This window comes from Roseibium alexandrii DFL-11 (genome assembly GCF_000158095.2).
Classification (GTDB): Bacteria; Pseudomonadota; Alphaproteobacteria; order Rhizobiales; family Stappiaceae; genus Roseibium; species Roseibium alexandrii.
This window is the reverse complement of sequence record NZ_CM011002.1, coordinates 3,877,292-3,933,623: the sequence shown is the minus strand read 5'-3', so window position 1 is coordinate 3,933,623 and position 56,332 is coordinate 3,877,292. Positions and strand designations below refer to the sequence as shown.

57 protein-coding genes (2 of these 57 cut by a window edge) are annotated in these 56,332 nt (G+C 57.2%); 23 read left to right on the top strand and 34 right to left on the bottom strand.

Annotated elements, in window-relative coordinates; all coding sequences use genetic code 11:
* Both SADFL11_RS18040 and SADFL11_RS18035 read left to right on the top strand, forming a co-directional pair.
* Positions 1-2,979: the 3' portion of an NAD-glutamate dehydrogenase gene (locus tag SADFL11_RS18040; protein WP_008195932.1), read on the top strand. 1,833 nt of this gene lie to the left of the window's left edge; only the last 2,979 of its 4,812 coding nucleotides appear in the window; the start codon falls outside the window, past its left edge; the stop codon is at positions 2,977-2,979.
* A 154-nt stretch (positions 2,980-3,133) separates the two neighbouring features.
* The gene (locus SADFL11_RS18035) at positions 3,134-4,516 is read left to right on the top strand and encodes an MFS transporter (RefSeq protein ID WP_008190730.1); all 1,383 of its coding nucleotides are present in this window, start codon (positions 3,134-3,136) and stop codon (positions 4,514-4,516) included.
* Positions 4,517-4,551: 35 nt separating this feature from the next.
* Here SADFL11_RS18035 and SADFL11_RS18030 read toward each other — a convergent pair whose 3' ends face one another.
* The 5 genes from SADFL11_RS18030 to htpX all read right to left on the bottom strand — a co-directional run bounded on the left by SADFL11_RS18030 (position 4,552) and on the right by htpX (position 12,963).
* The gene (locus SADFL11_RS18030) at positions 4,552-6,657 is read right to left on the bottom strand and encodes a methyl-accepting chemotaxis protein (protein ID WP_040451183.1); all 2,106 of its coding nucleotides are present in this window, start codon (positions 6,655-6,657) and stop codon (positions 4,552-4,554) included.
* Positions 6,658-6,822: 165 nt separating this feature from the next.
* Positions 6,823-8,439 (bottom strand): bifunctional phosphoribosylaminoimidazolecarboxamide formyltransferase/IMP cyclohydrolase, encoded by a 1,617-nt coding sequence (purH, locus tag SADFL11_RS18025; protein ID WP_008196085.1) that lies wholly within the window; start codon positions 8,437-8,439, stop codon positions 6,823-6,825.
* Between the two features lie 99 nt (positions 8,440-8,538).
* A complete protein-coding gene (locus tag SADFL11_RS18020) occupies positions 8,539-10,353 on the bottom strand; it encodes a heparinase II/III family protein (RefSeq protein WP_050776015.1) in 1,815 nt (604 codons plus the stop codon).
* Positions 10,354-10,491: 138 nt separating this feature from the next.
* Positions 10,492-11,868 carry a 16S rRNA (cytosine(967)-C(5))-methyltransferase RsmB gene (gene rsmB, locus SADFL11_RS18015; RefSeq protein WP_040452662.1) on the bottom strand — a complete coding sequence of 459 codons (1,377 nt, stop codon included), beginning with the start codon at positions 11,866-11,868 and terminating at the stop codon, positions 10,492-10,494.
* A gap of 135 nt (positions 11,869-12,003) precedes the next feature.
* The gene (gene htpX, locus SADFL11_RS18010) at positions 12,004-12,963 is read right to left on the bottom strand and encodes a zinc metalloprotease HtpX (protein ID WP_040451184.1); all 960 of its coding nucleotides are present in this window, start codon (positions 12,961-12,963) and stop codon (positions 12,004-12,006) included.
* A gap of 145 nt (positions 12,964-13,108) precedes the next feature.
* Here htpX and SADFL11_RS18005 point away from each other — a divergent pair, with 145 nt between their 5' ends.
* Positions 13,109-13,372 (top strand): DUF1674 domain-containing protein, encoded by a 264-nt coding sequence (locus tag SADFL11_RS18005; protein WP_008194342.1) that lies wholly within the window; start codon positions 13,109-13,111, stop codon positions 13,370-13,372.
* On the opposite strand, the gene SADFL11_RS18000 is transcribed toward SADFL11_RS18005, so the two are convergent.
* Positions 13,369-14,031, bottom strand: a complete 663-nt coding sequence (locus SADFL11_RS18000) for an SGNH/GDSL hydrolase family protein (RefSeq protein WP_008195091.1) — start codon at positions 14,029-14,031, stop codon at positions 13,369-13,371. The two genes, SADFL11_RS18005 and SADFL11_RS18000, sit on opposite strands and share 4 nt — an antisense overlap.
* 171 nt (positions 14,032-14,202) lie before the next feature.
* On the opposite strand from SADFL11_RS18000, the gene SADFL11_RS17995 reads away from it, so the two are divergent.
* The 4 genes from SADFL11_RS17995 (at position 14,203) to SADFL11_RS17980 (ending at position 19,941) form a co-directional block, all read left to right on the top strand.
* Positions 14,203-15,426: an aminotransferase class I/II-fold pyridoxal phosphate-dependent enzyme gene (locus SADFL11_RS17995; RefSeq protein ID WP_008193448.1), complete on the top strand. Its 1,224-nt coding sequence runs from the start codon at positions 14,203-14,205 to the stop codon at positions 15,424-15,426.
* Entirely contained in the window at positions 15,423-18,194 is a 2,772-nt protein-coding gene (locus SADFL11_RS17990) for a DNA translocase FtsK (RefSeq protein WP_040451186.1), read from the top strand. The genes SADFL11_RS17995 and SADFL11_RS17990 overlap by 4 nt, the downstream gene beginning before the upstream one ends.
* 84 nt (positions 18,195-18,278) lie before the next feature.
* On the top strand, positions 18,279-18,917 hold the full coding sequence (locus SADFL11_RS17985; RefSeq protein ID WP_008190187.1) for an outer-membrane lipoprotein carrier protein LolA: 639 nt from the start codon (positions 18,279-18,281) through the stop codon (positions 18,915-18,917).
* A 28-nt stretch (positions 18,918-18,945) separates the two neighbouring features.
* Positions 18,946-19,941: an ATP-grasp domain-containing protein gene (locus tag SADFL11_RS17980; RefSeq protein ID WP_008189704.1), complete on the top strand. Its 996-nt coding sequence runs from the start codon at positions 18,946-18,948 to the stop codon at positions 19,939-19,941.
* A 5-nt stretch (positions 19,942-19,946) separates the two neighbouring features.
* Here SADFL11_RS17980 and SADFL11_RS17975 read toward each other — a convergent pair whose 3' ends face one another.
* Together SADFL11_RS17975 and SADFL11_RS17970 are read right to left on the bottom strand one after the other, a co-directional pair.
* Entirely contained in the window at positions 19,947-20,150 is a 204-nt protein-coding gene (locus tag SADFL11_RS17975; protein ID WP_008193065.1) for a DUF1737 domain-containing protein, read from the bottom strand.
* Positions 20,151-20,169: 19 nt separating this feature from the next.
* Positions 20,170-21,054 (bottom strand): HpcH/HpaI aldolase/citrate lyase family protein, encoded by an 885-nt coding sequence (locus SADFL11_RS17970; protein ID WP_008197220.1) that lies wholly within the window; start codon positions 21,052-21,054, stop codon positions 20,170-20,172.
* Positions 21,055-21,355: 301 nt separating this feature from the next.
* Here SADFL11_RS17970 and SADFL11_RS17965 point away from each other — a divergent pair, with 301 nt between their 5' ends.
* Entirely contained in the window at positions 21,356-21,817 is a 462-nt protein-coding gene (locus SADFL11_RS17965) for a GNAT family N-acetyltransferase (protein ID WP_008193861.1), read from the top strand.
* Between the two features lie 10 nt (positions 21,818-21,827).
* Here the strand turns inward: SADFL11_RS17965 and SADFL11_RS17960 are convergent, their stop codons facing one another.
* Positions 21,828-22,877, bottom strand: coding sequence for a DUF2125 domain-containing protein (locus SADFL11_RS17960; protein ID WP_040451189.1), 1,050 nt, complete (start codon positions 22,875-22,877; stop codon positions 21,828-21,830).
* A gap of 126 nt (positions 22,878-23,003) precedes the next feature.
* On the opposite strand from SADFL11_RS17960, the gene SADFL11_RS17955 reads away from it, so the two are divergent.
* Positions 23,004-23,534, top strand: a complete 531-nt coding sequence (locus tag SADFL11_RS17955; protein ID WP_040452663.1) for a gamma-glutamylcyclotransferase — start codon at positions 23,004-23,006, stop codon at positions 23,532-23,534.
* Here the strand turns inward: SADFL11_RS17955 and SADFL11_RS17950 are convergent, their stop codons facing one another.
* From SADFL11_RS17950 to ftsE, 4 genes are read right to left on the bottom strand one after another with little or no spacing between them, the layout of a single operon-like run.
* Entirely contained in the window at positions 23,535-24,302 is a 768-nt protein-coding gene (locus SADFL11_RS17950) for a lysophospholipid acyltransferase family protein (RefSeq protein ID WP_008195549.1), read from the bottom strand. It lies immediately after the preceding gene.
* Between the two features lie 56 nt (positions 24,303-24,358).
* Positions 24,359-25,090: a YdcF family protein gene (locus SADFL11_RS17945; protein ID WP_008189858.1), complete on the bottom strand. Its 732-nt coding sequence runs from the start codon at positions 25,088-25,090 to the stop codon at positions 24,359-24,361.
* A 53-nt stretch (positions 25,091-25,143) separates the two neighbouring features.
* Positions 25,144-26,184 carry a cell division protein FtsX gene (locus tag SADFL11_RS17940; protein ID WP_008195954.1) on the bottom strand — a complete coding sequence of 347 codons (1,041 nt, stop codon included), beginning with the start codon at positions 26,182-26,184 and terminating at the stop codon, positions 25,144-25,146.
* 7 nt (positions 26,185-26,191) lie between these two features.
* Positions 26,192-26,851, bottom strand: coding sequence for a cell division ATP-binding protein FtsE (ftsE, locus tag SADFL11_RS17935; protein ID WP_040451190.1), 660 nt, complete (start codon positions 26,849-26,851; stop codon positions 26,192-26,194).
* Between the two features lie 196 nt (positions 26,852-27,047).
* Between ftsE and SADFL11_RS17930 the strand changes: the two genes are divergently transcribed.
* The 3 genes from SADFL11_RS17930 to SADFL11_RS17920 are packed head-to-tail and all read left to right on the top strand — an operon-like array spanning position 27,048 to position 28,962.
* On the top strand, positions 27,048-28,001 hold the full coding sequence (locus SADFL11_RS17930) for a zinc-ribbon domain-containing protein (RefSeq protein ID WP_040451191.1): 954 nt from the start codon (positions 27,048-27,050) through the stop codon (positions 27,999-28,001).
* 2 nt (positions 28,002-28,003) lie between these two features.
* Entirely contained in the window at positions 28,004-28,564 is a 561-nt protein-coding gene (hpt, locus tag SADFL11_RS17925; RefSeq protein WP_008196304.1) for a hypoxanthine phosphoribosyltransferase, read from the top strand.
* A gap of 2 nt (positions 28,565-28,566) precedes the next feature.
* Positions 28,567-28,962 (top strand): response regulator, encoded by a 396-nt coding sequence (locus SADFL11_RS17920; protein WP_008196491.1) that lies wholly within the window; start codon positions 28,567-28,569, stop codon positions 28,960-28,962.
* A 77-nt stretch (positions 28,963-29,039) separates the two neighbouring features.
* Here SADFL11_RS17920 and SADFL11_RS17915 read toward each other — a convergent pair whose 3' ends face one another.
* The 4 genes from SADFL11_RS17915 to argH all read right to left on the bottom strand — a co-directional run bounded on the left by SADFL11_RS17915 (position 29,040) and on the right by argH (position 34,804).
* The gene (locus SADFL11_RS17915) at positions 29,040-31,637 is read right to left on the bottom strand and encodes a TIGR02302 family protein (RefSeq protein ID WP_407690684.1); all 2,598 of its coding nucleotides are present in this window, start codon (positions 31,635-31,637) and stop codon (positions 29,040-29,042) included.
* A 132-nt stretch (positions 31,638-31,769) separates the two neighbouring features.
* Positions 31,770-33,044, bottom strand: a complete 1,275-nt coding sequence (gene lysA / locus SADFL11_RS17910) for a diaminopimelate decarboxylase (RefSeq protein WP_008190649.1) — start codon at positions 33,042-33,044, stop codon at positions 31,770-31,772.
* Positions 33,045-33,091: 47 nt separating this feature from the next.
* Complete coding sequence (locus SADFL11_RS17905; RefSeq protein ID WP_008193782.1) at positions 33,092-33,316, bottom strand: hypothetical protein; 225 nt, start codon at positions 33,314-33,316, stop codon at positions 33,092-33,094.
* Between the two features lie 102 nt (positions 33,317-33,418).
* The gene (argH, locus tag SADFL11_RS17900) at positions 33,419-34,804 is read right to left on the bottom strand and encodes an argininosuccinate lyase (RefSeq protein WP_008190438.1); all 1,386 of its coding nucleotides are present in this window, start codon (positions 34,802-34,804) and stop codon (positions 33,419-33,421) included.
* Positions 34,805-34,845: 41 nt separating this feature from the next.
* Between argH and tlpA the strand changes: the two genes are divergently transcribed.
* On the top strand, positions 34,846-35,508 hold the full coding sequence (gene tlpA, locus SADFL11_RS17895) for a thiol:disulfide interchange protein TlpA (RefSeq protein WP_008189592.1): 663 nt from the start codon (positions 34,846-34,848) through the stop codon (positions 35,506-35,508).
* A 58-nt stretch (positions 35,509-35,566) separates the two neighbouring features.
* Here tlpA and SADFL11_RS17890 read toward each other — a convergent pair whose 3' ends face one another.
* The 9 genes from SADFL11_RS17890 to SADFL11_RS17850 form a co-directional block, all read right to left on the bottom strand.
* Positions 35,567-35,779 carry a hypothetical protein gene (locus SADFL11_RS17890; protein WP_008196545.1) on the bottom strand — a complete coding sequence of 71 codons (213 nt, stop codon included), beginning with the start codon at positions 35,777-35,779 and terminating at the stop codon, positions 35,567-35,569.
* Between the two features lie 42 nt (positions 35,780-35,821).
* Entirely contained in the window at positions 35,822-36,079 is a 258-nt protein-coding gene (locus SADFL11_RS17885; RefSeq protein WP_040451192.1) for a hypothetical protein, read from the bottom strand.
* A gap of 342 nt (positions 36,080-36,421) precedes the next feature.
* Positions 36,422-36,619, bottom strand: coding sequence for a putative motility protein (locus tag SADFL11_RS17880; RefSeq protein ID WP_008191020.1), 198 nt, complete (start codon positions 36,617-36,619; stop codon positions 36,422-36,424).
* A gap of 82 nt (positions 36,620-36,701) precedes the next feature.
* Positions 36,702-38,189, bottom strand: coding sequence for an acetate--CoA ligase (locus SADFL11_RS17875; protein ID WP_008195550.1), 1,488 nt, complete (start codon positions 38,187-38,189; stop codon positions 36,702-36,704).
* A 14-nt stretch (positions 38,190-38,203) separates the two neighbouring features.
* Entirely contained in the window at positions 38,204-39,085 is an 882-nt protein-coding gene (locus SADFL11_RS17870) for a 3-hydroxybutyryl-CoA dehydrogenase (RefSeq protein WP_008192067.1), read from the bottom strand.
* 136 nt (positions 39,086-39,221) lie between these two features.
* A complete protein-coding gene (locus tag SADFL11_RS17865; protein ID WP_008190712.1) occupies positions 39,222-40,154 on the bottom strand; it encodes an electron transfer flavoprotein subunit alpha/FixB family protein in 933 nt (310 codons plus the stop codon).
* 23 nt (positions 40,155-40,177) lie between these two features.
* A complete protein-coding gene (locus SADFL11_RS17860) occupies positions 40,178-40,927 on the bottom strand; it encodes an electron transfer flavoprotein subunit beta/FixA family protein (protein WP_008197339.1) in 750 nt (249 codons plus the stop codon).
* Positions 40,928-41,203: 276 nt separating this feature from the next.
* Entirely contained in the window at positions 41,204-41,896 is a 693-nt protein-coding gene (locus SADFL11_RS17855; RefSeq protein WP_040451193.1) for a hypothetical protein, read from the bottom strand.
* Positions 41,893-42,435: an RNA polymerase sigma factor gene (locus SADFL11_RS17850; protein ID WP_208981431.1), complete on the bottom strand. Its 543-nt coding sequence runs from the start codon at positions 42,433-42,435 to the stop codon at positions 41,893-41,895. The genes SADFL11_RS17855 and SADFL11_RS17850 overlap by 4 nt, the downstream gene beginning before the upstream one ends.
* A gap of 89 nt (positions 42,436-42,524) precedes the next feature.
* Here SADFL11_RS17850 and SADFL11_RS25325 point away from each other — a divergent pair, with 89 nt between their 5' ends.
* Complete coding sequence (locus SADFL11_RS25325; protein ID WP_050776016.1) at positions 42,525-43,418, top strand: hypothetical protein; 894 nt, start codon at positions 42,525-42,527, stop codon at positions 43,416-43,418.
* A 28-nt stretch (positions 43,419-43,446) separates the two neighbouring features.
* A complete protein-coding gene (locus tag SADFL11_RS25870) occupies positions 43,447-43,806 on the top strand; it encodes an RT0821/Lpp0805 family surface protein (protein WP_407690694.1) in 360 nt (119 codons plus the stop codon).
* Positions 43,807-43,857: 51 nt separating this feature from the next.
* On the opposite strand, the gene SADFL11_RS17835 is transcribed toward SADFL11_RS25870, so the two are convergent.
* From SADFL11_RS17835 to SADFL11_RS17815, 5 genes are all read right to left on the bottom strand, one after another.
* Positions 43,858-44,550 (bottom strand): rhomboid family intramembrane serine protease, encoded by a 693-nt coding sequence (locus SADFL11_RS17835; RefSeq protein WP_008196391.1) that lies wholly within the window; start codon positions 44,548-44,550, stop codon positions 43,858-43,860.
* 27 nt (positions 44,551-44,577) lie between these two features.
* Positions 44,578-45,153 (bottom strand): cob(I)yrinic acid a,c-diamide adenosyltransferase, encoded by a 576-nt coding sequence (locus SADFL11_RS17830; protein ID WP_008189013.1) that lies wholly within the window; start codon positions 45,151-45,153, stop codon positions 44,578-44,580.
* 43 nt (positions 45,154-45,196) lie between these two features.
* A complete protein-coding gene (locus tag SADFL11_RS17825) occupies positions 45,197-45,391 on the bottom strand; it encodes a twin transmembrane helix small protein (RefSeq protein WP_008191614.1) in 195 nt (64 codons plus the stop codon).
* Positions 45,392-45,452: 61 nt separating this feature from the next.
* Positions 45,453-46,325 (bottom strand): SDR family oxidoreductase, encoded by an 873-nt coding sequence (locus tag SADFL11_RS17820; protein WP_050776169.1) that lies wholly within the window; start codon positions 46,323-46,325, stop codon positions 45,453-45,455.
* 42 nt (positions 46,326-46,367) lie between these two features.
* Entirely contained in the window at positions 46,368-47,606 is a 1,239-nt protein-coding gene (locus SADFL11_RS17815; RefSeq protein WP_008193051.1) for a ubiquinone biosynthesis hydroxylase, read from the bottom strand.
* 134 nt (positions 47,607-47,740) lie between these two features.
* On the opposite strand from SADFL11_RS17815, the gene tesB reads away from it, so the two are divergent.
* Positions 47,741-48,613 (top strand): acyl-CoA thioesterase II, encoded by an 873-nt coding sequence (tesB, locus tag SADFL11_RS17810; RefSeq protein WP_008196517.1) that lies wholly within the window; start codon positions 47,741-47,743, stop codon positions 48,611-48,613.
* A 250-nt stretch (positions 48,614-48,863) separates the two neighbouring features.
* Here tesB and SADFL11_RS17805 read toward each other — a convergent pair whose 3' ends face one another.
* The 3 genes from SADFL11_RS17805 to SADFL11_RS17795 all read right to left on the bottom strand — a co-directional run bounded on the left by SADFL11_RS17805 (position 48,864) and on the right by SADFL11_RS17795 (position 52,105).
* On the bottom strand, positions 48,864-50,084 hold the full coding sequence (locus tag SADFL11_RS17805; RefSeq protein ID WP_081450526.1) for a CobW family GTP-binding protein: 1,221 nt from the start codon (positions 50,082-50,084) through the stop codon (positions 48,864-48,866).
* A 178-nt stretch (positions 50,085-50,262) separates the two neighbouring features.
* The gene (locus tag SADFL11_RS17800; RefSeq protein WP_008196784.1) at positions 50,263-50,559 is read right to left on the bottom strand and encodes a hypothetical protein; all 297 of its coding nucleotides are present in this window, start codon (positions 50,557-50,559) and stop codon (positions 50,263-50,265) included.
* Positions 50,560-50,752: 193 nt separating this feature from the next.
* Positions 50,753-52,105: a D-alanyl-D-alanine carboxypeptidase family protein gene (locus tag SADFL11_RS17795; RefSeq protein ID WP_134853075.1), complete on the bottom strand. Its 1,353-nt coding sequence runs from the start codon at positions 52,103-52,105 to the stop codon at positions 50,753-50,755.
* A gap of 442 nt (positions 52,106-52,547) precedes the next feature.
* Here SADFL11_RS17795 and SADFL11_RS17790 point away from each other — a divergent pair, with 442 nt between their 5' ends.
* The 7 genes in view from SADFL11_RS17790 to ureC are tightly spaced (at most 34 nt apart) and all read left to right on the top strand, a layout consistent with a single transcriptional unit that may run on beyond the window.
* Positions 52,548-53,402, top strand: coding sequence for an urease accessory protein UreD (locus tag SADFL11_RS17790; protein WP_008195746.1), 855 nt, complete (start codon positions 52,548-52,550; stop codon positions 53,400-53,402).
* A gap of 15 nt (positions 53,403-53,417) precedes the next feature.
* On the top strand, positions 53,418-53,720 hold the full coding sequence (locus SADFL11_RS17785) for an urease subunit gamma (protein ID WP_008193663.1): 303 nt from the start codon (positions 53,418-53,420) through the stop codon (positions 53,718-53,720).
* Positions 53,721-53,742: 22 nt separating this feature from the next.
* Entirely contained in the window at positions 53,743-53,946 is a 204-nt protein-coding gene (locus SADFL11_RS17780; RefSeq protein WP_008195754.1) for a hypothetical protein, read from the top strand.
* The gene (locus SADFL11_RS17775; RefSeq protein ID WP_008193264.1) at positions 53,943-54,254 is read left to right on the top strand and encodes an urease subunit beta; all 312 of its coding nucleotides are present in this window, start codon (positions 53,943-53,945) and stop codon (positions 54,252-54,254) included. Before SADFL11_RS17780 ends, SADFL11_RS17775 begins: the two co-directional genes overlap by 4 nt.
* A gap of 5 nt (positions 54,255-54,259) precedes the next feature.
* Positions 54,260-54,673 carry a lysozyme inhibitor LprI family protein gene (locus tag SADFL11_RS17770; RefSeq protein ID WP_008190364.1) on the top strand — a complete coding sequence of 138 codons (414 nt, stop codon included), beginning with the start codon at positions 54,260-54,262 and terminating at the stop codon, positions 54,671-54,673.
* A complete protein-coding gene (locus tag SADFL11_RS17765) occupies positions 54,673-55,086 on the top strand; it encodes a lysozyme inhibitor LprI family protein (RefSeq protein ID WP_008194542.1) in 414 nt (137 codons plus the stop codon). The genes SADFL11_RS17770 and SADFL11_RS17765 overlap by 1 nt, the downstream gene beginning before the upstream one ends.
* A 34-nt stretch (positions 55,087-55,120) precedes the next feature.
* Positions 55,121-56,332 carry the 5' portion of an urease subunit alpha gene (gene ureC, locus SADFL11_RS17760; RefSeq protein ID WP_040451194.1) on the top strand. The gene runs 501 nt beyond the window's last position, so the window shows 1,212 of its 1,713 coding nt (coding positions 1-1,212); the start codon lies at positions 55,121-55,123; its stop codon lies beyond the right edge, outside the window.

Here is a 56,332-nt window from a genome sequence, read left to right as displayed (position 1 = left end):
CTCCATGAGATGACCCTTGAAGCGCACACTGGGGACAGCATCGATTTCAGCGATGCTCTGCAGAGCCGGCTGGAAAGCATGTACATGGCTGTCTGGACCGGACGGGCCGAAGATGACGGATACAACCGCCTTGTCATGAGTGCCAGTCTCGCTTGGCGCGATGTCGCCATCCTGCGCGCACTGTCAAAATATCTGCGGCAGGCCGGTATCCGGTTCTCCGAAGACTACATGTGGTCGACGCTGAACAACTACCCGGCCATCGCCTCAACTCTGGTCGATTTGTTCCATCTGCGCTTCAACCCGAACACATCGAAAGAAGACCGTGATGCAGGCGAGAAGCGGCTTGAAGGCCAGTTCTCTGCAGCTTTGGAAGATGTTTCCAGCCTGGATGACGACCGCATCTTGCGGCGGTTCAAGAATGTGATTGAATCGATCCTGCGCACGAACTTTTATCAGCTTGATCAGGGCGGTCAGCCCAAGGCAACGTTTGCCTTCAAGATCGAAAGCCGGAAGATTGACGAGCTGCCGCAACCGCGTCCGTTCCGCGAGATTTTCGTTTACAGCCCGCGCGTTGAAGGGGTTCACCTGCGCTTCGGCATGGTCGCGCGTGGCGGTTTGCGCTGGTCCGACAGGCCGCAGGATTTCCGTACCGAAGTGCTGGGCCTGGTGAAAGCGCAGCAGGTCAAGAATGCCGTGATCGTTCCGGTCGGCGCCAAGGGCGGCTTTGTTCCAAAGCAATTGCCACCTGCGAGTGACCGCGAGGCCTGGTTCAAGGAGGGCACGGAGAGCTACAAGATCTTCATCAACGCGCTCCTCGATGTCACCGACAATCTGGATGAGGACAAGATCCTGCCACCGGACCGGGTCACCCGGTTTGACGGCGACGATCCTTATCTGGTCGTGGCCGCGGACAAAGGGACTGCAACGTTCTCCGATACTGCGAACGCCATTTCCGAGGGCCGGGATTTCTGGCTCGGCGATGCGTTCGCGTCCGGCGGCTCTGCCGGATACGACCACAAGAAGATGGGCATCACCGCAAGGGGTGCCTGGGAGGCGGTTAAACGTCACTTCCGGGAAATGAACCGGGACATTCAGACCGAGCCATTCACGGCCGCAGGTGTTGGCGATATGTCCGGCGACGTTTTCGGAAACGGCATGTTGTTGTCGAAGGCAACCAAACTGATCGCAGCGTTTGACCACCGGGACATCTTCATTGACCCGGACCCGGATCCGGCAAAAACCTGGGACGAGCGCAAACGCCTGTTCGATATGGGCCGCTCTTCCTGGAAAGACTATGACACAAGCCTGATTTCAAAAGGCGGCGGCATCTTTTCACGGCAATTGAAGTCAATCCCGCTTTCACCGGAGATCCGCGCCCTTATCAACCTCGACAAGGCAACGGCAACGCCTCAGGAAGTCATGATGGCGATCCTGAAAATGAATGTGGACCTGCTTTGGTTCGGCGGTATCGGCACATACATTCGCGCCACAACCGAAACAGATGCAGACGCCGGCGATCGGGCGAACGATCATATCCGGATCACCGCGCCGCAACTTGGCGCAAAGGTCATAGGCGAAGGCGCCAATCTTGGCCTGACCCAGCTTGCCCGGATCGAATTCAACAAACGGGGCGGCCGCTGTAACTCCGATGCAATCGACAACTCCGCCGGGGTGAATTCCTCGGACATGGAGGTCAATATCAAGATCGCCCTCGGAGCCGCTGTGAAGGCAGGCAAACTCGACATCGAGCAGCGCAATGAACTGCTGGCCCACATGACCGATGAGGTCGCCGACCTAGTCTTGCGGAACAACTACTTGCAGACGCTCGCAATTTCCATGACGCATCTGCAGGGGATGGAAGACTTCGGCTATCAGGTCCGCATGATGCGCCAGTTGGAGCGTGAGGGTCTTCTGGACCGCGTCGTCGAGCAGTTGCCAGATGATGTCCAGCTGGATGAGTTGCGCAGTGCCGGGCAGTTGCTGACCCGCGCCGAACTTGGCGTCCTGCTGGCTTACGCGAAAATCACCTTGTATGATGCAATCCTGGAGAGCTCGGTCCCCGATGATGACTACCTCGCCCGCGAACTCTTCCGGTATTTCCCGGATGAAATGGCGGCCGACTACGAGGGCGAAATCAACGGCCACCGTCTGCGCCGGGAAATCATCTCCACCATGCTCGCGAACTCTATGGTCAACAGAGGTGGTGCAACGTTTATTACCCGCCTGATGGATCAGACAGGCGCGACAACGACGGAAATCGCCCAGGGGTTCGTTGCCGTGCGCAACAGCTACGGACTGACCGAACTCAATGGAGAGATCGACCGTCTGGACACCAAGATCGACGGTGAGTTGCAGTTGGAACTCTATTCGGAGGTCCAATCCCTGCTTCTGGAACGCGTCGTCTGGTTCAAACGCAATGTCTCCTTTGAAAAGGGACTGGCTGCCGTTGTGGAGCGTTTCCACGCTGGCATTTCAGACCTCCGCGACCGTCTGGAGAGCCTGCTTCCGGAAGAGCCTGCCGCAGAGCTCAAAAGCCGGGTCGCAGCCTACGTTTCGAAAGGGGTGCCTGAAGACCTGGCCCGCCGGATCGCCTGGCTGCCGGTGGAAGGTGCCATTCCGGACATCGTAATCGTTGCGGAAGAGACCGAAGCCGATCTCGATAAGGCCGCGGTAGCATACTTCGATGTTGCGCATCATTTCCGCCTCGGTGCGATGAGCGAATTGGCGGGCAACCTCGAAGTCCACGATTACTACGACGGACTTGCGCTCGACCGTGCCCGCGCAACGCTCGCATCCGCGCATCGCGCCATCGCGATCTCTGCCATTCAGGCCGATGGATTTGCTCATTGGCTTGAGAAAAAGCAGTCGGTTGTGATCCGGACCACACAGGCGGTCGCCGAAATTCTCGACGGCGGTTTGAGTGTGTCCAAGTTCTCTGTCGCAGCAAGTCTTCTTGCTGAGATCAGCGACCGGACATGATCTGGGCAGTCATACCTGCACCAGAGGCAGACTAACTGATAGAAAAGGCCGGGAGTTTCGCTTCCGGCCTTTTTGTTTGATGAGTGCGCTTGGCGCCGGGCCGTGCCAAGGTTGACGCTAAAGTTCTCAGAGATCCCAGGAGAGCAAATTTCCAATGACTGCCGCACCTGATATTGCGTTTAAAAACCCGGGGCGGCGCGCGGTCGTCGCCTGGGGTTTTTTTGATTGGGCCGCGCAACCCTTTTTCACGCTCATCACGACATTTGTCTTTGCACCCTATTTCGCTTCCGCCTTGGCCGACAACCCGACAGAAGGCCAAAGCCTTTGGGGGTACGCGACAGCAGCGGCAGGGTTGGGAATAGCGTTTCTGGCTCCCATCCTCGGCTCTGTTGCCGATGCAACCGGCCGCCGGAAAGTTTGGATATTCTGCTTTTCGATCCCCTTTGTCATATGCTGCTGGGCATTCTGGTACGCAGCTCCGGGCAATCCAAACGCGGTGATGATTGCCCTTGTTGCCTTTGCGATTGGAACCCTTTCGATCGAGATCGCAACAGTCTTCAACAATGCCATGATGCCGAAACTTGTCCCATCGACACATATCGGACGGTTATCAAGTTTTGGTTGGGCGTTGGGATATGCAAGCGGACTGGTCACGCTCGTCCTTGTTCTTGGATTTTTGGCTGCAAATCCTGATACCGGTCGCACACTGCTCGGCTTTACCCCCCTTTTCGGTCTTGATGCAGCAACCTATGAAGGCGACCGGGCCTCGGGGCCTTTTTCCGCGATCTGGTACCTGATTTTCGCCTTACCGATGTTTCTCTTTGTTCCGGATGCCCCGTCAGTCGGAAAAATCGGAGCGGCTGTTTCCAAAGGTCTGACGGATCTGCAGCACAGCCTTCGCCATGCCCGACAAAACCGCAACATCTTCCTGTTTCTGATCGCAAACATGGTGTTCAAGGACGGCTTGGTCGCCCTGTTTGCCTTTGGTGGGATTTATGCGGCCGGCCAGCTAGGTTGGGGGTCCATCCAGATCGGCACTTTTGGCATTATTCTGACGATCACGGGGACGCTTGGCCTCTTGCTTAGCGGCAAGGTGGACGACCGGTTCGGGCCCAAGATCGTCATCGCCTTCTCGCTGATCGTTTTGATGATCTGTGGGCTGGGCATGATCTCCGTCGACAGAACAACGGTGTTCTTCTTCATTCAGACACCAGCCGCCCCGGAAGGTGCATTGTTCGCGTCCCTGCCGGAGCAAATCTTCATCACCCTTGGCGCAATCATCGGCGCCGTGTCAGGACCTTTGCAGGCCTCATGCCGCAGCCTTCTCATCCAACTGGCGCCCAAAGAATTGATGACCCAGTATTTTGGTCTTCTAGCCTTGTCCGGAAAGGTGACCAGTTTTCTGGCGCCACTTGCCGTTGCGATTGTGACAGCGACAGCCGACAGCCAGCCAGCGGGAATGTCTGTGATCCTGATTTTCTTTGCAGCCGGCCTCGTCCTGCTCATGATGGTCAAAGAAAAACGCGCCGGGCAATAACCCGGCGCGTTCGATTTATTCCAGTTTAGAAAGACCTAAGCCACGTCACGAACCCCTTCAAGGAAGTTTTCGACTTCCTGTTTCAAGCGGACGGCCTCGCTCTGCAACACGTTGGCCGACTTACTGACCTGACGGGCCGTGTTGCCGGTGTCGTCAGCGGATGCCGCGACCTTGACGATGTTCTGCGCAACTTCCTGCGTGCCGTTGGAGGCCTCCTGGATATTACGTGCGATTTCTTCAGTGGCCATGCCTTGCTGTTCCACTGAGTACTGGATGCTGGACGAAATTTCGTTCATCTTTTCGATCGTTTCCGAGATACCCTTGATGGCATCGACCGATCCTGCAGTTTCTGCCTGAACGGATTGGATTTGTGTCGAAATCTCTTCTGTTGCCTTCGCCGTCTGCGTCGCCAACTCCTTGACCTCGGCAGCAACAACCGCAAAACCCCTGCCGGCTTCTCCGGCCCGTGCGGCTTCAATCGTTGCATTCAATGCCAGTAGGTTGGTCTGCTCTGCAATATCTGTGATTAGCTTGAGCACTTCACTGATGCGATGAGCCGCTTCTGCCAAACCTTCAATCTTGGAATTGGTTGCCTGCGCCTGATCCACGGCATGAGACGCAATTTCCGTTGATTGTGTCATCTGACGGGAGATTTCCCCAACCGATGCCATGAGCTCCTCAGCAGCAGATGCAACAGTTTCCACGTTCGAAGACGCCTCTTCGGAAGCCGCGGCAACCGTCGTACTCTTCTCACTGGTGTCATCTGCACCCGCCGTCAGGGTAACAGACGCGCCGTTCAGATCCTCGACCTGCGCCATCACTGTCGCAGTCAATTCTGTGATCTTCCGGTCGAAATCCTGAGAAATCTCGCTGATCTTTTCTGCCCGCGCAAGCTGCTGGCGCTGGGTTTCTTCCTGCTCGGTCGCTAAGGCCTCCGCCTGCTGCGCCTTGTCACGGAAGACTTCCAGAGCCTTGCTGATCTCGCCAATTTCATCCTGGCGATCCGTGTCGTGGATCGGCTCTTCATAGCGGCGGTCAATCAAGGCCTGAATGCTGCCAACAGCGCGTTCCAGCGGACGGCGGACGATATTCGTACCCACGATGTAGATCGAGGTTGCCACGACAAACAACAAAACAAGGCCGACCACTGCAATCATGGTCATGATCTGGGTCGAAGCCGCATTCAGGGTCGAAAACGGTACGTTGACAACAACTGCCATTTTAGCGTCTGTCCGGCCAATGCTAACTGGTTTGACGATCCGCAAAACGTTCGTTCCGAGAGTGTTGGAGTAACCTTCGTAAACATAGCTTTCGCCGTTCTGGACGGCTGTAAGCAACTCATCTTTGACCTCCAGATCGGTCTCAGACCGTCCTTCGCTCCATTCCTTACCCAAAAGCGCCCCGTCCGGATGTGCGATCCAGGATCCGTTTTGGGAAATCAGGTGTACCGACCCGGTACCAAGCGGGTTCTGTTCACCCAGGGCCCCTGACAGCGGTGTCAGCATAATGTCACCGCCCGCGACACCAATGACCTTGGAGCCTTCTTTCACCGGAATACCAAACGACACGCCGGTAACGGTCTTTCCGTCAGCTTCCCAGCTATAAGGCTCGGTCACGTAGTCTTTACCGGTCTCAAAAGGCACATTGAACCAAAGACTTTTGCCGGGCTGATCCATTTCCAGATCACCCATCGGGCGGTACCCGAGCTTGCCGTCAGCGAGCCTGAAGAAATATGGCCGCCACATGCCGCTCTCGTCGTGCTTTTCAGCACTGACATACTCAGCGTCTTTACCGTCCAGCCCATCGAATGGAATGGCGCCCCAGGTGCCAGAGAAGTCGACGTTCTTGTGCAGCGTCTCTTCAACAATCGCCATCCATTGATTGCGATCCTGATTTCCTGTGCTTTTGAGGCCTGTCAGGGCAGCAGCAAGCGATTGAGCGGTGACAAGGCCATTCTCCATGGTCCGCTGGACCAGTTCCGCTTGATCCTCAGCAACGGCATCTGCCTGCGCGACTGCAAGAGATTGCGTCATCTGTGAGGCTTGCCAGCCGATGACCCCGATCCCACCGACCAAGGCCAAAGCAAGCGTTGCAACACTAACGCCTACGAGTTTTGTAGTGACCTTCGCATTTTTAAACACCGGATCTTCTCCGTTAGCCAATCGATTCGCCGCAACAGACGCACTGCTGCTTTTGCGAACAAATTAGCCTTCGGAGATTAACAAGGTATTCAATGGCCTTGGGATTATTGCCGCTCGTTGAGAAATGCACCTTCTACCATCAGTAAAAGATGCAATTTTACTCAATCAGTGCCGGAAGTGCCGCATGCCGGTCATGACCATCGCAAGACCAGCCTCATCGGCTGCCTTGATCACATCATCATCTCGCATGGAACCACCCGGCTGGATGACTGCAGTTGCACCCGCTTCGGCGGCAGACAGCAATCCGTCGGCGAACGGGAAAAACGCGTCCGACGCAACAACGCAGCCCTTAGTAAGTGGCTCGGACAATCCGGCAGCTTCCGTCGCATCCAAGGCCTTGCGGGCGGCAATCCGCGCTGAATCCACCCGGCTCATCTGACCGGCTCCAACGCCCACCGTTGCGCCATCCTTGGCATAGACGATTGCATTGGACTTGACGTGCTTGGCAACCCGGAAGGCGAACCTGAGATCCTGCATTTCTTGATCGCTTGGCGCCCGCTTGGTCACGACTTTCAGATCGAGATCATCGACAACACCGTTGTCACGTGATTGGACCAGCAGACCACCAGCCACGGATTTGACGAACAGTCCCTTGGCCCGGGCGTCGGCAAGTCCACCGGTGACCAGGAGCCGAAGATTTTTCTTCGAGCCAATGATTTCGCGGGCCGCTTCATCGGCATCGGGTGCGATAATGACTTCGGTAAAAATCTTGACGATCTCTTCAGCCGCTGCCGCATCCAGTTTTTGGTTCAGGGCAACGATGCCGCCGAACGCTGATACCGGATCACAGCGCAGGGCCTTTTCATAAGCATTCCGAAGGCTTGCGCCTTCCGCAACACCGCAAGGATTGGCGTGCTTGATGATCGCAACTGCGCTCGTGCGGGCCGGATCGAACTCGCTGACCAGTTCAAAAGCCGCATCGGTGTCGTTGATGTTGTTGTAGGAGAGGGTCTTGCCCTGCAACTGCGTCGCGGTTGCCACGCCCGGCCGCTTTTCGCCCGTTTTATAGAAGCCAGCTGTTTGGTGCGGGTTCTCGCCGTAACGCATAACTTCTGAGAGCGCGCCGCCGATAGCCCTGTGGGCCGGTGTTGCCTCATTCAGTTGATCTGCCATCCAGTTCGACACTGCTGCATCATAGGCAGCCGTGCGCGCAAACGCCTTTAGCGCCAATTTCTTCCGCAAGTCCAACGGGACCTTGCCGCCATTCACATCCAGCGCGTCAATGACAGAATTGTAGTCGGCCGGGTCTGTGACCACGGTGACATAGGCATGGTTCTTGGCCGCTGCACGCGTCATGGCTGGCCCGCCAATATCGATGTTTTCAATACCCGTTGCATAGTCGGCACCGGACGCAACAACCTCTTCAAAGGGATAAAGATTGCCGCAAAAAAGATCGATGCCGGTGATGCCATGATCGGCCATCGCCTTTTGATGATCTTCGTCATCGCGGATCGACAAGAGACCACCATGCACACCTGGGTGGAGCGTTTTTACGCGGCCATCCATGATTTCCGGGAAATTGGTAACTTCAGAGATATCAAGAACGGTTAGTCCGGCGTCTTTCAAAGCCTTGTAGGATCCGCCTGTCGACACAAGCTCAACGCCGCGGTCCGCCAACGCCTTTGCGAAGTCGACAAGGCCGGTTTTGTCAAAGACTGACAAAAGGGCACGTTTGACACGGACGAATTCTGGAACGGGTACGGCTTTGGACACAATGGCCATGAAGACTGCCTCTCAGCTGGAACGGGGCGGGAAAGCGTGGCGCCCCGTAACACGTCTGGCCGGAAAGCGGAAGGTTTCAGATCATCCTGGGGTGCATTGTCAGTCCAAAGGCGTATCGTCTGCTGCGGCCGCAGCGTCTTCGCTTGTATCCACTGGCGGATCTTCGAGTGGCAGTTCTTCCGTCTCATCGAAATCGCTGGTTCCGCGCCGGCTCAGTTTAGCCGTGGCCGTCCGCCGGAATTGCCACCCGACAGAGGGCGCTGCCTCCAACGGACCGGCGATAACAATCTGCTCAGATCTCCTGTGACCATAAACATCTGAAAGATAGATGCTTTCTTCCAAAGCAATCTCGATACCGGGCGCCTCGAACTCCCACGCTTCGCCGTCACGGCATACCAGCAACAAGGCAGACCCGGCCCGGATCAAAGATGCCTTAATCGCCGGATGAAGATGGAAGCGGATGGTATAAAGCATATCCGGATCTAAAGAGCTGACGGCCTGGAACGTATCGATGCCATCGAGAACCGTTCCGTCGGCCGACAGCCGCAAATCCCGTTGATGCAGAACATTGAAATCCGCCGCATAGCCGTCGTGAGAGGCAATCACACGGCAGCCCGCAGCGTCATCTTCCCTGGAAATGTCGATCACGCGCGGCCCGGACAGGATCGGCGCGCCGAGCAAATGGCCGAACGGCTTTTCCGAAAGAAACCGGCAAGAGGAGGTATCGTCAATCGACGCGGTCGAGTGGGCGGCGGTGGATCGGCTCACTTTACGCCAGACCGGGTTCGATTTTGACGAAACCCCGCAATTGACCACCATCCGATGGGCACCGGTAGAGAACTCGAAGGACAAGCAGCCGGCGTGGGCGTTCCCGGACAAGGCAATGTCCGGCGCAGGACCCGTGTCGACCAAGACGACCGATGATCCTCCGCTCAAGCGCTGGTATCCCGAATGCGGTGCATTGGTGGGCGGCGCTCCCCGGGCATCGTCGTAAGCCAGAATTGTTGCGACGAGGTCGCTGGGTGTGGAGCCCATGCCGTTAAAGTGGGCAAGCGCTCCGTCGCCATGGCGGAAGAACTTCATCAGCGGCATCATTCGGTCTACCGACTGAACCATGGCCGCCGGGACTTCAAGCCCCTGCGCCACAAAGGCCTGACGCACGGGCAGGAGGTCAGCGAGGATGTCAATCAACGCCCGCGGATTTCTTGAGATATGCCCGCCGTCTGGCAGGATCTGACGAGACAGTTCTTGATCAAGCCGGCGAATGCTTTGACGCGCAAACCTGCCCTGCCCCGCCATGGAAATACAGGCTGACGCAATGGCGAGCGCTGCATGAAGCCGCTCTACCCCATCTTCGGTCTCATTGATCGTCTGCCGGAGATACTGGACCTGGCGCGCCAGAGACTTGATGAAGATCCGGTAGAAACTGTGATCGCCGTCCTGGAGAATGAACGGAGAGTGCGCCAGCCACGTCAAAATGCGCCGTGTGACGATCGGCGCTTCCCACCCGATCGGATGCCAGCGGCCACAGTATTTGATCCAGTCCTCTGCCAGAGCACGGGCATTCTGCCGCGCGATCTGGCTGTCGGCAGCCCGCAGATCCCTCAGCCATCCAAAGGCGTGAAGTTCGCGTTGCCAGTCTTCGTGCACCGCCTGAAGCTCGAACGGAGACCGGCCTTGTGTCTCAACGAGATGACCTGAGAATAAAAATCGTCCGCCGTAGATGTCGGCCGCGTTTGTTGCATCGGCCGTTCTGAGATCCTGCGGGGCAATTAGCAAGCGCTCGGGCACAGATGAAAATGGCTGCAAGCGGGAGATTGGTCCGCCATGCATCCATTTCCGGGTCCGTTGCCAGATGTACAGCGCCACCAGGCCCCAAATGCGCCCGCGCTCCGAGAGGGTGGCATTGCTCACCGAACCATCTCCAACACCGATGGTCTATGCGTATCTATAACGATCTCCATTCACGCAGCCGGGCCCATCGCTCCGGTTCAGCCGTTAAGGTTAGCAAATCATTTATAGAATCATGACAGTTGAAGGGTTTATTCCGCGTTAAGAGACCCTAAACCGCGCGGCGAAAAAACCATCCATGCCGAAAAGCCCGGTTTCAGGGCCCGCAGACTGATCCGGCCGGCAGCGAAGATACCCCTCCGGTGTAACACTTTCGGCAAGGCCGCCAATTTCACTTGCATCGACCGGCACCAGGGACACGCGGTCCTTGTTCCGCTCCAAAAACGCCTCTGCCTGGCCTTCGCCCTCGGCGCGCTCCAAGGAGCAGGTGCAATAGACCAGAACTCCGCCCGGCTTAAGCCAAGACATGACGCGGTCGAGGAGCGCTGTCTGAATTTCGCTCAGCTTTTCAATGTCGTAAGGCTTTTTGATCCAGGGCACATCGGGATGACGCCGGATGGTCCCCGTCGCACTGCACGGCGCATCGAGCAGGATCGCATCGAAAAGGACTTCCGGTTCAAATTCCCGCAAGTCGGCTGCAACGGTCGTCACAGACAATCCGAGACGGGTCATGTTTTCCGCAAGCCGCTTAAGCCTGGCTTTTGAGATATCGATGGCCGTTATCTCAGCACCAACTGCAGCAAGCTGCGCTGTTTTACCGCCGGGCGCCGCACAAAGGTCGGCAACCTGCTTGCCCGAGACATCGCCCAGCAGTTTGGCCGGCAGGGAAGCAGCGGCATCTTGCACCCACCAAGCACCGTCTTCGAACCCTTCCAGCGCATCCACGGCACCCTTCTTGGTGAGCCGAACACTGCCAGCGCCGACAACCACACCATCGAGCTTTTCTGCCCATGCTGCTGCATCGGCTTTCACAGTCAAATCAAGTGCAGCCTCTCTCTCGTGCGCCTTTGCGATTGCCCGTGCACCTTCCTCGCCATAAGCCGCTTGCCAACTTTCCCAAAGCCAATCCGGTGTGTTGAGCCGGGGGGCATCGAGATCTGACGTGATCTCGTCCCGCTCGCGCCCAAGACGGCGCAGGACACCATTGACCAGACCTTTATAGGGCCGGGCCCGGCGATCCATGGACGCATGATCAACGGCGAGCGACACAGCGGCGCGGTCGGGAATGTCCAAAAACTGCATCTGCGCGATGGCGACATGGAGAATGTCGAGCACCCGGCCGGTTTTTTCCGGAATATCGCGATCCAGCAGCCGGCCCAGGATTTCCGTAATTTCGCCGCGGTGACGGAGGGCAGCACCCGCGATGGCGCGCACCAGGGCCCGGTCATTCGCAGCCAAAGCCCGGAAACCGGAATGTCCGGACGCCATATCCAGTTCGCCGTCCAAAGGACGTTTCTTGTGCACCACGTTTCCGAGGATATCGGCAGCGACTTTACGGGCCGCAAAACCTGGTTTTTCTAACCTTTCAGCCGGGGCGCCGTTCGAAGGCTTGTTGTTTTTTTTAGGTAATTTGCTCACGAAATTGTCCTGATGGGCAGACCCGCACACTTCAGCGGGTGTCAAAATCAAGCGCCGCAGTCCGGGCTTCCGGCTGCGGCGCGTTGACGAACATTCTAGATCCAACCCCGGCTGACGCCAAGGTGTTTTCAAGGTTTAGCCCCACGGGCCTTTCGGGCGCGGCGGCTCATCATAAGACCTGCCACCAGTTGTGCCGCCCCATGGGCCTGATTGCGGCGCTCGCGATTGAGCAAATGTCCCGCGTCCTGCGGTGCCCAATCCGGCTTCCGACAATTTGCGCAGCTCATCAATCCGGTTCTGCGTGTTCGGGTGCGTGGAGAACAGATTGTCCATGCGCTCGCCGGAAAGCGGGTTCATAATGAACATGTGTGCCGTCGCCGGATTGGCCTCAGCATCCGGATTGTGGATGCGCTCGACACCGCCGGATATTTTCGCCAGGGCAGACGCCAGCCACATTGGTTCACCGCAGATCTGCGCGCCCATGCGATCCGCGGCATACTCGCGGGTTCGGGAAATCGCCATTTGCACGATCATCGCCGCCATCGGCGCAACGATCATCATCAAGATGACACCGACAAAGCCCAGGGGATTGTTGCGATTGCCCCCGAAGAAAAAGGCAAAGTTCGCAAGCATCGAGATCGCACCGGCAATGGTCGCCGTGATCGTCATGATCAAGGTGTCATGGTTCTTCACATGCGCAAGCTCGTGCGCCATCACGCCAGCCACCTCTTCCTTGCTGAGCATGTCCAGCAACCCGGTGGTCGCAGCAACAGCTGCGTTTTCCGGGTTCCGTCCAGTCGCAAAGGCGTTTGGCTGCGGGTTGTTGATGATGTAGACCTTCGGCATCGGCAAATCAGCATTTTGCGCCAGTTGGCGGACCATGCCGTAATACTCGGGTGCCGAGCGCTCATCGACTTCCTGTGCATGGTGCATGCGCAGGACCATCTTGTCCGAATTCCAATAGCTGAACACGTTCATCGCGGCCGCAATCGCGAGCGCGATCAACATGCCCGACTGACCGCCGATCATGAACCCGAGGCCCATGAAGAGCGCCGTCATACCTGCAAGCAACATGGCTGTGCGAACGTAATTCATCGGTGCCTTATCCGTTTCAGTTAGAAGCTACGGACGAAATTTGCCGCAGTCTTTTCCCAATGTTCAAGATGGGGATGCCTGCCATTCTTGGCAAGTTTGTCCTATATAACCCCAAAGTTTTTAAATCTGGCTGACAGCGGAAACCATGACCGATACGAAAGATACGGAAACGGCGCAATTCACGGCAACCGAAGTGCCCTCCCTGAAGACAGACGTGGCCGAAGCTCCAAAACGCAAATTCGAGGATCTGCCTCCGGCAGCCCAGCGCGCCTTGAAAGAAGCCGAGGACCGGCGCAAGGAAATCGACGCCAAACACAACGCCATGGCACCGGAAGTCGACGGCCGCGGCGGCCTGGAGCCAACGCGTTATGATGATTGGGAAATCAAGGGTTTGACGGTCGATTTCTAGACGGCAGCCTTCGCCAGCTTCCGCACTTCTTCCGCAATCGCCTTGGCCAGATCCTTTTGCGGTTCGGCTTTAAGATGCACGGCATCTACCTCGCTGACCGACACTACGGATCCCGTATCGAAAAAGGCAACGCTATAGGTTTCCGCCAGCTTCTGATAGACGCCCGCCAGAAGCTTTGACTGGGCGACACTGTGGTCTTGTGAGAAAAGGCCGGCATATTCCTTGCCCGTAAAATCCCCAAGCGGCGGCGGCGACATTAAGAGTACTTTTGGGGCGCGGCCTTCGACATCATCAGTCGCTTGCGTGGCGGCAAACAGCAGCCGCCCCATCGCAAGGCCGATCGCATCAGCGCTCATCTGAAACCGGTCTTGTAGATCATTCGTTCCGAGCATGATGATCAGGATGTCGATCGGCATGTGCGTCTTTCGAACGGTTGCCAAGTGCTCAAGACCGTTTTTGTCGCCGCGGGCGGGGTCGTCAAAGACGGTCGTCCGGCCATTCACGCCCTCTTCGATGACATAATAGTCAGAACCAAGTTCCTTTTGCAGGAGGCGTGTCCAGCGCTCGTCGTGGCCGTAACGGGACTTTGTTCCCGGCACAAACCCCCAGGTGAGCGAATCACCGAAACAAACGACGGAGAGGGGATCTTTTCCCGACATATGAAATCCATAGACCCACGTTGTAAATCCAGGCCTTGGACCCTAGTGGATCCTTTAAAGTGTGGCAATCGCATGCAGATTGGCGGCGATATTCTGCTTGGTTAATAAGAGATTTACCAAGGACGGGATAGGGTCGAGCAGATGTTTTGCGTAACGACTGCCGGATCTTAAATGACTGCCAGCCAGACCACCTACAAGCGCGGCGCCGCGCTGCCGGGTTCCAACCCTTTCCAACGCCTTGCCGACTTGCTTGACGGGCAAGCTCCAGGCTTTGAACCGATAATGATGACGATCGGTGAGCCCCAGCATCCAATACCCGAGTTCACGGCAGAAGTGCTGGCGGAAAACATGGCCGATTTCCGGCGCTATCCTCCGATCAACGGCACACCTGAGTTCCGCAGCACGATCGCGGACTGGCTCGACAAGCGCTACGGCCTGAACGGCTCCATTGACCCAGATTTTGGCGTTCTGCCTCTGAACGGGTCCCGTGAAGGCTTGTCGTTCGGAGCAATTGCAGCCCGGGATCAGCTGGACAAAGGCCTGGATCATCCAGCCGTTATTCTGCCGAACCCTTTCTATCAGACATACGCAGCCGCAGCTCATGTCGCAGATGGCGAGACCATTCTTCTGGATGCTGTCTCTGAGCACCAGTTCCTGCCGGATCTGGACGGCCTGGAACCCGCTCTTCTGGACCGGACTGTCGCCTTTTATGTTGCTTCGCCTACCAATCCGGAAGGCTCGGTCGCGACGCTGGAATACTGGCAGAAACTGATCGGTATGGCCCGCAAACACCGCTTCATGATCTTTGCAGACGAGTGCTACTCGGAAATATACCGGACAACCCCGCCCCCGGGTGTTCTGGAAGCCGCACATCGCATGGGCACGGATTTTTCCAATATCGTTGTTCTGAACTCCCTGTCAAAGCGCTCCAATCTTGCCGGACTGCGGTGCGGATTTGCAGCCGGCGATCCTGATTTCTTAAAAAAATGGGCAAAGTTCCGCGGCCTTGCAGCGCCGCAAGTACCCTTGCCCGCGCAGGCCGTCGCGGTCCGCGCCTATCGCGACGAAGCCCATGTTGAGGAAAACCGGCGGCTTTATAATGAGAAGTATGAAGCCGCAGAGCGTCTCCTTGGTCCAATCCTTGGTCCGGTAACGACAGAGGCTGGCTTCTTTCTCTGGCTCAATGTCGAAAAGTGGGGAGACGGTGTTTCCGTCACACAGGCCCTTTGGCGCGACACAGGCGTGAAGGTCCTGCCGGGCAGTTATCTGGCATCTGATCAATCAGATGGCAGCAATCCGGGCCAGAATTACATCCGCGCGGGGTTGGTGGCACCTCTCACGCAGACGGAGATCGCTCTTGAGCGTGTGGCAAACTGGTTGGGAGACAAGGCATGAGACGGGCCAGTGCAGTGCGCGGATCGGGCCGCCGGGCCGCGGTCGATCTTCTGGACACGGAAAGTCCAGCCAAGCGTTTTCTAAGGCGCAACCTGACCGGTGCGGCCGGTCTCGGGATCATCTCTGTTGCGGCAGCCCTCGCAGCCGCCCTTGCCACCTGGTCCGTCAATGATCCGAGCCTGAACCACGCGACGGGTGGACCTGTGCGCAATGCGCTCGGGGCTCCCGGCGCGATCGTTGCCGACGTCTTGATGCAGACGATTGGCCTCGCAACGGCGGTTTTCCTCGTTCCTCTAGTTTTATGGGGTTGGCGGCTCTTGACCGGCCATGCGCTCGGCATCGGCCGCAAGCGTCTGTTTTACTGGATTATCGGATCCGGACTTTCGGCTGGCGCGCTCGCAGCACTTCCCGTTCCGCAAAGCTGGCCGTTGCCGACAGGCCTTGGCGGGTTTCTGGGAGATATGATCCACGGTGTCCCGGCTATTTTGACCAGCAACCTGACGAGCGGTGCTGCAACAATCATCGGCGGCCTTGGTCTCGGCGTTCCGGCCGGTCTACTCCTCCTTGCCTCAGCCGGTTGGCTGGGCCGTGCAGGTGAGCCTGTTGAGCATATCGAGCCGCGCCGGATCCCTGCCGGGCATGGCAAATCCATCGAAGACGATCTCGGCCTCGACGATGAGGAAGAAGGCGAAAGCCGCTTGTCTCTGATGGTTACGGCATTTGCGGGACAAGTCAGCCACATTGGCCTTTTGGCGGTTACTCAGGTCCGCCGGGTGACCGGCTTGAAGCGCACACCGATTCATGAGGACGATGAGGATTGGGACGGTATCGACGAGCACGATGACTACGAGCCGGAAGAACCCGCACAGAAAAGCCGCCTGCAATCGTTCCGCCGAGCATTCACCGGACGCCTGATGCCGGAAGACGATGACGGTCTGGAAGAGTTTTACGAGCGCGGTCATATGACTGAGCCCGACGCCCATGATCTTGACGATCCCTTTGGCGAGGACGGCGAAGACTTTGGCCCGGAAGATTTCCTGATCGACAAGGGACCGGTCTCTGGCGAACCGCTGCCGGGTGAAACACCAAGACCGGTTGGTATTGCTGCCCCTGAACCGGCGTCCGCAGCGCCGGGAACGGCAACAGCTCAATCGGCACAAACCGGCCGTGTCATTCCACCGGCACCGAAACCGAAGCAAAGCAAAAGAGCAATACAGGAGGCGCAACCCTCCTTCCTCGGCGCCCCGGAAGAGTATGAATTGCCGCCGCTGCGCTTGCTTTCAGAAGCCAAAGCCACCGGTAAAGTTCCGGGTCTCTCCGCTGATGCTCTGGAACAAAACGCGCGTATTCTGGAAGGTGTTCTGGAAGACTTCGGCGTGCGCGGCGAAATCATCGAAGTCCGCCCGGGCCCGGTCGTCACGCTCTACGAACTGGAACCGGCTCCCGGCATCAAGTCGTCCCGGGTGATTGGCCTCGCAGACGACATCGCCCGCTCCATGAGTGCGATTTCTGCACGTGTTGCCGTCATCCCCGGCAAAAATGCCATCGGCATCGAATTGCCGAATGCGCGCCGTGAAACCGTTTACTTGCGCGAAATGCTCGCTGCTCAGGATTTTGAAAAATCGAAGTCCAAGCTGGCACTTGGCCTTGGCAAAACGATCAACGGCGAAGGTGTCGTTGCCGATCTTGCGCGCATGCCGCATTTGCTCGTTGCCGGTACGACCGGATCAGGTAAGTCGGTTGCCATCAACACCATGATCCTGTCGCTGCTGTACCGGCTGACACCGGATCAGTGCAAAATGATAATGATCGATCCGAAAATGCTGGAACTGTCGATCTATGACGGGATTCCGCATCTCCTGACCCCGGTCGTGACCGACCCGAAAAAGGCCGTTGTTGCCCTAAAGTGGACCGTCCGCGAGATGGAGGACCGCTACAAGAAGATGTCCAAGATGGGCGTCCGCAACATCGACGGCTACAACACCCGGATCAAGCAGGCGCTGGAAAAGGGCGAGGAGATGACCCGCACCGTCCAGACGGGTTTTGATCGCGATACGGGAGAGCCGATCTACGAGGAAGAACAGCTGCCGCTGGAGACCATGCCGTATATCGTCGTCATCGTCGACGAAATGGCCGACCTGATGATGGTGGCCGGCAAGGATATTGAAGGCGCGATCCAGCGCCTTGCGCAGATGGCCCGTGCCGCAGGTATCCACCTCATCATGGCAACTCAGCGTCCGTCGGTCGATGTCATCACCGGGACCATCAAGGCAAACTTCCCGACCCGCATTTCCTTCCAGGTCACATCGAAAATCGACAGCCGGACAATCCTGGGCGAAATGGGTGCAGAACAGCTGCTCGGTATGGGCGACATGCTATTCATGGCAGGTGGCGGCCGGATCCAGCGCGTACACGGGCCTTTCGTCTCCGATGACGAAGTGGAGGAGGTGGTCAAACACCTCAAGGTCCAGGGCACGCCGCAATATCTGGAAGCTGTGACGGAAGAAGATGAATCCGCCGAAGGTCCTTATGATGGCGGCGCGGCCTCCGGCAGCGGAGACAGCAACGATCTTTATGACCGGGCCGTCGCAATTGTTCTGAAAGACAAGAAGGCTTCAACTTCCTACGTCCAAAGGCGCCTGTCGATCGGCTACAACCGGGCTGCGTCGCTCATCGAGCGCATGGAGCAGGAAGGCTTGATCAGCGCTGCTAACCATGCCGGTAAACGTGAAATTCTGGTGCAAAACGGGTTGGATGAGGATTTCTGATCCTTCTCCGCCCAAGGTTTGCCATAGACACTTCCTAGTTAAGATGAAACGGTTGAACCTAGCACCAGATTAGGACTTTGAATCATGCTGACACGCTTCGTTTCCCGCATCGCCAAGTCAACAATCCGGCCGGTCGTGGCTCTCGCAATGGCCGCTGCCATGACCGTACCGGCTCTGGCCTTGAGCGATCAGGAGCAGCAGACCCTTCAGGACTTGAACACATATTTCAACTCTGTGAAGACCATGCACGGCGACTTCATCCAGTTTGGACCGGACGGCAGCCAATCGGACGGGAAGTTCTATATGGCGCGCCCCGGCAAGGTCCGGTTCTACTACAACAAGCCATCCGTCCTCGACATCGTGGCCGATGGCAAGTCTGTATCAGTGCGGGACCGCAAGCTGAACACGCAGGATATCTGGCCGCTTGGACAAACGCCGTTGCGCTTTCTTCTGTCGGATTCCATCGATCTCCAACAAGATACCAACGTGACGAATGTACTCGTTGAGGAAGATCTCGTCACGGTGACGATTTTCGACCAGACCAAGTTCAATTCCGGAACCCTGACCCTGATCTTTGACGCAAAAGACTATGCGCTCAAGCAATGGACCGTGACCGATCAGCAGGGCTACGACACATCGGTAGCCGTCTACAATGTCGTCTCGAACGGTCCGAGCAATCCGGATCTCTTTAAGATCGACTATCTGGCAAACTCACGCCAGTAACGCATACGAAGCGCAGTCCTTCAGGACAATGGAACAATCGCCGTCCCTTCCTTTGGTCCGCAGGATCTTGGCCGACTATTGCAACCGGCAGGGCTTGTCGCTGGTTTGTGACGAAGGGTCTGGGCAGGCGGGCTACATTGAGCTTGCCGACGGACGTCGCCGCTTCTTTCGCGGAACCCACTTTGATCTCAACCCGCTCGGCGCGGCGGAAATCGCCGACGACAAGGCTTACACGCTCAGTTTTTTAGGACGGGACGGCTTCACCGTCCCAGATTGCTTGCTCGTTCACGGGTTTGACGTCTTGGCCAGCCTGCGGGTTCACAAGCCGGAGATTGCCGCAAAGATGCACGCGGCCGAAGACGCGCTGCACTTCGCAGAAACTGTCGGATATCCGGTTTTCGTCAAACCGAACAGCGGGCAGGAGGGAGAGGATGTGGTGCGCCTGAACGATCAGGCAGACCTTCAGCGCGCCCTGGACGAACTCCTGATGCGGCATTCCTCACTTCTCGTGCAAAAGGCTGTCCGAGGTGCAGATCTACGAATCCTGGTTCTGGACGGAGAGATCCTGCTCGCGCTGGATCGCCAACCAGTTCAGGTGGAAGGAGACGGGGAACAAACGGTCGAACAACTTGCCATCGCCGTCGCCGGCCTGAATTTCCGCGATCCGCGCGTTGAACATGAACTCACACGGCAAGGTCTTGGCCCCGCGTCCATTCCGGAAGAAGGCCAGGCGGTTGAGCTTTTGCCGAACAAAAACCTGTCCGCGGGAGCGAAAGCCAAGGACATCACGAACAGCCTTGCGGGTGATCTGAAGCAGACCGCAGTTTCGATCTGCAGAAGCCTTGGCCTGCGCTATGCAGGCATCGACTTGATCGCAGAAAACCCCGAAAAACCAGGAAGCCGTTACGCGGTTTTGGAGGTCAATGCAGCGCCCGGGCTTAACCGGTATGCCGCCCAGGGCGCTGAAGAACTCGCGAAGGTTACGAGTGTTTATGAGCGCGTCCTCGACGCGCTCACTAACTGAGGCCCTCAGTAGTCGCCCAGTTTGATATCCCGGGAATAGTCGCCATCGACTTCTTTCGTGACGGCCTGACCGCAGATGGTTTCACCCTTAGTCGCGTCATAGGTCAGGGAGGGCGATCCGCTGAGCTCCCAGCCCTTGTTGAGCGCTTCGGTGACCCGGTGGCAGAACTCGCTGCTGTCGACATTGGTGATGAAGCGATAAAGTTTCATGCGGTACTCTCTGAATTGTCTACGAGCGGGCCGCGATGGCGTCTGCAATAGCAATCACCCGCTTGCCCATGTCCGCGTGTAGCCGCTCGACCATCTTTCCGTCCACCTGAATTGCGCCTTTCGATGCATTTTCAGGAAGATCGAATATCTCGTTGATTTTGCGTGCCCAGGTCACTTCGTCCTCTGTCGGGCTGAACGCCGTGTGGCAGGACCCGATCTGTTTCGGGTGGATCAGGGTCTTTCCGTCCATCCCCATTTCAGCGCCCTGCGCGCATTCTGCGGCAAAGCCTTCCGCGTCCTGGAATGCGTTGTAGACCCCATCGAGGATGTCGATGCCGCCAACCCGCGCCGCCGCGACACAGGTCATCAGCCACGGCATCATGACGGCCCGGCCCGGCACCAACCGTGCGCGGGTTTCCTTGGCCAAATCATTAGTGCCCATAACAAAGCAGGACAGACGAACTTCCGGATCCCGTCCGCAGGCGCAAATCGCCCCGGCATTGAGCATAGCCTCCGGCGTTTCCATCATTGCCCAGAGCTGGATTGAGCTCGACGCACCATGCATCGACAAAAGATGCGCGACTTTCTGGAGGTCAGCCGGGCCATTCACTTTGGGAACGAGGATCGCATCCGGATTTGCTTTGACGGCAGCCTTCAGATCGTCATCGCCCCAGACAGTGTCCAGGCCATTTATCCGGATGACCACTTCCCGCTCGCCATATCCACCTTCCGAGACCGCTGTCACGATCTGCTGACGCGCCGTTTCCTTTGCATCTGGTGCCACTGCATCTTCGAGATCCAGAAGAAGGCAGTCCACATCAAGGGTTTTTGCTTTTTCGAGCGCGCGGGCATTGGACCCCGGCATGTACAGCGCGGAGCGGCGGGGCTTGAAGATCTCACTCATGAAGGGCGTCCGTGGTTTTTGTTGCTGCGCAGCACGCTAACGACAACGATCCACGGAATCCACTCGCCTTTTGGCTCACTCCGCTGCGGCACCTGGCGCGGATTTCTGGAAGAGAAGATTGAGAGGCCGGATCGTCGGGTCCGAATAAAGGCCTTCCTTCCGCCTCCTTGATTTGGGCGGATGAAATCATGAACTCCGAAAAAACAAACGACCACCAGGCTATTTTGATTCAAGTCCTTGATCCCTGAACGCCTTTTGGACATGGTGGGCGTCACTTCTGTTCCCTACTTCCGGAGATTTCATGAGCAAGACGGAAATCAAGGCTCTCGGGCTCGATGACGCCCATCAGCTTGCCCCGCTCATTGCCGAAAATGCACAGGCCCTGAAGCGCGGGGCTCCGCGCCGGCCTGACGAGTTCTATGCCGAACGGATCCTTGGCGATAAAACCGCGGAGGTTCTTGGCGCGTTCAACGGCGACACCCTGATTGGTTTTGCGGTCTATTTCGACCTGCCGGAGCTGATCACAGGCCTCCGGATCGGCCAGCTGGACGATATCTATGTCCATCCGGACCATCGCAATCAGGGCATTGGCCGGAAACTCATCGAAACGCTGGTGAGTGAAGGTCAAAGCCGCGGCTGGCTGCACTTGCGCTGGATTGTTCCGGGTAAGAATACGCCTGCGGTCGCGCTCTATGAAAAGATCGCAGAACCGGATCACCGCAAGAGCTACGTCATTCCGATCGACCGGATTGCCGGCGATTGATCCATCGGCTTCAGGATCCCGCCGAAAACAGGGGTGGGATCCGGCCAAGCGTGACAAATCCCATTCGCATCAGACCGTTGTCGATCAAAAGCGGTATCTCGATGGCGGGATCACCGTGATGGTCCGTTCCAGTCGGTTGAAGACTGGATAGCAGGCTTTCTACAATACTGAATTCATTGCTGTCCGGCGGAAAGAGTGGCCGGATGGAGTTCAGAATGTCATCCGGTTGGACCAGGGTTAGCGTCAATGTCCCGGACAAGGACCCGGCCCCGTTCACCGTCAGATCGCCTCTTCCACCAAACCGGCTCGCGCCTAGCGCCACTTCGGCCAAGACCAAACGGACCGGCAATTCGCCGCCATTTGCCAGAACAAGCGAGCGCAGATCCGCGCCTGACAACAATGGCGCGCCGTTGAGGACCTGGAGATGCAACCGTGCATCGACCGGATTGGTCAGCGACGGCAGTTGATCCACCATCAAGCCATCAATGGAGAAAAACCCATCGACTGCATCGGTCGTCTCTGGCGATGGACGCAAATGAAATTCAGCCTTCTCGGACAAAATCCGTGCCTCGGCGGCAGGGTTTTGAACTGTCAAAGCCGGCTTGGTAACAACGACATCGACCTTTCCGAGCGCTTCGGTGGAGTATCTGGCGCTGGCTCGAGCTGTTTCCCAGGTCAATTCGCCGGAAACACCCGCCAAGGGCAACGACACGGCTGCTGGTGTTGCCGCCTCCAGAATGACATGCCACGGATTGTAGACCAGCGCGACTGCGGTCAGACCACCCACGGCACTTTCGCTGCCGGACAAATCAAGTGATTTCAGATCATCACAGCGGATTTCGTAGCGCCACGGATAGCCGCCAATCGTCAGATCATTGCACGTGAACTCTGTCCCTTGCTCGGAGAACCGGCCGAATTGCAGGTCCAACTGATCAGCCAGAACAGTGCGCCCGTAAGCCCAGGCACCGGACCAAACTGCAACCACGACGACGATGACCCCGACAAGAAGGAGGTACTTACGTTTGCTTGGTGTTTTTCCGGCGGCAGTATCAGAAGACACGAATGAATTCTCCTTCAGGCATCAAACAAATCGCGGCAGCATTGAAACGACCGGCAACGCTTGGTATCCCGGCATGTCCGTAACCACATGGCTTGTGACCGGGCGGCAGCGAAGAGACAGGATGATATGAGCGATTTTTGGGTGTTTGGCTACGGGTCATTGATGTGGAACCCAGGATTTGACCACTTGCATGCCGAACCTGCTCTTCTGCATGGTGCCCATCGGTCCTTATGCGTTTATTCGTGGGTCCACCGGGGCACCGAAGCCCGGCCCGGCCTTGTCTTCGGTCTAGACAATGGCGGCACCTGCCGGGGCATGGCCTATCAGGTCGCAACTGAGAACTGGCCGACAACGCTCGAATACCTCCGCGCCCGCGAGCAAACGACCATGGTCTACAAGGAACACTGGCACAACATCTCTCTGGACAGTGGCCAGAAAGTGGAAGCCCTCGTTTACATGGTTGATCATGGCCATCCGCAATATGCCGGGGCGCTGCCGTTGGAAAAACAGCTGGAAATCGTCAACGGCGCAGTTGGCAAATCCGGACCGAACCCGGAGTATGTCATCAACACGGCGGCTCATCTCGATGAGATGCAGATCACGGATACCGGGCTGACTTGGCTGGCCGGGCAACTCAAGTCAATCGTCAAGCCCTAGTCATGCACCGGTCGAAACCGGGATGCCTTTCAGCACCGGCGACGGCTTACTGGCGGAGCGCGCTTCCTCGATCAGACGATTGCTCGAAGTCTCGATCTCGTCAATCATCTTGTCATAGAGCTCTTGCGCCTCCAGACCCGGTTGGATGGGTGGCAGAATCTCGACAATGACCGTTCCAGGGTGAACCATAAAAGATGCCCGTGGCCAATAAACGCCCGCGTTATGCGCGATCGGGACAACAGGGCACTCCAGGTTTTTATAAAGATGCGCAATCCCAAACTTGTATTTGGGCTCCGAACCGGCTGGACGGCGCGTGCCTTCCGGGAAAATCAGAATTTGGCGTTTGTCTGCGATCTTTTCCCTTGCAGCCTCCATCATCGCCGCGAGTGCTTCGGAACGTTTCCCGCGATTGATCGGGATCTGATCAAACTTCATCGTGTACCAGCCGAAGAAAGGCAGCCAGTTGAGTTCACGCTTCAAGATGAAGGCAGGCCTTGGAAACAGAGGAATGAGGCCCACGGTTTCCCAAGCGGACTGGTGTTTCATCGCCGCAATGTAACCAACACTCGGCAGGTTTTCTCGGCCGCGGATCTCCACACTCAGACCCGCCACATATTTCATCAAGAGGATCAGCGACTTGGACCAGACATGCGGGATCCACCAGCCCCACTTCCGTGGCAGCAGGAGAACTGGCAGATACAACAGCATCTGAACCAGCGTGACTGAGTAGAACAGGATCTGAAAAACCGTTGAGCGCAGTACCAGCATGGGACCTGTGGAGCTTGTAAGGATCAACCGCCGCTAAAACGCCGCAGATCAAGAGCTCAGCTCATGCTGCGCACGGCAATTCGAAGTCGTGCGACGGTATACTTCACATATTCGCGGATGAGAAGACGGATCGTGGCCGGCTTTGTGTGCCAGGCTTCAAGTTGAAGATCCTTTGCGAAGACCGGGTATCCGATAAGCGTCACGTCAGGCAAGGCTCCGGACAGTTCTGCAGTTGCGCGCGGCAAATGATACGCGCTTGTGACCACAAGAAGAGAGTCGAACCCGTTCTTGCGAACCCAGTTTGCGGTCTCAGTCGCGTTGCCAGCCGTGTTCAAGGCAACACGGTCCAGCTCCACGCTGCCTTCTTCCAGCGGTTTCGCAGATGCTGTGACGACGGCAATCTGTTTGCGCGTGGTTCCAGGATGCACGCCCGAAATGAGCAGGCGTCCGGCATGGCCTTCTTCCAGCAATCGGACGGCCTCGCTGACACGTTCCTGACCGCCGGTCAGAACGACGATCGCATCAGCTTGCGTGCTCACAGGAACGGTTGCCGTTGAGACCCTGTTGGCAAAGTTCGCAAATTGGATAGTTGTCCCAACGACGAAAACAGTGACACACGCCACAAGAAACGTTCGCAGAGCGAAGCGCCGTTTTTCGCGGGAGTCTTCCGTCACAGAGGCGCAAGAACCTGACTGTCCCGGCGCATGTCCGCCAGGGTCGTGCCGGGTGACCGGCAGGGTTGTCCCGTTTTTACCGCCCGCATCAATCGCGGGATCTGCCTGTGTCATAAAGAGACCGTAGAAGATGATTCGGCCAATTTCGCGGCATTTTTACGCAAAAATCAATCCACTTTCGCCAAATGTGCCTTAACCGCGAGGCCAGATGTGAGCGCAGTCAGGACGGCGACCAAAAATACCACACCGAAGACGCCGAAGTAGCCAGGCAGACTCACAGATACCGATCCAAATAGGGCCGAGAGCTGGTCGGAACCAGCCTGCCCAGTTCCCTGACGGGTCATTGTATCCAGGAGAACGAAACAAACGATCGACGCAAGACCACCCGACACCCCGCCTTTCAGGCCGAGCACCAGGAAGTGCCGTTGAAATTCCCGCGCAATGAACGTGTCTTCTGCGCCAACAAAATGGAGCACGGAGACGACATCCTTGTTTCCGGCCATCGCTGCCTGCGTTGCAAAGACAACACTGAGAACCATGGATCCCATCACAAGAAGCATGATCGCAAAGCCGCCGGCAACCACTGTTCCGGCCATGGCTGACAATCGGGAGGTCCAGACCGAATGATCATCCACGCTCGCACCCGTCACATTCTGGCGAATGGTTGCCCGGAGTTGCTCGAGGTTCAAAAGTGATGGATCTGCGATGGTAATCTGAATGAGCCGCGGTACGGGCAGGCCATCAAGTTGCAAGCCATCGCCAAGCCAAGGCTCAAGGAGAGCCTTTGTTTCGGAATCGGAGAGCGCACGCACATTGTCAATTCCAGAAAACTCCTGCGCGAGCGCAACCGCCTTGTCGATCTCTCGCAACATGTCGACTCCTTCGGTCGGCCGGATCTGGATTGTGATTTCACGCACCAGATCGTTTTGCCAGGCGTCGGCTGCATCCCAGACAATCGAAACCGCACCAACAGTCAGACAGGCCAGGAAACTCATGATCGCAACAACGAGTGTCAGCGCGCGTCCTGCCACCGACTGCGGCGGTACAATCGCTGCGGAGGGACGGAGTTTTGCAGCATCCCCTTTGGGGGCCGATTTCGATTTCGGCGCGGGCTTACGGGCAGATTTCTTGGGCCGGCCCGTCTGCCGCAGAGGCCGGACTGAGACTTCCGGAGCCTTTTTGCCGTCTTGTTTTTTGGACCCTGCCATTGCCAGCCTAATCGAAAATGGTAAGGCGACCCTCGGCAAGGACCATCCGCCGGGCATCCACCTGTTCCAAGAGTGCAATATCATGCGTTGCAATGACAACGGACGTTCCAAGTTTGTTGAGTTCGATAAAAAGGCGCAACAGGCGGCGGGCAAGTGGCGGGTCAACGTTCCCGGTCGGCTCATCTGCCAGCAGGACTTCCGGACGGGTAATCAAAGCGCGGGCAATAGCGGCGCGCTGTTTTTCCCCGCCGGACAAGACTGGCGGTAATACATGCATTCTGTCGCCAAGCCCAACCCATTTGAGGAGGTCGATCACATCAGAGCGATATTCAGCTTCATCCTTGCCTGCAACCCGGAGCGGCAAGGCCACGTTTTCGTAAGTCGTCAGATGGTCCAGCAACCTGAAGTCCTGGAACACCACCCCAACTTTGCGCCGGAGAGCAGGAAGTTCCTGCTTGCTGATCACACTCATATCCCGGCCAAACACGTTGATCAGCCCGCGCGTCGGGCGCAAAGACATAAAGAGCAACCGGATCAAGCTGGTTTTCCCGGCACCTGACGGCCCGGTCAGAAACTGAAAGGATTGCGGCTCGATGTGAAATGTGAGGTCCTGCAGGATCTCCGGACCCATGCCATATCTTAATCCGACATTTTCGAAACGGATCACGCCCGCGACTCCTGTTGATGGGCTGCACGCTAACCGCGCGCCGTTAACGAAGCATTAAACATATAAAGGTCCACTACGCAGTGGAAAGTCTGTGATTGAACCCACTGGCCGTTGTCCAATATTTCATGCCGGAATTTACGCTGATCGTTTACATTGTGACACAGTTCTCAATAGCCATGGCGAAAGGTCTTCTCAAATGAAGATCACCTGTCCGGAATGCAGCACTTCCTATGAAATAAAGCCTGAGGCACTAGGGCCTGAGGGCCGCAGTGTGAAATGTGCCAAGTGCGGCAATCGGTGGTTCGTTTCTCCCAAAGATGAAGACAAGGATACCGCCGCATTCGAAGCGGATGCCACGGAAGACGACAGCCCGGGCAAGCCCCAGCCAGACAACAAAACAGACACCGCCAAGGACGAAGAAGATTGGGCCGCCGATGCTGATGATGGAGTAGACGATCCGGACGGCTTTGGCGGAGAGGACGACCCAGAGCCGGTTGCGGACGTCAAGCCTCCGAAAAAGGACACACCGCCAAACAAAGCTGAGGCCGGCTACAAAAAAACAGCCTCAAATGCTGCACCAGATGCTGATCCCAAATCCGCAGATATCGAGACACTGGCAAAACGGCCAAAAATCATAGTCAATCCGGACAAGTTCCGGACCAACAGAATTGGAGCAATCATCGACTGGCTCCTGCGGCGGAATTTCCGGCGTATCGGAGGTGTTTTGCTGCTCGGCGGCGCACTTGCCATGACGGTGATGCTGGTCTTGATGCGCGATACGTTGGTCAAACAATCCCCGGACCTTGCAAGCTTGTACAGCATGGTCGGCCTGGGGGTGAACTTGCGTGGATTGGAATTCAGAAATCTCAGAACTTTTATGGAAGTAGAAGACGGGCGGCGTGTTCTTGTAGTAGAAGGCTCCATTCGAAACCTACAGAAAGAAAGAAACAGCGTCCCCGCGGTCCGGTTGTCCATACGAAGTGCAGACTTTCAGGAAGTTTATGCCTGGACCGTCGAACCCCGAACAAAAAACCTGAACGCCCTTGATGAAACCCGGTTCAGAACCATTCTGGCGGATCCGCCAGCCGGGGCTTCCGACATTCAGGTGCGGTTCGTTGATCGCGACCAGCGCAATATCGTTCTCGAGTGACCATGACAGCCAACATTTTCACCCTTTATGACGAAGACACCATTGCAAAGCGGGTCGCCTCGCTGGCAGGGGAGATCACCAAAGCCGATCCGGACCGCTTGCTGGTGGTCGCCGTTTTGAAGGGAAGTTTTATCTTCGCAGCCGATTTGGTGCGCGCTATGCATCGTGTGGGTCTTGAACCGGAGATGGAGTTCATCCATCTATCTTCTTATGGAGCTGGCACCGAAAGCCAGGACATCCGCATATTGCGCGATGTCGAAAGTGACGTTAACGGCCGGGACATAATTCTCGTGGATGATATCCTGGAATCCGGTCGGACACTGGCGTTTGCGAAAGATCGATTGATCAATCGGGGCGCCAAATCGGTACAGATCGCAGCCTTGCTAGACAAGCCAGAGCGCCGCAAAGCTGCCATATCTGCTGATTACGTTGGCTTTACCTGTCCTGATAAGTTTGTCGTCGGATACGGTATGGATATGGGGCACGCCTGGAGGCAATTGCCCTTCATTGGTTACGTGGTTCCGCCAAAGGCGGAGGCAACGGACGGCAAGACGGGAGAGTGAGCATGGCTCGCATTCTTCTTACAGAAGATGATGAAGCAGTGCGCAGCTTCGTGAAAAGAGCGCTGGAACTCGACGGCCACACTGTGGACCCGGCGGAGGACGGCGGCGAAGCTGTGGAGATCCTGACCAGAGAAAAGGGCAGCTACGACCTGCTCCTTTCCGACATCAAAATGCCTGTGATGGATGGGATCGCATTGGCGCTTCACACCGCGCGAGACTACCCAAACCTTCCAATTCTCCTGATGACAGGCTTTGCAGACCAGCGGGAGCGCGCCAGCGGGCTCGATGCTCTCGTGCATGACGTGGTCACAAAGCCGTTTTCTCTTGCTGATATTCGCGCTGCGGTTCGTGGTGCAATCTCCGGTGTGCAGCCACAGGCGAACCGGCGTTACGCCTAAACTGTTACAGCAGTGATCCAATAAAAAACCCCGCCAGGAGCGGGGTTTTTTGTGCCTTACTTTATACCGAACTCAAATCAGTACCGCTTCAACAGGCGCTCAAGGTATTCCAGCTCAAGTTGCGGACGGGAGGGATCTGAGAACCGGCGGCGCAGTTCTTCGAGAATCCGCCGAGCCCGCTGAACATCAATTTCGTCAGGGATCTGAACCCTGTTGTTGAAGTCAGGACCCTCGGTCCGGCGCGGACGGCCGAGCGGATCTTCGTCCATCGGCGACGGTCCGCTTGGATTTCCAGCTCCTTCGCCCTGGCCCATCATCTGTTCGGTCATGCCTTGCGCGCCGCGCCGCAAAGCATCCAGCGCATCACCCTGCTGCCCGAGCGCTTGTTGTCCCTGACCTTCGCCGAGCGACTCCTGGGCTTGTCCCATGGATTCACCCGCCTCACCGAGCGCCTGGTTCTGACCCATGCCATTCTGGTTCATCTGCTCCATGAGTTCCTGGAGCTTTTGAGCCAATTCGCCCTGGCCCTGCTGAAGCTGATCCAGCATCTGCTGTAGTTGCTCTTGCGTGAGCTGTTGCTGCTGCCCTTGTTGTTGCTGGCCTTGCTGACCGGGCTGGCGCTCACCCTGACGCTGTTGCTGCTGGTCCTGATTGAACTGATGGGTGTTGTCCATGAGTTGCTGCTGGCGTTGGATCATCTCGCCGAGCTCATTGAGCATCTCCATCATTTCGCTGGACATGTTGTTTGGCATCATCTGCGGCCGCCCGGCCTGCAGATTTTCCAGCATTTGCTGCATCTGAGCCAAGAGTTCACGGGCAGCATCCCGTGACCCGGTGCGGGCGAGTTCTTCAATGCGGTCCAGCATCTCGCTCAAGTCCTGCTGGCTGAGGGATTGCTGGTCGCCGTTGAAGGGTTGCATGGCTTGCGGATTGCGCTGCATTTGTTCGGCGAGCGCTTGCATATACTCGCTCAGCGCCTGACGCAGTTCCTGCGTAAGCCGCGCGATTTCCTCGTCACTCGCCCCTTCTTCCAACGCCTTGCGCAATGCCTCCTGTGCTTCGCGCAGCTTCCGCTCTGCCATCGACAGATCGCCGTCTTCGATCGACAGCGCCAGATCCCACAACAACGGCAGAAGCGTTTTGAGTTCTTCGTCCGTATTCGCCTTGATCAATTGGCGATAGGCGAAGTCCATTCCGAGATAGGTGCGAGCCTGCACGTCGAAGACGTCAGGGGCCAGCATCAAGGCGTCAAACGACGTGATGACCGTCGGATGGTTTTGCGCATCCAGAGCCAGATTGCGCCGCTGTTCCACAACTGCACGCGCAAGCGGTTTGCTGAACCGGCGTTGCGGCAACGTGATCCGGTAGTGTGGTGAGATGCCTTCTTGTCCAGCCTGATCACGCGCCAGAAGGTTCAAATCCACTTCGGACCCGGCCCAGGGGTGAGATGTCAGATCCCGGATTGTTTCGCCTGTTTTCGCGGTCCCAGCCTGCGGAGGAAGGGAAAGCGGAAAAATTGGGGCATCCACCAACGGGCGCGGCACATGACCGTCAGCCCGGTTGGGATCTGGCAACGGCGTGATACGGGCTTCCGCCGAAACAACGCCATAGTCGTCATTGACGAGATAAGAAAACTTCAGTGCCCCGCTCAACTGCTCTTCCGGGTCGTCCGTCAAACGGATGACCGGAGCATCATCCGGGCGGACGGCAAAGACAAAGGTGAGGAACGGATCGTTTCCAGACTTCAGATCGACAATACCAGTCGTCTCAAGCGTCAACCGGCGTTCTTCTGGAAGCAGCATCCCCGCTTGTGCACTCGACTGAGGCCCATCCGTTGCGGGGTCGATGACTTCGGGTTCGCCCTCAGCCCCTTCCGAGAAGGTCATCACAAGTTCTTTCGCGCCTTGTGTGCGAACAACGAGAACGGAACCCTCAGGAACTGATATCGGCGCGCCCGGATCTCTCAACTGCGCGCTTTCACCAGTCAGATAGATTGGTGGCTCGCTGGTATAAAGCGGCGGCGTCACCCAGGCATCCAGGCGGCTGGGTGGCTCAACGGTCGTAAACGGGTTGCGGAACGCAGACCCCAAGCGCTCATTCAATTGCGGTCCGGCTGCAAAAAAGCCGATCAGGACAAGGCACACCGCGACAACGCGAATGGCGAGAGGGTCACGGCGGTAGGCTTTGGGCTGCGGGCCTTTGGAGCGGATGTCGGCCAGCGCCTGTGCCGTGCGCCGCTGATGCAGCATCCAGATTGCTTCACTCTGGCGATCACCGGCACCAACGGAGAGTTCATCCTCAAGTGTGGTCAGCGGTCGGTGACCATATTCGGAAGATTGTTCCACCCGGGTCAAAGCTTCGCCGCGGGTCGGCCAGGAGATCTTCAACAGATCACGGGACACCCAAATGGCGGCCCCCAGGAACAGGACAACACCAATTGGCCCCATCCAAACCGGCAAGACCAGCCATAGCCCAAGCCAGGAGACACCGACAAACAAAACAACGACGATCAACAGAGGGAACAGGGCCCGCCAGCAACGCTCGGCAAACAGCGCCCATGTGCTGTGCCGAACAAGACGGTTCAGCCGTGACCGGATCAGGGCAGGCCAGCCAGCATGTTCCACGGCCTCGTTCCGGATCGGATCCGGCTTGTCGTCATTGGTGTGCAAAGGCACCTCCAGATGCTCACAGAAGCAAGGCCGCCGGATAGCGTCCTGCTGCTCCTAGCTTTTGTCCACCCTTATAAGAGTGAGGCATCAGGGGCGCTCCGGCAAGTTGCTGAAACAACTAATTGCCGGAGAATTATGTCAAGAAGTCTTGAGCCAATCGGGAATTTGGTCGAGGTCGAGCAGTTCTTCGTAGCTCGGTCGCGGACGGATGACAGCGAATTGATCAGCGTTTACGAGCACTTCCGGCACCAAAAGGCGTGAATTGTATGTGCTCGACTGCACCGATCCGTAAGCCCCTGCAGAATAGACAGCCAGCATGTCACCGGCATTTACCTTGGGCATATCCCGGTTCTGGGCCAGAAAATCACCGGTTTCACAAACCGGACCGACAACATCTGCCGTGAATCGATCAGCATTCACATCCGGCTCTGAAACCGGGCGGACCTCGTGATAGGCTTCGTAAAGGGTCGGCCGGATCAGGTCATTCATGCCCGCATCGACAATAACGAAGTTCTTGTCGGCACCTTCCTTCACATAGATGACCTGAGTGACAAGGATCCCGGCATTGCCCGCAATCATGCGGCCCGGCTCAAACATCACCTTGCAGTCAAGTTCGCGAACATGCTTCTTCACGACTTCCGCGTAGGCATCCGGATGCGGTGGCGGGTCGTTGTCGGTGACATATGGAATACCCAATCCGCCGCCAAGATCGACATGGTCAATGGCGTGGCCCTGACCACGCAGATCCGTGATCAGCTCGCCCAAACGTGCAAAAGCGCTGTCAAATGGCTCAAGCTCGGTGATCTGCGAACCGATGTGCATGTCGATGCCTGTGACCTTAAGGCCCGGCAGGCTTGCAGCGGTTGCATAAACCTCGCGGGCGCGCTGCCATGGGATGCCGAATTTGTTTTCCGCCTTGCCGGTCGCAATCTTCGCGTGGGTCTTGGCATCCACATCAGGGTTGATGCGCATGGAGACCCGGGCTGTCTTGCCAATCTTGGTCGCGACGCGGGAAAGCTGATGCAGTTCAGGCTCGGATTCCACGTTGAAACAGAGGATGTCCTCGGTCAGTGCATAGGCCTGCTCGGTTTCCGTCTTACCGACGCCGGAGAACACGATCTTGTTCGCCGGAACACCTGCTGCCCGCGCCCGGCGCAGTTCACCTTCCGATACAACGTCCATTCCTGCGCCCAATTGGGCCAGTGTTGCCAGAACCGCCTGGTTGGAGTTGGCTTTCATCGCATAGCAGACGAGCGAAGGGATGTCGGCAAAGGCAGACGAAAACACCTCATAGTGCCGGGTCAGCGTCGCCGTCGAATAGACGTAGAACGGCGTTCCGACTTCCCGGGCGATTTCCTCGATAGCCACGTCCTCTGCGAACAGGGCACCGCCTTTATAATCAAAATGATGCAAGGGTCTTACTCATGCAGATTGGTGTTCACTTAGTGCCTATAATGGCGTCAGTTCCCGATCAGCGGATCGAGGATAAAGCCACCTGAGCTTGCCGTCGGTGCCGGTTGTTCAGGCGTATAAATGCCTTGTGTTTCGGCTTGAACCTCCGCCGCGCTCGGCTGCGCAGCGGCCGTGGGCGTGTCCAAGGCCGCCTTTCGGCCGCAACCGGTGAGCAGCAGACCAAGACATAGTCCTGTCATCGCGAAAGTCATCATGCGGCGCGTGGTCACCATTACAGCCCTTTTGGCGGAGAGTTCCTGTTGCTTTCTCCTCGCATGACAGACCCGATTGGGCAAGACCAGTCTTGGCTGTCATGCGGAAAACGGAGATAGGGTTCAGCCCTTGGCCAGCTCTTTCAGCCAGCGGCGCGCCTGTTTGCGCACATTCACCGGCGATGTGCCGCCATAGCTCACCCGGCTGCGGACAGACTTGTCGACCGACAGTACAGAAAAGACCTCTTGGGTGATCTTCGGTTCAACACCCTGCATCTCTTCCAAAGAAACCTTATGCAGTTCAATACCTTTGCTGACCGCAATCGCAACAATTGCGCCGGTCACGTGGTGGGCGTCCCGGAACGGCAGGCCCAGAACCCGCACCAGCCAGTCAGCCAGATCGGTTGCCGTGGAATAACCGGAGCCGGCAGCCTTTTTCATGGCCTTCGTGACTGGTTCCAGATCGCGCATCATGCCGGTCATTGCCGCCAGAGCGAGGGAGATGCTGGCAAGCCCGTCAAAAGCCTGTTCCTTGTCTTCCTGCATGTCCTTGGAATAAGCCAACGGAAGACCCTTCATCATAACGAGAAGCGCCTGCAATGACCCATAGATCCGGCCGGTCTTGGCACGCACCAGTTCGGCTGCATCCGGGTTCTTCTTCTGCGGCATGATCGAAGAGCCGGTCGAGAACTTGTCAGACAGCTTTACAAAGCCGAACTGAGCCGAGCACCAAACAACAATTTCTTCCGCCAGCCGGGACAGATGCATGGCTGTGAGGGACGCGGCACCCAACGCTTCAATGACGAAGTCCCGGTCGGAAACAGCATCAAGCGAGTTTGCGGTCGGACGATCGAAGCCTAGCGCTTCTGCCGTCATTTTCCGGTCGATCGGGAACGACGTTCCTGCCAGCGCAGCGGATCCGAGCGGGCATTCATTCATGCGCTTGCGCGCATCCCGAACACGGCCGCGATCCCTGGCGAACATTTCGACATAGGCCAGCAGATGATGGCCAAAGGTGACCGGTTGAGCAGATTGCAAGTGCGTGAAACCGGGCATGACGTCGCCAGCGTGAATTTCAGCCTTTTCGGCCAAAACCTGCATCAGTTCCGTGAGCTGAGCGTCCAGCGTGTCAAGCGTGTCGCGGACCCAAAGCCGGAAATCGGTGGCAACCTGGTCGTTGCGCGAGCGTGCAGTGTGCAACCGGCCAGCCGCCGGACCGATCAGTTCCGCCAAACGGGCTTCGATATTCATATGAATATCTTCCAAGCCCCTCGAAAACTTGAACGCGCCGTTTTCGATCTCTGACAGGATTGTGTCTAGACCTTGAACGATCTTGTCGGCATCGTCCCGCGTCACAATGTCTTTTTCCGCGAGCATGCGCACATGGGCTTTTGAGCCATCAATGTCTTGCTTATATAGCTTCTTATCGTAGTCGATGGAGGCGTTGATTTCCTCCATGATGGCGTCCGGTCCCTCAGCGAACCGGCCTCCCCACATGCGATTGCTCATGTCCTGTCCTTTGAAAGGCGCCCCTTGCGAGGTGTGAACGAATGACGAAGCCAACCGAACCTGCCAAGTCCTCCAATCGGAAACTCTATGCCGCCGGGCTCGCAGGTGCAGTGGCTGCTGTAGCGGCTCTATACGTGATCAACGGCCAAAATGGCAATATTGGCAGCGGCGAAAGCTGTTCGGCCGCCCTTGTTTCTGCAGAAGCGGTGGCCCCGCATGCCAAAGGAGAGGTCGCGGCCTTCCTTCCGGCCAGTCAGCCGCTAGATCTCAGCAACCTGACGTTCCTGGGCCCGGATGACCAGCCCATCACGATGGCAGACTTTGAGGGCCGGACGGTGCTGATGAACCTGTGGGCCACTTGGTGTGCGCCGTGCCGTAAGGAAATGCCCGCATTGGATGAGCTGCAGGCCGAACTCGGCGATGCGGACTTTGAAGTGGTGGCGGTTAATCTTGACCGCGGCGGTCCTGAAAAGCCGAAAGCATTTTTGGAAGAAATCGGGGTCGGCAACCTGGCCTATTACCACGATGCGAAAAATGGTCTTTTGAGAGACTTGCGGAAAGTCGCCCGTGCCACGGGGCTTCCGACAACAATCCTCATCAGCCCGGACGGCTGCGAGGTTGGAACCATGTACGGTCCGGCAGAATGGGCCTCCGGTGAGGCCAAGGCCTTGATCAATGCGTCCATGACAAAACCGGAGGCGTGATCCGCCACCGGTCTGACCAAACGATCATATTGGCGGGGTGTGGATCCCGCCTGTTTCTTTAAACAGTGATGTCGACAGCTTCGCCGAGGCCTGGGATCTGCCGCTGTTCGCGGCGGTCCTGCTCGTCCGTTGCCTGTGACTCTTCCAACTGCTGCGCAACCTGGCGCTCTTGTTCGTTCTGATCACGAACCGCGTTGGTTGCCAGTTCACTGCGGACAGCGGCAGCGCTGTAGGCTGCAGATGAAGAGGTGCTGTCTGATACACTCGCCATATCGGATCTCCTTTGGCGTTGTATGGGCGAACGCTCTGCGTTCTAAACTGTTATGTCCACAACATCGCCGACCCCTGGGCCGGCGTCCGTTTGCGCGCGCTGTTCGATTTGTTCAGCTACCCGGGCAAGACTTTCGGCCCGGTTTGAACTGAAATCCGCCTGACGCTGCACTGTCTCTGCGACAACTTCCGACTGACGCGCATTGATTTGCTGTGCCTGCTGCGCAAGCTGGTCGCCTCTCGGCACCGCCAGCGAAGGCTGGAATGCCGGGGACGCCCCATATCCAATTCCTTCTGGCATGACGTCACCGTTCGTTACGTAAAACACAACATCTCATATTGTGCGGAAAGCGAAGAAAATAAAGTAAATACAATAAGTTACTTGAGATAAGGCCTTATGAAAACCTACGGAAGTCGAGACAAATTGATTAAAATTTTAATTATTGGATATAAGTGTCTGACCTGATTTGGATTTGTCAGAAGTGGTGCTTGCCGGCACGTGTCAGAATATGAGGCATTCCGGCATCGCAACGGACGTGGTGCCGGTTCCGAATGAGAAGTTTCTTCAAAAATGTTAAGGAATGAACGCTGAAGTGCGCACAGGGTCGCCCCTATCAACGACAAAGCTGCAAAGAAGAACTGATCAGGCGCTGACGTCGACTTGGGTTCCAAGACCCGGGGGCGGGGCGGCGGCCTGAAGGCTCTCAGCGCCCTGCTGGAGAAGCGCCACGAGATTGGCATCTCGCTGGGCTGCCATCTTCATCATTTCAGCCTGAAGCGCCTGGCCGGTTTGGGCCTGGGTCATGGCTACAAATGTGTTGGCGATCCCAACGCTGTCCATCTTGGTCTCCTAAGGATGGACAAACACTAACCGCGCCGCCTTAAACACACGTTAACAAAAACTTACGGCATTTTTTCCGAGTTTAATTTTTAGAAAGCGCCTTGCGCTGCACTTTGCCCGAGGGTGTGCGCGGCAGTTCGGAAATGATCCGGTAGACCTTTGGTCGTTTGTAATCCGCCAATCGGTCGACCGCAAAAGCAGCAAGATCAGTTTCATCGAAGCTGTCCGGGTCCGCGGGAACAACAAAGGCAGTGATCAAGTCGACCCCGGATCCAGATGAAACCGTTGTCACGGCAACTTCGGAAACTTCCGGATGCCCGACCAGGGTGCGCTCCACTTCTTCCGGCGCAACGCGATAGCCAAACGCATTCATGAGGTCGTCGGCCCGGCCCTCATACCAGTAGTAGCCATCTTCATCGGCCCGCGCCCGGTCACCCGTCAGGAACCAATCGCCTCGGAAAGCGGCCTGTGTTTCCTCTGGCCGGTTCCAGTACCCGAGCATCAAACCGGGCTCGTCCCGTTGAACCGCGAGAAGACCGGCCGTATCCGGCTCCGCAAACTTGTCGCCTTCTGCAGTTTCATCGAGGATCGCAACCTTCCGGCCGGTCTGAGGCCGCCCGGGCGAACCAGGCTTCACGGGCACGATTGGGCTGCTGGAGAGGTAGGTGGAGATTTCGCTCATGCCGAGCGCTTCATAAAGCTCGCGTCCGGTGCGCGCCTTCCAAGCGTGATAGAGCTCTGCAGGAAGAGCTTCTCCAGCTGTCAGGCCATGACGCAAGTTTGGAAAAGATCCTTCTGAAACCTCACCATACTTCAGGATCCGCCGATAAAGACTGGGCACCGCCGCAAACAAAGTCGCATTGCTCGCCGTCAGAATTTCGGGCCAGATCTGTGGATCGCGCGGGCCGTCATAAACGACACTCGTCGCGCCATTGGCCCATGGATCCATCAGCCCGACACCGAGCGTGTAGGTCCAGTTGAAGGCACCGGCGTGGAGCAAGCGGTCGTCAGCATGAATGCCATACCAGCCCTGATACATCGGCGCCCGGGCAGCAGCCGCCCTTTGCGCGTGGAGAACACCTTTCGGAGTTCCGCTGGTGCCTGACGTGTAGATCAGAAACGCGGGGTCATCAGCAGCTGTATTTACAAATTCTCCGGGATCAGATTGTTTGAGCTGAGCGATCCCCTCTGGACCAATGACCCGCGCGGACCCAGACTGCGGCAACGCTGTTTTGCCGTCATGGACAACAACTGCAGCACCAGAGTCAGAGAGAATTGTATCCGTTTCGGTGCTCGTGAGCAGCGCAGAGGTCGGAACAGGGACCAGGCCAGCAGCGATGGACCCGAAAAAGAGCAGCGGAAAATCACTGGAGTGTCCAATGCGCAAGAGAACGCGGTCGCCACGCTCAAAGCCCTCAAGCCTCAAGCCATTGGCAACTGAGAGGATTGATCGCGTCAGAACTGCGTAAGTCCAGATTTCCAGACGCTCGCCCGCAGTACCGATGACTTCCAAAGCGACCTTGTCCCGATCGGGACTGGCGTTGGTCAGACAATAGCGGGCGAGATTCACGGCCGTGGAATCGGTTAGCGTGTCGGAACCGGAACCTCGCCGCGGTAGTCGTAAAAACCGCGCTGTGTCTTGCGGCCAAGCCAGCCAGCTTCAACATATTTTACGAGAAGCGGGCACGGGCGATACTTGGTATCTGCAAGACCTTCATAGAGCACCTGCATGATCGACAGGCAAGTGTCGAGACCGATGAAATCCGCCAGTTGCAGCGGGCCCATCGGATGGTTGGCACCAAGTTTCATAGCCTTGTCGATGGATTCAACCGAGCCGACACCCTCGTAAAGCGTATAGATCGCCTCGTTGATCATCGGCAACAGGATGCGGTTGACCATGAAAGCCGGGAAATCTTCAGCAACAGCAATCTGCTTGCCCAACCGTTTACAGAATTCTTTGGAAGCCTCAAACGTCTCGTCTTCAGTCGCGATGCCGCGAACCAGCTCCACCAGTTCCATGATCGGCACCGGATTCATGAAATGAATGCCGATGAACCGCTCCGGACGGTCGGTTGTGGCAGCAAGCCGCGTGATGGAAATCGAGGATGTGTTGGTCGCCAGGATGGCTTCCGGCTTCAGGATCGGGCAGAGCTGGGAAAAGATCTTGCGCTTGACCTGTTCGTTTTCAACAGCCGATTCGATAACCAGATCCGCATCGCTCAATAAATCGACGTCCTCGGCCGGCTTCAGACAGGCCAGAGCTGCCGTGCGTTCCTCCTCGGTGATGATCGACTTGGACACCTGGCGGGCGAGGTTGCCGTTGATGGAAGCCAATCCGGATTCGATCCGTTCTACGGATATGTCGCTAAGACCCACTTCATAGCCAGCGAGCGCACATACATGCGCGATGCCGCTGCCCATCTGTCCCGCACCAATCACGCCGATTTTTTTGATTTCGACTGCCATCTGAATATCCGATCTGAATAAAATGCCCGACAGGGCCTGTTGCCGTTATTTTTGGCAAGTCTTTCGCCGAACAGCAAGAACCCCGGGGCGAAAACTGACATTCGCCCCGGGGTCCGTGATCAATTTGCCGCAGGTCTTATTCGACAGCCGCCTTCAGATCCGGCAGAACGTCAAACAAGTCAGCGACCAGGCCGTAATCAGCAACTTGGAAGATCGGGGCCTCTTCGTCCTTGTTGATCGCAACGATCACCTTGGAATCCTTCATGCCCGCAAGGTGCTGGATCGCACCGGAGATACCGCAGGCAATGTAGAGATCCGGAGCCACGACCTTACCGGTCTGACCGACCTGCCAGTCGTTCGGAGCGTATCCGGCATCCACAGCTGCGCGGGATGCACCAACCGCTGCGCCGAGCGCGTCGGCAACCGGCATGATGACTTCCTGGAACTTCTCTTCAGAGCCCAGTGCGCGGCCACCGGAGATGATGATCTTGGCCGACGTCAGTTCCGGGCGGTCGGACTTGGAAAGTTCCTCGCCAACGAATTCGGACAAACCCGAACCATCTGTACCAGCAACTTTTTCGATAGCGGCAGAACCGCCTTCTTCAGCTGCTGCGAACGTGGATGTTCGGACGGTGATGACTTTTTTCGCATCGCCGGATTTGACCGTCTGGATCGCGTTGCCTGCATAGATCGGACGCTCGAAGGTTTCAGCGTCAATCACTGCGGTAACGTCAGAGATCTGCATGACGTCGAGCAGGGCTGCAACGCGCGGCAAGGTGTTTTTACCGTTTGCGGTCGCCGGAGCGACAATGGCATCATAGTCACCGGCCAGGCCAACGATCAGATCGGCCGTCGGCTCTGCCAGCTGATGTTCGAGTGCATCGCTTTCAGCAACCAGAACCTTTGCAGCCCCGGAGAGCTTCGCAGCAGCTTCGGCCACACCTTGAACGCCTTTACCGGCAACCAGCACATGGACGTCGGAGCCCAGAGCTGCAGCTGCGGTCATTGCCTTTGATGTTGCATCGTTCAGTGCGCCACCAGCGTGTTCAGCCACAAGAAGTGTTGTCATTTTCTTTCCTCCTGCGACGGTCCTTAAAGGACACCAGCTTCGTTCTTGAGTTTTTCGACCAGTTCGCTCACGGAGCCAACCTTGATACCCGCTTCACGAGCGGCCGGCTCAGCCGTGGTGACAACCGTCAGACGCGGTGTGATGTCGACGCCGTAGTCGTCCGGTGTTTTCTCGTCGATCGGCTTTTTCTTCGCTTTCATGATATTCGGAAGCGATGCATAGCGCGGCTCGTTAAGGCGCAGGTCGGTCGTAACGATTGCAGGCAGCTTCAGCTTCACTGTCTGAAGACCGCCATCGACTTCACGGGTGACGTCAACTGTGCTGTCACCGAGATCAACCTTGGATGCAAACGTGCCTTGGCTCCAGCCAAGAAGTGCGGAAAGCATCTGGCCGGTCTGGTTGCAGTCATCATCAATCGCCTGCTTGCCAACGATGACAAGGCCCGGCTCTTCGGCTTCAACAATGCCCTTCAGGATCTTGGCAACGGCGAGTGGCTCGGTGGTTTCGTCCGTCTTGACCAGAATGCCGCGGTCGGCGCCCATGGCGAGACCGGTCCGGAGTGTTTCGGTCGCCTGCTGCGGACCGACGGAAACAACAACAACTTCAGTCGCCTTGCCAGCTTCCTTCAAGCGCAGGGCTTCTTCCACGGAGATTTCGTCAAACGGGTTCATGGACATCTTGACGTTGGCAAGATCCACTCCAGAACCGTCCGCCTTCACGCGAACTTTCACGTTGTAATCGATGACCCGCTTTACGGGTACGAGGATTTTCATTTGGTCTCAACCTCTTGCTGGGCCGGCTTTCACCGCACCGCATTAAAGGGCTTGCGCCCGCCCTGTAACGCTTCGTTACAAACGGCGGAAACAAGCCAACCGTGGCGCATGGCGCGGGACGGTACTGACCTGCGCGGCACCTGTCAATGACAGCAAAAGGGCTAAAAGCGCAATTTGCCGTGCTTTGCAAAAGTTGCGTCGCAAACATGACATTGCGGCAGCGCGGCAAAATGCAGCAGGCGCAGGCAATCAGCGCCCAGCAAGTGATTGGAGAAATCAGATCCCGTTGGTTTGTGGCGAGAAATTATCTGAAACAGGTTCGGCAAAAACCGTGGTCCAGACGCCATTTTCGTCACGGCAGGCCGTGCCCCGAATGGTCATATCCAATTTCCCGAACCGGGTTTCCCGCAAATACTGCCTGCACCAATGCCCGCTTTTGCTCTTGTAGGTCTTGATTGGCGTCAGGATCTCCGACCAGTCTCCATCCTGGCCGATCGCGACCGGTTCTCCGCTGACCTTTGTTTCCAAGGCCTCCTGAACCGTCTGAGCAAGGGCGAGGCGTTCCGTCTCCATATGGACCGCAAGCGAAGCAACGACCTGATCCATCCGGGACTGCATCCAGAAATTCGTGACAGCAAAAGTCCCGGCGACCAAAACAAGAGAAGCTGCGAGATATACGATGGCGCGGCTCCAGTGCCGGTCAGATCCGGCTTTCGGAGCCCGGCGGTCGAATTCGCGTTCAATGACGCTCTCAAGCCGCTTTATGGTGGCGTCCGGAACAGACGGCGGCAGGACCTCTTGAAGCAGCGCCTGATCTGCCGCCATTTGCTTCATAAGCTCAGCACTGTCGGCATCAGCCTGAAGACGGATCAGCAATTCGTCCCGCGCTTCGGGCGGCATTTCATTATCCAGGATCAGCCCGATATCCTGCGCCAAGTCCACTTGGCTTTTCTTTTCATCAAACGTCATGACACCACCCCCTTGGATGCCGATTGCGATGCGCCCTCCGGCGACTTTCTGGCTTCCAGCCAGTCTCTCAGTTTCAACCTTGCGCGGGCCAGCCGGCTCGTGACCGTGCCGATCGGAACCTGGAGCTCTTCGGCAACATCCTTGTAGCTGCGCCCATCTATGGCGATCATCATCAAGACCGTTCTGTTGTCGTCGTCCAACTGCTCGATAAACCGGCGAACCTGTTGCAATTCCAAGCTGGAAACTGCCGCCCGCTGGCCGTCAAACGTGTCGTCATAATCGAACATCGCTTTCTCAAACAGTCTTGCGCGGTTGGCCGTGTCCCGCTGCATGTTGAAATAGAGATTCTGCAGGATCCGGAACATCCAGCTGTCCAGACGGGTTGCAGGATCAAACTGATCCAGCGACCGGATGGCCCGCTCACACGTCGTTTGCACCAGATCGTCTGCCTGATCCGGATTCCGGCATAGCCGCAGCGCGAAACTTCTAAGTTTCGGTATCAAGCGGATCATGTCCGCTTTCAGTGGTTCATCGGCCAAGAAGTTCTCCGCCACGCCTCTTTCAAACTTTACAACACCGGAGTTAGACTTTTGATCCCGGCTATTTTTTGACTACATTGCAGGAAGGAATGTACCCACTTGAGGGTTCTAAAGGGGAAAGCCAGAACAATCTTCAGATTGTCAGGCGCGCGCAAGCCTTGAAAGACAACGACTACATGGAACATACCCGCCAGACGCCATTGCATGACCGCCTCTCTGCGATGGTCCGACGTCTGTCCGGTGTGGTGGCTGCGGCGCTGGTTTTTTCCTGTGTCTACTTCAGCCCCTTGTTTGACCAGAAAACGACCATCGCCGCAGTCGCGGAATCCGACAGCCGCGGAGGCGGTGAAGGCCGTGGCGGAGGCCGCGGTGGCAGCGAGAGAGGTGACCGGGGCGGTGACGACGGCAATGGTCGCGGGGGCGGAGGCCGAGGCGGCAGTGAACGCGGCGGCTCCGACGGAGATAACGACAGCGACAGTGATGGCGGTCGCGGTGGAAGTGACCGCGGGGGCAGCGAAAGGGGCGGTAGCGGACGCGGCGGCGAGCGCGGCGGCTCCGCTGCAGACAACGACGGCGACAGTGATGGTGATGGTGGTCGCGGCGGCAGCGAAAGAGGCGGCGGCGAACGCGGCGGTGGTGACCGGGGTGGCAGCGATCGCGGGGGAAGCGACCGAGGCGGAGGTGATCGCGGCGGAAACGACTCTGAAAGCGAAGCCCAGAGCGATTCTGGAGATAATGACAACGATGGCGGCAATCGCGGAGGCTCAGATGCTGCTGATGGTGGCCGGGCGCCATCAGATGACGATGACGCCGACAATCAGCCGGAACAATCGCCTGCACCAGCCCCTGCCGCACAATCGCCCGCTTCACCGACTAAAGGATTGGTTCCAGGTCGATCTCAGTTTCAGGGAAACAGCGCGCCTGGCGGCGAACCTTTGTCTGCCAGCGAGGAGAGAGAGGCGATCGAGCGGGGGTGGCAATAGCGGGAGAGGTTAAGCGTTGCGAATTCGGGTGGATATAAGGGCGGCACGTATACTCCCGGTCCTGACACTGGTTACAGCTATAGGCGGATGCACAGCCTCGGCGCTTGTCGGGCCTGGCACCGGCAGCGGTCTTGCGCGGTCCGATCAAACGATGGCCGAAGCCACGTTTCAAAATGCTCTTGAAACATCCTTATCAGGAAAAACCAGTTCCTGGCGGAACCAGGAGACTGGTGCCAGCGGATCTGTGACCCCGGTCCGCACTTGGAAAACCCGTAGCGGAGTTTTTTGCCGATCGTATCGGGAAAACATCCTGCTCGCATCCGGAACGAGGCGCCAGGACAACGGCACGGCATGCCGCAGCAAATCCGGCAAATGGCAGCTTGCTTGAGATCTAGGGTCAGGGCCTAGGCTCCAGTTCCCCAATTCAAATCAATCAACTTCACGCGAGATCCCGGTCAAACAGCACCACCCCGCGGCGCCTCATGAACAAGATGAGGATGGCGCCTGCCGCCAAGCCACCGATATGGGCAATCCAGGCAACCTGGCTGTCGATTGATGTGGCGATCTGCACAAACTGATAAATTACCCACGCTCCCAAGATCCAGATAGCCCGCAGCCGCAACGGAACACGGCCGAACGCGAGCACCCAGATACGCACGCGCGGGTGAAGCATCAGATAAGCCGCCACCACACCCGATACGGCACCCGATGCGCCGATCAACGGGATTTCGGAACCCGGATCGAGGGCTGCATAGGCAAAACCACCGGCAGCGGCACACAACAAATAGAAGACGAAGTAGCCGATATGGCCGACTGCATCTTCCACATTGTCACCAAACACCCAAAGAAACAGCATGTTGCCCAAAAGGTGCATGAAGTCGCCATGCAAAAAGGCGTACGTCACGATCCCGGACCACTCCGGTAGGACCTGAAGGTGCGGGGCAAGATCGCGCAGGTCGAAAAAGACCGCCGGTACGAGCCCATAAGAGTAAACCGACGCGCTCGCCCCTTCAGTTATCCCTCCGCCTTGCACCAGCAGGAAAACCAGAACATTGGCGGCAATCAGCGAAAGATTGACATAAGGCCGCGGCACATGTTTCAGCCGATTGTGATCGTGAAGCGGGAGAAACATGGCTGGCGTCCTGAATTTATGAGCCGATTAGCGGTTTTTACCCGGAACCCATAACACGTCTTCTTCACCCTTGTTGTTCAGATAACGGGAGGCAACGAAGAAGTAGTCCGACAGACGGTTCATGTACCGGATACCCGCCTGATTGATGGTTTCACGATCGGCCAGTTCGACCATCAAGCGTTCAGCACGGCGGGAAACCGTTCTTGCGAGATGCAAATGGGCTGAGGCTGCACTGCCACCTGGCAAAACGAAGGACCGAAGCGGTGAGAGATCTGCGTTCAAGGTATCAATCTCTTCTTCAATTGCTGACACCTGGCCGTCCGTGATCCGGAGCGGCTCATAACCCAGGTCCTGATCGGTTTCCGGTGTGGCAAGATCCGCACCGAGGTCGAATAAATCATTCTGGATTCGGTTCAGCACGGCATCGATGTCCGGAACAACGCTTGCGGTATGCAACCGGGCCATGCCGACAATCGCATTGGTTTCATCCACAGTGCCGTAAGCGTCGATCCTCAGATCGTATTTTGGCCGCCGCTCACCAGAGCCCAGCGCGGTCGTGCCATTGTCGCCGGTTTTCGTGTAGATTTTATTCAGTACGACCATGAAATCCCATCCCGCAGAAATGTTCGTGTTTTCAACTGGCTTGTCAGCCTTTGCCGAAGAAGTAGAGCCCACCCATCACAAGGACAATCACCAGGAACTGCAATCCGACCCGCCAGCGCATTAATTTTTGAGAACGATTGGCCGGACCATTGCGGAACATGTTCAACAGCCCCGCAAAGAGCACAAGCGCCACAGCTGCCATGCCGACGAAAATTAAAATGTCGTAGATTTGTTCCATCAAGTACGTCCTTGTCGTTTCCCGCGTTGTCCAGCACCCATTTTGTAGGCCGGATCCGGGTTTATTCTTCGCCGTCGGCCGCCCAGATGCAGAATCTGTCCAGAATGCGTGTCGGCAGGAGCCGTTTTGCAATCGCCATCACCTTTGTCGGGATGGTGACACGGTATCTCGCCCTTGGCCGATGTGACTCAAGGGCATGGATCAGAGGTTTGGTGACTGCGCTCGGCGGCAATTTGAAGGGACCCGGCTCTCCAGCTTCCATCCGGATCCGGCGTTTTTCGTAAGTCTCGCGGTGAACGGACTGCTTGGACCCCTCTTCGCCAATCCACCGGTCAAAGTTTGCGATTGTGTTCTGCGTGAACCTAGTGTCGATCGGCCCGGGCTCAATAAGCGACACATGGATTCCCGTGCCCGCAAGCTCCTGCCGCAAGGTGTCGGTGTAAGCCTCGAGTGCAAACTTGGAGGCCGTGTAGGCGCCCCGATACTTGAGCGCCACAAACCCGAGAACGGACGAACACTGCACAATTCGTCCGGACTTCTGGGCGCGCATTGCGGGAATAAACTGACGCGTCAAATCGTGCCAGCCGATGAAATTGGCTTCGAAAAGGGCTCTGAGACCATCGGTCGGCAGATCCTCCAAAGCCCCCGGGATCGCGTAGGCGCCATTGTTGAAGATGGCATCCAGTTCGCCGTTTGTGGCTTCCAGAACGGCGTCAGCCGTCACACGGATCGAATCCGGGTCTTCATAATCGAGCTGAAAGGACTCAAAGCCCTCATCCTTCAGGCGTTGAACATCTTCCAGCTTGCGCGCGGTTGCGAAGACGCGCCAGTTGCGTCCGCGGAGAAGGCGAGCTGATGTTTCGCCAATCCCGGAGGAGCAGCCAGTCATCAAAATGGACCGGTGCTGCGGATAGCTGGAATTTTGATCGTTCATGCAAGCGCTGCCCAGGAAACCAAGCGGAGACGTCATCTCCTATCAGATCGGGTCTCCAGAAAGCAATTTCGGCACCGGTCCGGCAAAGCCGGATGCCTCCTTGATGAACTGGCTTTTCAGGCTGGGCATCCGGTCGACCAGCCCAAGGCCAAAGTCACGCGCAGCCCTGAGGAGATCGATATCGTTTGAAAACAACCGGTTAAGAACATCCGTCACAACACCCATCTGGAATGTGTCAAACCGGCGCCACCGCTGATACCGCTCCAGAACGTCAAATGCGCCAATGTCCTGGCCAAGACGGCGGGCATCAATGATGACTTCCGCAAGCGCTGCCACATCCTTGAACCCAAGGTTCAGCCCCTGACCTGCGATGGGATGAATGCCGTGGGCCGAATCACCGATCAGGGCGAACCGCGATTTTACGAATTCCCGTGCCAGCTTCAAACCAAGCGGATAGGCTTGGCGCGGGCCGTCAACTTCCAAAGTCCCAAGGTGATGACCAAAGCGGCGTTCCAACTCCAGCTCGAAGGTGAAATCATCAGAGCGGACCAAGCGGTCGGCATCTGACGTCCTTTCCGTCCAGACAAGAGACGAGCGGTTTCCCGGCAGCGGTAAAATGGCAAAGGGTCCGGCAGGCAGAAAGTGTTCTTCAGCACGGCCATTGTGCGGACGCTCGTGCTTGATTGTTGTCACAATGCCCGACTGCTTGTAGTCCCAGTTGACCGTACGGATACCTGCAAGATCCCGCAATTTGGAACGGACACCATCGGCAGCGATCAAGAGGCGGGTTTTCAGAACCTTGCCGTCGTTGAGTTCCAGGTCCACGTGATCCGGGTTGTTCCGGAACGTCGCGGCACTGTTAGGCGCAAAAAACACTGTTCCGAGCGCCTTCGCTGCTTTGTAGAGCGCCGGCATCATGACACCGTTGGGCATCATGGTCGCGAACGGCTCACCGTCGGTCGCTTCGCCATCAAAGGTCAGAAAAACAGGACGCACTGCATCGCGCAGTTTGCTGTCGGTAACGATCATCTCGTTGATCGGTTGGCCTTTGTCCGAGATTTTGTCCCAAATACCCAACTGGGTCAGCATTCGGGACGCGGCCGCTGCAATGGCGGATGCGCGCGGATCCCTGTCGAGCGTGTTCATCGGCTTTGGATCAACAACAGCGCATTTGAGGCCCGGATCCCCTTGCTTCAGCGCGAGCGCCAGCGACAGTCCGACATAGCCGCCACCTGCGATGACGACATCGTACATCTCGTCGCTCTTTTTGGGTCTTGCCATTGCTTTCAAACTCCTCGCCCCTCGTTTCCGTTGGGGCATCTTGACTTTAACGTCAACACACGTCCAAGACTTCATCAAACCGGCGGCTCACCCGGCCACCGTCCCCATTGTTCTATTTAACAGGAACCGCGCCGATGAATACGGCCATTGACAACCTTCTGCACATTCTCGACCTCGAACCTCTGGAACACAATCTGTTTCGTGGTCGCAGCCCCCAAGTCGGCTGGCAGCGTGTTTTTGGCGGCCAGGTGATTGGTCAGGCGCTGGTCGCCGCCTCGCGCACGGTGGTCGAAGACCGTCACGTCCACTCACTACATGGGTATTTTTTGCGGCCCGGCGATCCGTCGGTGCCGATCATTTATGAAGTCGATCGTATCCGCGATGGCGGCAGCTTCACCACCCGCCGGGTCGTCGCCATTCAACATGGCCACGCGATTTTCTCCATGTCCGCATCCTTCCAGGTGCGCGAAGAGGGGCTGGAATACCAGGCCGACATGCCGGCTGTGCCGGGACCGGATGACCTGCCGAGCGAACAGGAATTGAAGGAAAAATTCCTGGAGTTTGCCCCGGAGAACGTCAAACGCTACTGGGAGCGCGAACGGCCGATTGAAATGCGCCCAGTCGACATGACCCACTATTTCAGCAAGAAACCGCTGCCTGCCCAGCAATATGTCTGGGTGCGCGCGAGCGATCCCTTGCCGGATGATGAGCGCATTCACCAGTGTGTTTTGGCCTATGCCTCAGACATGACGCTGCTCGACACGTCTCTGTTTCCGCACGGCACGTCGGTTTTCAGCCCAAAAATCCAGGCCGCCAGCCTTGATCATGCCATGTGGTTTCATCATCCGTTCCGCGCGGATGAGTGGCTCCTTTACGCCACGGACAGCACCAGCTCCTCCGGATCCCGCGGCATGAACCGCGGCCTGCTCTACACCCAGGACGGCAAGCTGATCGCCTCAACGGCCCAGGAAGGACTGATCCGGTTGCGGAAGAAAGAGGCTGAGTAAAGTCGCTTTGTAAGTCGCCGTCCCGGCCTTGAGCCGGGACCTACTAAATATGACCCCGACTCAAGGCCGGGGAAGCATGGAGTAGTTGGCGGCGGCTGAATTATTGCTGAAACACCGTATCTTGTGGCAAGTCATCTCTCCCTTCGGAAGGGGGAGCTCTGCAGTGCAGGGTGTTCCAATTTTGCCTTGAAGGCCGGGCCGCGCGGAAAGGATTGCATCCGCGCAAGCATGCCAAGACCACAAAACAGCGCTAACGCGGCGGACTTGTAAATCCGGTAACAGCGAGCGGGTTGTTCAGCATGGCATCGCTGTCCGGAGTGTCAGGCCGGAGCGCACCGGAAAAAGCCTCGAACATCTTGCGGACGAACCCTTCGGGCAGATCCTTGGTGATGAAAACCATCCGGGTCCGCCGGTCCTCATCCGGCCAGGCGTCCAGCGTTGCCGGTGGATGGAAGACGTGTTGAACGCCGTGAATGACGACGGGCCGGTCCGGGTCCTCGGAGATCTGAACGATGCCCTTGACCCGCAGAAGCTTTGGGCCGTGCGCTGAGCGCAGCAGATCCAGAAACATTTCCAGCGCGGACGCCGAGACCGGACGGTCGGTCGACAGGGTAAAGGCCCGGATCGCGTCGCTATGCCGGTTTATGTCATGCGCATGATCGTGGCGGTGATGGTGGTGTCCATGGTGGTGATCGCCATCATGGTGATGATGGCCATGAGAATCATCGTGGTGGTTTGGCTCATAGGCTTCCGCGTTCAGCCAGTTGGCAACATCCGGGATCTTGGTCTCCGGATTATAGAGCCCTGCATTGAAGAGCGTATCCGGGGTCGCTTCTCCAGTTTGCGTATCAAGCACCCTGGCGCCCGGATTCAAGGCAAGAAGCCGGGATTTCAGATCTGAAAAGCTCCTTTGGCTCTCCTCACTGTTGAGCAGATCCGTCTTGGTGAGAACGATCCGGTCCGCAACGGCGGCTTGTTTTTTGGCTTCTTCATGCTCATCAAGCGTGGAGAGCCCGTTCACCGCATCCACCAGGGTCACAACGCTGTCCAGCCGGTAGCGCATCACCAGATAGGGGTGCAGCATGATCGTGTGGAGGATTGGCGCAGGATCGGCAAGACCCGTGGTTTCAATCACCACCCGGGTCAGCCGTTCGGTCCGCCCGTTGTCCAGATGACGCAGCAAGTTTTCAAGCGTGGTTACCAGATCGCCCCGGATCGTGCAGCACAAACACCCCGAAGACAACTCGACAATGCCATCGCCTGCCTGATCGACAAACAAATGGTCCAGGCCGATTTCACCGAATTCGTTGATGATGACGGCCGTATCGGCCATGGCCGGATCCTGAAGAATGCGGTTTAGGAGCGTTGTCTTTCCAGCACCCAGAAACCCGGTCAGGACAGACACAGGGATCGGAGGCTTTGGACCTCTCGCCGGCTTTTCAGATACGGGGGATGCGTCCGCAACGCTCATACATTTCGCTCCATAGAAACCCGGAGCATACTCTCATTGATGAAATGAGGTGTGGCGGACGTGAAAAAACCGCCTGTGCTCCACAAGGGGCTATGGCTAGCATCTGTGAGGGCGCAGCGTCAAAGCAGAAAGCCCGATGCTTGGAGGCGTCGAATGATTGGAGTCTCGCTGGACGATATCAGCCAGCGTTGAGAACGTGGATCTCGCCGCTCTTTGTCTCGCTATCGTCGTCCGACAGCTCAGCAGCGTCATCGCCGGAAAGATCCATCGGCGTCAGATCTTGCGCCAGATCTGCTTCTTCCGGCGCACCGTCTTCCGTTTCTGTCTCGTCAATCACCATACGGACAGCTTCCGCAGCTTTTCGCAAAGTTGCGATAACGTCTTCGACCGATGTGCCTTCTTCCAGCTGGTCTGCAGACAATTCTGCAAGGCTCGCAAGGGCGCGGATTGTGGCAGTTGATCTCGGTTCTATCATGCGGTGATCTCTCGATCCTCATCATCACGGCGTTTCTTCGCCTATAGCAGCACCTCTTGTGCTGCAGCTGACGATCCGGCAAGGCGATGGCCTCAATTCAGATCGACGCTTACCGCATCGTTAAAGAACAGCGTTAAAAATAAGTTAAGCAGACCTGAGAGTGATCCGGTTCCCGCTTTCAAATCAACGGGATTTAGTTGGATCGCGACGGACTGGGCGCAGGAACGGGCACCGTGAAATCAAGCCCTTTCCTAAAGATCGAGCCAGGGGCCGTCCGCGACGTGTCCACCGCAGATCCAGGTTGTTGCGCTGTCGCCTCGACTTGAGGGATTGATCCGGCGCCCGCCTGTGCAGTCTGCGGGGTACCAGTTGCCCCAACGGGTTGGGCTGTTTGCAACTGATTGCGGATCTTGATTTCTGCCAAACGGATCGGATTGGCAGTCGGCAACGGAATGTCCTCGGCAGGAACCGAAGCACTGACGACCGGTGTGCCTTTCGGATTACCGAGGCCAACCGGCAACGGTTTGTATGCAACCCGGCGTGGTCCCAAAGTTCGATCGAGGATCTTGGCCCAGTCCGGCTTACCGTTCGACTTGGTAAAGCTGCTGGTATCGACCTTCGCCACTGTCGGGTTCTTTTGTTTACCGAAGAACAGCAACCCGCCACCGCTGGGCTCATTCTGCATGTCGTACCGGGCCATATACTGCTTGGAACTCAGCTTCTTGTTCCGGCGGCAATATCCGTCGGCGGGCGGATTGCCGGACGAACCGCTGAGGCTCTTTACATTCTGGCCGCGGCTGCCCTTTCGAAACCCTTCATCAAACAATTGCCGGGCAAAAGCTGTCCGCTCAAGACCCGAAGACGCGCCCATGATGATTGCAATGAGCGTTCTCCCCCGGCGCGTCACCGAGGACGCCACATTAAAGCCGGAATTGCAGATGTAGCCGGTTTTCATACCGTTGGCGCCTGGGACCCGGAGCAGGAACTCCCGGTTGGCAGAGCGCAAGGTTTTCTTACCGAACCGGATGCCTGGATGCTTGTAAAACTCTCGCGCTTCCGGAAAATCCTTGCGCAGTGCCATAGCAAGGATCGCCATATCTCGCGCTGTCGTAACCTGGCGGTTGTCCGGCAGGCCATGCGGATTTGTAAAACGCGTGTTGGTCATTCCCAAACGGCGGGCTTCGGCATTCATCTCTGCCAGAAAGGCGTTTTCTGATCCAGAGACTGCTTCGCCCAGCGCGACAGACACATCATTGGCCGATTTGATCAGAATGATCTTAAGCGCCGTGTCGATGGTAAACTTCGTGCCAACCTTGAAACCCATTTTACTGGGCGGTTCAGCTGCCGAGTTTTTGGATTGTACAACAGCGGAATCAAGCGCCACTCGTCCTTCGCGGATCGCCTTGAAGGTCACGTAGGCTGTCATCATCTTGGTCAAGGATGCCGGATACCATTTGCGGGTCGCGTTTTTCTGATCCACCACGGCGCCATTGCGGGCATCCACGAGGATGTAGGTGCCGATTTCCGCTCGAGCTGGCGCTGCCATCAGAAAAAATCCGAGAGCTGCCGCCAGAATGGGCAGGGCTGATCGACGGCCGAATAAGCTTGCGTACACCGGAAATCCTCGCTGTCTTCCCATGGGCGAACACGACTGTTTCAAATCAAAAGCACCTTAACGGAAAGCTCCACTTAAAAAAAAGGATCATAAACACAAGAGCAACCCTTGCGAAGGAGTCATCCAGCGGCAATCTTTTGAGCAACCGCATATTTTTTGTGCAGATCAGCTACCTGAAAACAAGAATAGTTTCGATTTATCAGCACTTTGAAGGCTACTTGCCGCCAGTTTTATCCAAGAGCTGTATTGGCCCGGTTGTTGCTAATGTTGGAAACGACAGGATGCCGGTTTCGCCTGACCGTGGACAATCAAACATAGAGCGGGCACGGTAGAAAGAAGAACGAGACAGGTCAGAAGCGGGGAGGCTTCCAGGATGTATGATGCTGCAACAGCATCGGAAATTGGAAAAACCGCGCCTGCAATGCAGCGGGTGCGTGGCACTGCACGCGTCGGCTTCGTGAATACGGCTGGCCAAACCCGGTTGAAAGATCTCTTCCAAAGCGGCTCCGCGAAAGTTCGCCTCCCCAAGGTCTATGGTGAACCCGCGACGGCCGTCCTGATCAACACAGCCGGTGGTCTGACCGGCGGCGATCGCATGGACTATGACATCGCAATCGGCGCGGATGCTCACGCAATCGTGACAACACAGACCGCCGAACGCGCTTACCGCAGTCTCGGGACTTCCGCAGAAGTAACAGGTCACCTGTCTGTCGGAGCGGAAGCCACGCTGGAATGGTTGCCCCAGGAGACGATTCTGTTTGAAAACTCGAGCGTTTCGCGCCGGATCACTGCAGAGCTTACCGGCTCCGCCCGGCTACTCATCCTTGAAAGTGTTGTTCTGGGTCGCGCAGCGATGGGCGAGCAGTTGACCCGCGTGTTTTTCAAGGACAGCTGGCGGATCCGCCGGGACGGCAAGCTTGTCTTCGCCGACGATCTGCGTCTGAACGGTGACCCGAGCGACTTCTTTTCCGGTCCGGCAACCGGCCAGGGCGCAAAGGCCATGGCAACGCTGTTGGACTGCGCGCCTGACGCCGAAGACAGACTGGACAATGCCCGAATTTGTCTGGAAAGCGCCTCATCTGGCTCCGTTCAAGCGGCCGCAAGCGCCTGGAACGGACATCTCATCTTACGTTTTGTTGCCACCGACAGCCGGGCTCTAAGACTGTCTTTGATGGCCTTTCTTGAAACCTATCGGTCGGCCCGCCTGCCGCGCGTTTGGTACTGTTAATTCTGGAGGACTTCCGTGAACCTGACACCAAGGGAAAAAGACAAGCTGCTGGTCTCCATGGCAGCCATGGTGGCCCGCCGGCGGCTTGAGCGCGGCGTCAAGCTGAACCACCCTGAGGCTATTGCCCTAATCACGGATTTCGTCGTCGAAGGAGCCCGGGACGGGCGCAGCGTCGCAGATCTGATGGCTGCAGGCGCCAAGGTTCTCACCCGCGACCAAGTCATGGAAGGGATCGCAGAAATGATCCACGATGTTCAGGTCGAGGCAACGTTTCCGGATGGCACAAAGCTTGTGACTGTGCACGAACCGATCCGCTGAATTGGCCAAAGGAGATTTGATAATGACCAGGATTTTTGCAACGGCGTCTGCGCTGGCACTTTCTACAGGCTCTGCCTTGGCTCACCCCAGCATCCAGGAGCACGCCCACCCGCACACCGATGCGGCCAGCTATTTCACTGTTGAAACGCTCCTCATCTTTGCCGTCGGTCTGTCTATTGGCGCAACGCTCGCCTGGATGAAGCGCAGAAAGGATCTGGACCAATGATCCCGGGAGAGATCTTTGCAGCCGACGGTGAGATCGAGCTGAACGCCGGACTTGAGACGCTGTCGCTGGATGTATCGAACACCGGCGACCGGCCGATCCAGGTGGGCAGTCACTATCATTTTGCCGAAACAAACCCCGGGCTCTCCTTCGACCGGGATGCGGCCATGGGCATGCGCCTGGACATACCCGCCGGAACGGCTGTGCGATTTGAGCCGGGGCAAACCCGGTCCGTGACCCTTGTTCCTTATCGCGGGGACCGCACGGTCTATGGCTTCAATCAGAAAGTCATGGGCAAGCTTAAAGGGTAAGCCAAATGCGTTTCCTTGTTGTCAGTCTAGCAGTTGTTGCTTTCGGTGCAGCATTGCCACCTGCTGTTCAGGCGCAGGATGTTAACTGCAAAGAACCGCAAACCCAGTTGGACATGACCATTTGCGCCAAGAAGGACTGGGAAGCGGCGGATGCGGAGCTGAATGCGGCGTACAAGACAGCCATGGCCGCGATGAAGCAGACCGACAGCTACCTTTCGGACGACCTCAAGGGAGCCGCTGAAACGCTGACAACAGCCCAGCGCGCCTGGATCCCGTTCCGCGATAAGGCGTGTGAATCCTATGGCTTTCTGGCCCGCGGCGGATCCATGGAGCCCATGCTGGTGTTGCAATGCCGGGCGGATCTGACACGCCAGCGCACATCCCAGCTGAAAGACCTGACACAGGGGCTTGGGAATTGATGCGTATTTTGAGCCAAGCAGTCTTACCGGCCGTTCTTTTGGGCCTATGCGCGCCGGCACTCGCCGACGAAAAAATTGATTGCGGTTACCCGCTGAATAATTCGGAACGCACCTACTGCGCAGAAAAGGCGCTGGATCAGGCAAACGAGGACCTGACGGCTGCTTATGAACGCGCGCTGGAAAAGATGACGGAAGTCGACACCTCTCTGCCCGAGCATTTGAAGGGTAGTCCGAATGCCCTGAAAGCGGCGCAAGAGGCCTGGACCGATTTCCGCGACAAGGACTGCACCGCCTACAGTTTTCCCTTCAGAGGCGGTACCCGCGGCAATGAACTCTACCGCAACTGCATGATCGTGATGACCATGCAGCGCATCGATGATTTGAACGCCATGGTCGAGGACTATGGCGGTTGACAGACTACATTCTGATCGCTGATTGGAGACCTGAATGGCTTATAAAATGTCCCGCGCCGCCTATGCGGACATGTTCGGACCAACCACCGGGGACCGGTTACGGCTGGCCGATACCGATCTCATCATCGAGGTGGAGAAGGATTTCACCACCTACGGCGAAGAGGTGAAATTCGGCGGCGGCAAGGTGATCCGCGACGGCATGGGACAAAGCCAGGAACCAAGGTCCGCAGGCGCAGTCGATACCGTCATCACCAATGCGCTGATTGTTGATCACTGGGGCATCGTGAAAGCCGATGTCGGCCTCAAGGACGGCCGCATTGTCGGTATCGGCAAGGCCGGCAATCCAGATGTCCAGCCGGGCGTCGATATTATCGTCGGACCAGGTACAGAAGCCATTGCCGGGGAAGGCAAGATCCTGACCGCTGGCGCGCTTGATGTTCATATCCATTTCATCTGTCCGCAGCAGATCGACGATGCGCTGATGTCCGGCGTGACCACCATGCTCGGCGGCGGCACGGGACCGGCAACCGGCACCAACGCCACTACTTGCACGCCGGGCCCCTGGCACATAACCCGGATGCTGCAGTCGGCCGACAGCTTCCCGATGAACCTTGCCTTTGCCGGGAAAGGCAACGCGTCTTTGCCGGCAGCGCTCGAAGAGCAGATCCTCGCCGGTGCATCCGCACTCAAACTGCATGAGGACTGGGGCACCACCCCGGCAGCCATCGACACGTGTCTCTCCGTCGCGGACGAATACGATGTCCAGGTGATGATCCACACGGACACGCTGAACGAATCCGGCTTCGTCGAAAACACCAAGGCCGCTTTCAAGGACCGCACCATCCACGCCTTCCATACCGAAGGCGCTGGCGGCGGCCATGCTCCGGACATCATCAAGGTCTGCGGCGAAACGAATGTCCTGCCGTCCTCGACCAACCCGACGCGCCCCTATACGGTGAACACGCTGGAAGAGCATCTCGACATGCTTATGGTCTGTCACCACCTCGACAGCTCGATCCCTGAAGATGTTGCCTTTGCCGAAAGCCGGATCCGCAAGGAAACGATTGCGGCGGAAGACATTCTGCATGACATGGGCGCCTTCTCGATCATCGCCTCGGACAGCCAGGCGATGGGCCGGGTTGGCGAGGTGATCATCCGCACCTTGCAGACGGCGCACAAGATGAAGGTCCAGCGCGGCCGTCTCAGTGATGAAAGCGGCGAGAACGACAATTTCCGCGTCAAACGC

Bases quoted from the DNA above. Each gene is read 5' to 3' on its own strand.
- SADFL11_RS17955 (WP_040452663.1), top strand. From the start codon at position 23,004: ATGAGCGATTTTTGGGTGTTTGGCTACGGGTCATTGATGTGGAACCCA.
- SADFL11_RS17815 (WP_008193051.1), bottom strand. From the start codon at position 47,606: ATGGCAAGACCCAAAAAGAGCGACGAGATGTACGATGTCGTCATCGCA.
- SADFL11_RS18035 (WP_008190730.1), top strand. From the start codon at position 3,134: ATGACTGCCGCACCTGATATTGCGTTTAAAAACCCGGGGCGGCGCGCG.
- SADFL11_RS17790 (WP_008195746.1), top strand. From the start codon at position 52,548: ATGTATGATGCTGCAACAGCATCGGAAATTGGAAAAACCGCGCCTGCA.
- SADFL11_RS17885 (WP_040451192.1), bottom strand. From the start codon at position 36,079: ATGCCAGAAGGAATTGGATATGGGGCGTCCCCGGCATTCCAGCCTTCG.
- SADFL11_RS17795 (WP_134853075.1), bottom strand. From the start codon at position 52,105: ATGGCAGCGCCAGCTCGAGCGGAAATCGGCACCTACATCCTCGTGGAT.
- SADFL11_RS17770 (WP_008190364.1), top strand. From the start codon at position 54,260: ATGCGTTTCCTTGTTGTCAGTCTAGCAGTTGTTGCTTTCGGTGCAGCA.
- SADFL11_RS17775 (WP_008193264.1), top strand. From the start codon at position 53,943: ATGATCCCGGGAGAGATCTTTGCAGCCGACGGTGAGATCGAGCTGAAC.
- SADFL11_RS17930 (WP_040451191.1), top strand. From the start codon at position 27,048: ATGAAGATCACCTGTCCGGAATGCAGCACTTCCTATGAAATAAAGCCT.
- SADFL11_RS17870 (WP_008192067.1), bottom strand. From the start codon at position 39,085: ATGGCAGTCGAAATCAAAAAAATCGGCGTGATTGGTGCGGGACAGATG.
- SADFL11_RS18000 (WP_008195091.1), bottom strand. From the start codon at position 14,031: ATGTCGGGAAAAGATCCCCTCTCCGTCGTTTGTTTCGGTGATTCGCTC.
- purH (WP_008196085.1), bottom strand. From the start codon at position 8,439: ATGGCCATTGTGTCCAAAGCCGTACCCGTTCCAGAATTCGTCCGTGTC.
- SADFL11_RS17990 (WP_040451186.1), top strand. From the start codon at position 15,423: ATGAGACGGGCCAGTGCAGTGCGCGGATCGGGCCGCCGGGCCGCGGTC.
- SADFL11_RS18005 (WP_008194342.1), top strand. From the start codon at position 13,109: ATGACCGATACGAAAGATACGGAAACGGCGCAATTCACGGCAACCGAA.
- SADFL11_RS17975 (WP_008193065.1), bottom strand. From the start codon at position 20,150: ATGAAACTTTATCGCTTCATCACCAATGTCGACAGCAGCGAGTTCTGC.
- SADFL11_RS17950 (WP_008195549.1), bottom strand. From the start codon at position 24,302: ATGCTGGTACTGCGCTCAACGGTTTTTCAGATCCTGTTCTACTCAGTC.
- SADFL11_RS17970 (WP_008197220.1), bottom strand. From the start codon at position 21,054: ATGAGTGAGATCTTCAAGCCCCGCCGCTCCGCGCTGTACATGCCGGGG.
- SADFL11_RS17980 (WP_008189704.1), top strand. From the start codon at position 18,946: ATGGAACAATCGCCGTCCCTTCCTTTGGTCCGCAGGATCTTGGCCGAC.
- SADFL11_RS17805 (WP_081450526.1), bottom strand. From the start codon at position 50,084: ATGAGCGTTGCGGACGCATCCCCCGTATCTGAAAAGCCGGCGAGAGGT.
- SADFL11_RS17995 (WP_008193448.1), top strand. From the start codon at position 14,203: ATGACTGCCAGCCAGACCACCTACAAGCGCGGCGCCGCGCTGCCGGGT.
- SADFL11_RS17765 (WP_008194542.1), top strand. From the start codon at position 54,673: ATGCGTATTTTGAGCCAAGCAGTCTTACCGGCCGTTCTTTTGGGCCTA.
- SADFL11_RS17780 (WP_008195754.1), top strand. From the start codon at position 53,743: ATGACCAGGATTTTTGCAACGGCGTCTGCGCTGGCACTTTCTACAGGC.
- SADFL11_RS17830 (WP_008189013.1), bottom strand. From the start codon at position 45,153: ATGGTCGTACTGAATAAAATCTACACGAAAACCGGCGACAATGGCACG.
- SADFL11_RS17855 (WP_040451193.1), bottom strand. From the start codon at position 41,896: ATGACGTTTGATGAAAAGAAAAGCCAAGTGGACTTGGCGCAGGATATC.
- SADFL11_RS17920 (WP_008196491.1), top strand. From the start codon at position 28,567: ATGGCTCGCATTCTTCTTACAGAAGATGATGAAGCAGTGCGCAGCTTC.
- argH (WP_008190438.1), bottom strand. From the start codon at position 34,804: ATGAGCAATCGCATGTGGGGAGGCCGGTTCGCTGAGGGACCGGACGCC.
- htpX (WP_040451184.1), bottom strand. From the start codon at position 12,963: ATGAATTACGTTCGCACAGCCATGTTGCTTGCAGGTATGACGGCGCTC.
- SADFL11_RS17820 (WP_050776169.1), bottom strand. From the start codon at position 46,325: ATGAACGATCAAAATTCCAGCTATCCGCAGCACCGGTCCATTTTGATG.
- SADFL11_RS17835 (WP_008196391.1), bottom strand. From the start codon at position 44,550: ATGTTTCTCCCGCTTCACGATCACAATCGGCTGAAACATGTGCCGCGG.
- SADFL11_RS17880 (WP_008191020.1), bottom strand. From the start codon at position 36,619: ATGGACAGCGTTGGGATCGCCAACACATTTGTAGCCATGACCCAGGCC.
- SADFL11_RS17800 (WP_008196784.1), bottom strand. From the start codon at position 50,559: ATGATAGAACCGAGATCAACTGCCACAATCCGCGCCCTTGCGAGCCTT.
- SADFL11_RS17825 (WP_008191614.1), bottom strand. From the start codon at position 45,391: ATGGAACAAATCTACGACATTTTAATTTTCGTCGGCATGGCAGCTGTG.
- SADFL11_RS17865 (WP_008190712.1), bottom strand. From the start codon at position 40,154: ATGACAACACTTCTTGTGGCTGAACACGCTGGTGGCGCACTGAACGAT.
- SADFL11_RS17945 (WP_008189858.1), bottom strand. From the start codon at position 25,090: ATGACACAGGCAGATCCCGCGATTGATGCGGGCGGTAAAAACGGGACA.
- SADFL11_RS17940 (WP_008195954.1), bottom strand. From the start codon at position 26,184: ATGGCAGGGTCCAAAAAACAAGACGGCAAAAAGGCTCCGGAAGTCTCA.
- hpt (WP_008196304.1), top strand. From the start codon at position 28,004: ATGACAGCCAACATTTTCACCCTTTATGACGAAGACACCATTGCAAAG.
- tesB (WP_008196517.1), top strand. From the start codon at position 47,741: ATGAATACGGCCATTGACAACCTTCTGCACATTCTCGACCTCGAACCT.
- SADFL11_RS25325 (WP_050776016.1), top strand. From the start codon at position 42,525: ATGTACCCACTTGAGGGTTCTAAAGGGGAAAGCCAGAACAATCTTCAG.
- SADFL11_RS17965 (WP_008193861.1), top strand. From the start codon at position 21,356: ATGAGCAAGACGGAAATCAAGGCTCTCGGGCTCGATGACGCCCATCAG.
- tlpA (WP_008189592.1), top strand. From the start codon at position 34,846: ATGACGAAGCCAACCGAACCTGCCAAGTCCTCCAATCGGAAACTCTAT.
- SADFL11_RS17890 (WP_008196545.1), bottom strand. From the start codon at position 35,779: ATGGCGAGTGTATCAGACAGCACCTCTTCATCTGCAGCCTACAGCGCT.
- SADFL11_RS17985 (WP_008190187.1), top strand. From the start codon at position 18,279: ATGCTGACACGCTTCGTTTCCCGCATCGCCAAGTCAACAATCCGGCCG.
- SADFL11_RS17860 (WP_008197339.1), bottom strand. From the start codon at position 40,927: ATGAAAATCCTCGTACCCGTAAAGCGGGTCATCGATTACAACGTGAAA.
- SADFL11_RS17905 (WP_008193782.1), bottom strand. From the start codon at position 33,316: ATGGTGACCACGCGCCGCATGATGACTTTCGCGATGACAGGACTATGT.